General features: G+C 51.3%; 39 protein-coding genes, 2 tRNA genes and 1 riboswitch (1 of these 42 running past the window's edge). Of the genes, 3 read left to right on the forward strand and 38 right to left on the reverse strand.

Features of this window, described 5'->3' with window-relative positions; translation table 11 throughout:
- From OEV59_04085 to OEV59_04095, 3 genes are all read right to left on the reverse strand, one after another.
- The coding region (locus tag OEV59_04085; GenBank protein MDH4226920.1) for a response regulator at nucleotides 1-436 on the reverse strand (436 nt) is incomplete at its 3' end.
- 121 nt (nucleotides 437-557) lie between these two features.
- Complete coding sequence (pbpC, locus tag OEV59_04090) at nucleotides 558-2,906, reverse strand: penicillin-binding protein 1C (GenBank protein ID MDH4226921.1); 2,349 nt, start codon at nucleotides 2,904-2,906, stop codon at nucleotides 558-560.
- A gap of 7 nt (nucleotides 2,907-2,913) precedes the next feature.
- Entirely contained in the window at nucleotides 2,914-8,706 is a 5,793-nt protein-coding gene (locus tag OEV59_04095) for an MG2 domain-containing protein (protein MDH4226922.1), read from the reverse strand.
- A 265-nt stretch (nucleotides 8,707-8,971) separates the two neighbouring features.
- Between OEV59_04095 and OEV59_04100 the strand changes: the two genes are divergently transcribed.
- Nucleotides 8,972-10,714, forward strand: coding sequence for a protein kinase (locus OEV59_04100; protein MDH4226923.1), 1,743 nt, complete (start codon nucleotides 8,972-8,974; stop codon nucleotides 10,712-10,714).
- 65 nt (nucleotides 10,715-10,779) lie between these two features.
- Here the strand turns inward: OEV59_04100 and OEV59_04105 are convergent, their stop codons facing one another.
- The 13 genes from OEV59_04105 to OEV59_04165 form a co-directional block, all read right to left on the reverse strand.
- Nucleotides 10,780-12,540 (reverse strand): cellulose synthase subunit BcsC-related outer membrane protein, encoded by a 1,761-nt coding sequence (locus OEV59_04105; GenBank protein ID MDH4226924.1) that lies wholly within the window; start codon nucleotides 12,538-12,540, stop codon nucleotides 10,780-10,782.
- Entirely contained in the window at nucleotides 12,530-13,585 is a 1,056-nt protein-coding gene (locus OEV59_04110; GenBank protein ID MDH4226925.1) for a glycosyl hydrolase family 8, read from the reverse strand. The genes OEV59_04105 and OEV59_04110 overlap by 11 nt, the downstream gene beginning before the upstream one ends.
- Nucleotides 13,563-15,713, reverse strand: a complete 2,151-nt coding sequence (locus OEV59_04115; GenBank protein MDH4226926.1) for a cellulose biosynthesis cyclic di-GMP-binding regulatory protein BcsB — start codon at nucleotides 15,711-15,713, stop codon at nucleotides 13,563-13,565. Before OEV59_04115 ends, OEV59_04110 begins: the two co-directional genes overlap by 23 nt.
- Entirely contained in the window at nucleotides 15,710-17,989 is a 2,280-nt protein-coding gene (gene bcsA / locus OEV59_04120) for a UDP-forming cellulose synthase catalytic subunit (protein ID MDH4226927.1), read from the reverse strand. Before bcsA ends, OEV59_04115 begins: the two co-directional genes overlap by 4 nt.
- A gap of 225 nt (nucleotides 17,990-18,214) precedes the next feature.
- Nucleotides 18,215-19,540, reverse strand: a complete 1,326-nt coding sequence (rimO, locus tag OEV59_04125; protein ID MDH4226928.1) for a 30S ribosomal protein S12 methylthiotransferase RimO — start codon at nucleotides 19,538-19,540, stop codon at nucleotides 18,215-18,217.
- 52 nt (nucleotides 19,541-19,592) lie between these two features.
- Nucleotides 19,593-20,414 carry an AmmeMemoRadiSam system protein B gene (gene amrB / locus OEV59_04130; GenBank protein MDH4226929.1) on the reverse strand — a complete coding sequence of 274 codons (822 nt, stop codon included), beginning with the start codon at nucleotides 20,412-20,414 and terminating at the stop codon, nucleotides 19,593-19,595.
- Between the two features lie 50 nt (nucleotides 20,415-20,464).
- Complete coding sequence (locus tag OEV59_04135; protein MDH4226930.1) at nucleotides 20,465-22,639, reverse strand: DUF3160 domain-containing protein; 2,175 nt, start codon at nucleotides 22,637-22,639, stop codon at nucleotides 20,465-20,467.
- 533 nt (nucleotides 22,640-23,172) lie between these two features.
- On the reverse strand, nucleotides 23,173-23,577 hold the full coding sequence (locus tag OEV59_04140; protein MDH4226931.1) for an NUDIX hydrolase: 405 nt from the start codon (nucleotides 23,575-23,577) through the stop codon (nucleotides 23,173-23,175).
- Between the two features lie 46 nt (nucleotides 23,578-23,623).
- Entirely contained in the window at nucleotides 23,624-24,454 is an 831-nt protein-coding gene (locus OEV59_04145; protein ID MDH4226932.1) for a transporter, read from the reverse strand.
- A 717-nt stretch (nucleotides 24,455-25,171) separates the two neighbouring features.
- Entirely contained in the window at nucleotides 25,172-25,438 is a 267-nt protein-coding gene (locus OEV59_04150) for a hypothetical protein (GenBank protein ID MDH4226933.1), read from the reverse strand.
- Nucleotides 25,439-25,455: 17 nt separating this feature from the next.
- A complete protein-coding gene (locus OEV59_04155) occupies nucleotides 25,456-36,579 on the reverse strand; it encodes a hypothetical protein (GenBank protein ID MDH4226934.1) in 11,124 nt (3,707 codons plus the stop codon).
- Nucleotides 36,580-36,705: 126 nt separating this feature from the next.
- Nucleotides 36,706-36,785, reverse strand: a riboswitch (cyclic di-GMP riboswitch).
- A gap of 854 nt (nucleotides 36,786-37,639) precedes the next feature.
- Nucleotides 37,640-37,715 (reverse strand) — tRNA-Phe (locus OEV59_04160).
- A 215-nt stretch (nucleotides 37,716-37,930) separates the two neighbouring features.
- On the reverse strand, nucleotides 37,931-38,419 hold the full coding sequence (locus tag OEV59_04165; GenBank protein ID MDH4226935.1) for a helix-turn-helix domain containing protein: 489 nt from the start codon (nucleotides 38,417-38,419) through the stop codon (nucleotides 37,931-37,933).
- Between the two features lie 308 nt (nucleotides 38,420-38,727).
- Here OEV59_04165 and OEV59_04170 point away from each other — a divergent pair, with 308 nt between their 5' ends.
- Nucleotides 38,728-39,360, forward strand: a complete 633-nt coding sequence (locus OEV59_04170; protein ID MDH4226936.1) for a helix-turn-helix domain-containing protein — start codon at nucleotides 38,728-38,730, stop codon at nucleotides 39,358-39,360.
- 122 nt (nucleotides 39,361-39,482) lie between these two features.
- Here the strand turns inward: OEV59_04170 and OEV59_04175 are convergent.
- Together OEV59_04175 and OEV59_04180 are read right to left on the reverse strand one after the other, a co-directional pair.
- Nucleotides 39,483-39,558 (reverse strand) — tRNA-Cys (locus tag OEV59_04175).
- A 79-nt stretch (nucleotides 39,559-39,637) separates the two neighbouring features.
- A complete protein-coding gene (locus tag OEV59_04180) occupies nucleotides 39,638-40,165 on the reverse strand; it encodes a thermonuclease family protein (GenBank protein MDH4226937.1) in 528 nt (175 codons plus the stop codon).
- Between the two features lie 93 nt (nucleotides 40,166-40,258).
- On the opposite strand from OEV59_04180, the gene OEV59_04185 reads away from it, so the two are divergent.
- Nucleotides 40,259-40,459: a hypothetical protein gene (locus OEV59_04185; protein MDH4226938.1), complete on the forward strand. Its 201-nt coding sequence runs from the start codon at nucleotides 40,259-40,261 to the stop codon at nucleotides 40,457-40,459.
- A gap of 71 nt (nucleotides 40,460-40,530) precedes the next feature.
- Here OEV59_04185 and OEV59_04190 read toward each other — a convergent pair whose 3' ends face one another.
- From OEV59_04190 to OEV59_04285, 20 genes are all read right to left on the reverse strand, one after another.
- Nucleotides 40,531-41,559, reverse strand: coding sequence for a hypothetical protein (locus OEV59_04190; protein MDH4226939.1), 1,029 nt, complete (start codon nucleotides 41,557-41,559; stop codon nucleotides 40,531-40,533).
- A 114-nt stretch (nucleotides 41,560-41,673) separates the two neighbouring features.
- Nucleotides 41,674-42,549 (reverse strand): methylenetetrahydrofolate reductase, encoded by an 876-nt coding sequence (locus OEV59_04195; GenBank protein ID MDH4226940.1) that lies wholly within the window; start codon nucleotides 42,547-42,549, stop codon nucleotides 41,674-41,676.
- Nucleotides 42,549-42,845: a hypothetical protein gene (locus tag OEV59_04200; protein ID MDH4226941.1), complete on the reverse strand. Its 297-nt coding sequence runs from the start codon at nucleotides 42,843-42,845 to the stop codon at nucleotides 42,549-42,551. The genes OEV59_04195 and OEV59_04200 overlap by 1 nt, the downstream gene beginning before the upstream one ends.
- A complete protein-coding gene (gene purQ / locus OEV59_04205; protein ID MDH4226942.1) occupies nucleotides 42,842-43,531 on the reverse strand; it encodes a phosphoribosylformylglycinamidine synthase subunit PurQ in 690 nt (229 codons plus the stop codon). The genes OEV59_04200 and purQ overlap by 4 nt, the downstream gene beginning before the upstream one ends.
- A gap of 8 nt (nucleotides 43,532-43,539) precedes the next feature.
- Nucleotides 43,540-43,782, reverse strand: a complete 243-nt coding sequence (purS, locus tag OEV59_04210; GenBank protein MDH4226943.1) for a phosphoribosylformylglycinamidine synthase subunit PurS — start codon at nucleotides 43,780-43,782, stop codon at nucleotides 43,540-43,542.
- On the reverse strand, nucleotides 43,779-44,246 hold the full coding sequence (locus OEV59_04215; GenBank protein ID MDH4226944.1) for a DUF4234 domain-containing protein: 468 nt from the start codon (nucleotides 44,244-44,246) through the stop codon (nucleotides 43,779-43,781). The genes purS and OEV59_04215 overlap by 4 nt, the downstream gene beginning before the upstream one ends.
- Nucleotides 44,247-44,346: 100 nt before the next feature.
- Complete coding sequence (locus OEV59_04220) at nucleotides 44,347-45,072, reverse strand: phosphoribosylaminoimidazolesuccinocarboxamide synthase (protein MDH4226945.1); 726 nt, start codon at nucleotides 45,070-45,072, stop codon at nucleotides 44,347-44,349.
- 19 nt (nucleotides 45,073-45,091) lie between these two features.
- A complete protein-coding gene (gene purB, locus OEV59_04225; protein MDH4226946.1) occupies nucleotides 45,092-46,396 on the reverse strand; it encodes an adenylosuccinate lyase in 1,305 nt (434 codons plus the stop codon).
- Nucleotides 46,396-47,139, reverse strand: coding sequence for a ZIP family metal transporter (locus OEV59_04230; protein MDH4226947.1), 744 nt, complete (start codon nucleotides 47,137-47,139; stop codon nucleotides 46,396-46,398). The genes purB and OEV59_04230 overlap by 1 nt, the downstream gene beginning before the upstream one ends.
- Nucleotides 47,117-47,506: a ComEA family DNA-binding protein gene (locus OEV59_04235; protein MDH4226948.1), complete on the reverse strand. Its 390-nt coding sequence runs from the start codon at nucleotides 47,504-47,506 to the stop codon at nucleotides 47,117-47,119. The genes OEV59_04230 and OEV59_04235 overlap by 23 nt, the downstream gene beginning before the upstream one ends.
- Nucleotides 47,507-47,533: 27 nt before the next feature.
- The gene (cimA, locus tag OEV59_04240; GenBank protein ID MDH4226949.1) at nucleotides 47,534-49,141 is read right to left on the reverse strand and encodes a citramalate synthase; all 1,608 of its coding nucleotides are present in this window, start codon (nucleotides 49,139-49,141) and stop codon (nucleotides 47,534-47,536) included.
- 3 nt (nucleotides 49,142-49,144) lie between these two features.
- Entirely contained in the window at nucleotides 49,145-50,383 is a 1,239-nt protein-coding gene (locus tag OEV59_04245; GenBank protein ID MDH4226950.1) for an aspartate kinase, read from the reverse strand.
- Nucleotides 50,383-51,777, reverse strand: a complete 1,395-nt coding sequence (gene lpdA / locus OEV59_04250; GenBank protein MDH4226951.1) for a dihydrolipoyl dehydrogenase — start codon at nucleotides 51,775-51,777, stop codon at nucleotides 50,383-50,385. The genes OEV59_04245 and lpdA overlap by 1 nt, the downstream gene beginning before the upstream one ends.
- Nucleotides 51,778-51,814: 37 nt before the next feature.
- Nucleotides 51,815-52,231: a tRNA (adenosine(37)-N6)-threonylcarbamoyltransferase complex ATPase subunit type 1 TsaE gene (gene tsaE, locus OEV59_04255; GenBank protein ID MDH4226952.1), complete on the reverse strand. Its 417-nt coding sequence runs from the start codon at nucleotides 52,229-52,231 to the stop codon at nucleotides 51,815-51,817.
- Between the two features lie 3 nt (nucleotides 52,232-52,234).
- Entirely contained in the window at nucleotides 52,235-53,179 is a 945-nt protein-coding gene (locus OEV59_04260; GenBank protein MDH4226953.1) for a DMT family transporter, read from the reverse strand.
- Nucleotides 53,180-53,189: 10 nt separating this feature from the next.
- A complete protein-coding gene (locus tag OEV59_04265) occupies nucleotides 53,190-54,758 on the reverse strand; it encodes an NAD(P)H-hydrate dehydratase (protein MDH4226954.1) in 1,569 nt (522 codons plus the stop codon).
- 3 nt (nucleotides 54,759-54,761) lie between these two features.
- On the reverse strand, nucleotides 54,762-55,115 hold the full coding sequence (acpS, locus tag OEV59_04270) for a holo-ACP synthase (GenBank protein ID MDH4226955.1): 354 nt from the start codon (nucleotides 55,113-55,115) through the stop codon (nucleotides 54,762-54,764).
- Nucleotides 55,105-55,830, reverse strand: coding sequence for a pyridoxine 5'-phosphate synthase (locus tag OEV59_04275; GenBank protein MDH4226956.1), 726 nt, complete (start codon nucleotides 55,828-55,830; stop codon nucleotides 55,105-55,107). The genes acpS and OEV59_04275 overlap by 11 nt, the downstream gene beginning before the upstream one ends.
- Nucleotide 55,831: 1 nt before the next feature.
- Complete coding sequence (gene glmM / locus OEV59_04280; protein MDH4226957.1) at nucleotides 55,832-57,193, reverse strand: phosphoglucosamine mutase; 1,362 nt, start codon at nucleotides 57,191-57,193, stop codon at nucleotides 55,832-55,834.
- A gap of 10 nt (nucleotides 57,194-57,203) precedes the next feature.
- Nucleotides 57,204-57,671 carry the 3' portion of a CdaR family protein gene (locus OEV59_04285; protein MDH4226958.1) on the reverse strand. Its footprint extends 222 nt past the window's final position, so 468 of the gene's 690 nt are visible here — the last part of the coding sequence; its start codon lies off the right edge, out of view — the gene reads right to left on this strand; it ends in the stop codon at nucleotides 57,204-57,206.

The raw sequence follows: 57,671 nt of genomic DNA on the forward strand, positions 1-57,671 counted from the left end.
GACATGCCGGGATGGCGCCGTAAACCCTGTCCTTTGCGCGCTTGGACGGCATGTCCGGGAATAGGTGCCTGTTTATGGCCGACATTATCGCGGCATGCGGCTGGTTCTTGGATATGATGCAAGGCGCGTAAAACACCGCCTCGTCCTCGCTTGATACGTCCTCGCTGCCGCCGGTATCGGTTACAAAGAGCACAGGACACCTGGTATCGGTCTCGCGCAGCCATTCAAGTACGCTAAAGGAATCGGCTCCGGGCATATCAATGTCCATCACCAAAGCGGCAAATCTTACGCCACTTGCAAACTTATCCATTAGCGCAGCGCAATCATGCGCAAGGACTACCGAGTGCCCGGCCTCGGTCAGCATGGCGCCGAGCCTGTCCCTGAACAGCCCGCCCTCTTCGAGAACTATTATGTCCTTCGATGTCCCGGTTATCATAAAATCCAACCAAACCGCCAATTAAATACTTCGCCAATCCCAAGTTTATATAATATCAGGCAGGATTGTCCTGTCAAGCAGCCATTGCCATATGTGGCGCACTGTAATAAAACGGTTGCAGTTATCTTACCATCTCAACGCGTACCTCTGTAGTATCGGCCCTGCCCTGGTCGTCAACCGCCCGTATTATGTATTTACCTGGAGATGCGTTCCATTCAAAGGGCTTGTCCTTTGGCGAATTTCCAAGATACTTTTCGTTTACGAACCAGAACACCGTGGACGAGTCGGCATCGGTCACAGCGCTAAGCGCTATGACTTCGGACTTATCCTTTGCCGCCCTGATATTATACACAACGCCCCTTGCAGGAGATGTTATCTTCGGAGGAAGCCCGGAAGACGCCTTGATGTCGAGCGAGCATCCCGGCATATAGGGCGGCGCAGTGCGCCTTGGGAGCCCGGCCTGCCTAAATATCTTTTGCAAATCGGATGGCCAGAATTCGTAGACCTCTTTACGCGTTGTTTTTTCGTCCACATTGCAGGCCCGAAGCCCTGTTTTCTTGTCTATGGCAACCTCTCTGTGCACCTCGCAGGCCTTTATCGGCGATACCCCCGGCACAAACCACGTCACACTAGTCCTCGGGCAGCTCTTCGACGGTATCTGCCCGGACACCGTGCACACGTGCACCTTCGATAGCCCTTCCGGTATCCTCCTGTACACGGCGGCAACGCCGTTTTCCTCGGCCTTTAGCGAATCTATGATATCGAACATAAGCGGCGCGGCTGCTGTCCTGCCTATGAAGGCCGGGTTGCCCTCGCCGCCAAAGTTCCCGACCCATACCGCGAGCACATAGGGCCCGAACACTCCAACACTCCACGCATCCCTGAACGCGTACGATGTGCCGGTCTTCCAGTAAACAGGAGGACTGTCCTCGGCAAGCTTTGCCGCAAAATCGCTCTTATCGGGCCTCGGAGCGTCCTTAAGCATATCGAGCGTCAGGTACGCGGCCTCGGGGCTAAGGAGCTTCTTTTTTTCGCCTGCCGCGTCCCTGACGCCGGCTATCACTTTAAGCTCCCTTAGCTCGCCTTCGTTTGCGAGCATCGCGTACATGCGGACAAGGTCCTCCATCGTCACCTCTATCCCGCCAAGCACAAGCGCCAGGCCGTAGAAGTTCTCCTCTCTTAGCCTTCCTACACCTGAGTCCTTTATAAGATTATAGAGCCTGTGCTCGGAGAGCCTGTTGGCCACGTCCACGGCAGGAACGTTCCTGCTTTTTATAAGAGCCTCGGCAGCGCTTATGGGGCCTGAAAACTCGCCGTCGAAGTTCTCGGGGTTATAGGCGTGAAAACCAAGCGGGGCATCCTTTAACATGGTCATAGGGTGTATGAGCCCCTCGTCTATGCCAAGGGCGTAGACAAAGGGCTTTAGCGCAGAACCAGGCGAGCGGTAAGAAACAGTGCCGTTTACCTGCCCTTCTATTGCGTCGTTGAAGAAGTCCGCCGAGCCCACGGAAGCAACAACCTCCATGGTGCGGAAATCAACGAGCATTGCGCTCGCATTATAAATGCCGATACGCCGTTTTTTCTCGATATATGCCTTGAGCCTTCTGTCGAGAAGTTTTTCCAGCCCCAAATCGAGCGAGGTAACAAGACGCTCGCCTTTTTTCTTTCTTAGCACAAAGTCCACGAAGTGCGGGGCAAGAAAAGGCAGCTCAGAAGGCTCACTTACGGTCATCGGCAGCTTTAACGTGCCTTCCTTGTCTTTGTCCTCCGGGTGCGCCTTTATCCATCTCTCGAAGAGCGCGGTCCTTGCCTCTATGAGCTCTGCGTTGGATAAATCCGTATCCTCAAACGGCGTCCTCGCAGCCGGGTTTTGCGGTATTATGGCAAGTGTGAGTGCCTCATGCACGGTAAGCTTCGATGCGTTCTTTTTAAAGTACACCTCGCTTGCCGCTCCGGCGCCTTCGACGTTCCTGCCGTAAGGGACAAGGTTCAAATACGCCTCGAGTATTTCATCCTTCGAGTAATAACGCTCTATCTGTACGGCCCTGAATATCTGAAGTAGCTTTCCACCGATGGTCCTTGAATCGATTGAGTAACGAACCCTCGCAAGCTGCATCGTTACAGTCGAAGCGCCGATGCGCCTGGATTTGACGAGATAGGTCTGCCACGCGCCCCTTATAAGAGAAACAGGGTTAATCCCCGGGTGCCAGTAAAAATACCTGTCTTCGTAGAGAAGTGTGGCCTCTTTCAAATAAGGCGATATCTCGGAGAGCGGAACGAAAAGACGGTACTTATCATCTGGTGAGAGCGTAAGCCTAAGGAGGCTGCCGTTTCTGTCATACACTGCGCGAGAGAGGCCAACGCCGCCAAGAAGGTCCGGGCGCGGCATGAACACGTAAAACAAAACAGCCGCCGCTAACGTTATAGCGGCGGCCTTTAGAACCCTGCTTCGAAGTTTCTTCAAATCCACGATAAAACTACCTGTCGGTTACGGTTATCTTCGCGCCAAGAGACCTTGCCTTGATTTTCTTATCATACATGGACTCGCCAAAGGCCGGAGGAACGGCATACGTGCCCTTGTTGGTCGCCTTTATCTTATAGATGAACTCGCTTACAGAGTCCGTCACCGTGCCAAAGAACACCACCCTGTCTTCACGCATATCGACGTACTCGGCATTAAAGCCGCCCTTCTTGGAATTCAGCACGGGCTCGAACCCTCCTGGCAGGAGATCGACTATCGCGGCATTCGGGATCGTCTTTGCCCCGACGGCGCGTATTTTCAGGCGCACCTCTATCTCGCCGCCAAGTGTCGTTGCATCCACCACCTTGCCGCTCTCATCCCTGTACTCGCGCTGCACCTCGAGCGATTCCTTTATCTCGGAGGCCGGCATCGCGGAATCGAACCCTGCCTCGGTCGTCTGGTAGAAGAGATAGAACTCTCCATCGGCGCCAAAGCGTATCTTCTTTGCCTTATCCGAGAACTTCACGACCGGGAAGAGGCCTTCCGGAACCACAAGCGGCTTTAAGGCCGAATCCGCGCCTATCTCGCCAATGGATATCTTTACCGCGGTCTTCGAACCTGCCACGGCGGCGTAAGCATCGAGCGCTAGAATTGCGTTCGAAGAAGTGAAGGTGTTATAGTTGCCTCCCACAATCGAATCCACTATCCTCATAAGATGCTCCGGCTTTATGTCCTCGGCCTTTTCGTAGAAATGGCGCGACACGATATAAAGATATAGGGAATCCATGAGGAGCGAATCCGTAAAACTGTTCAATGCATAGTCCGAAGAGTAGCGCTTACCGGGGTCGTATCCTTTTATAAGGGCCTTTGCCTGCGAATCCTGCTTAAGAAGCTTGTATGTCGCGGCAACGTAAAGGGCTATCGCATCCGACTTCCACTCTTTGCCGAACCTCGAATCCAGTTCCTTTACGAAGTTATTTAAGTAATTCGTCGAGACAACGCCGCTTCTGGTGAGCACATAGAGCGCGTACGCCATGTTTCTCGCGTACCCCATGTGCCCGAGGTCGTCGTCCATCATGTTCCTCAGGTAATTAAGTCCGTTGTCGATTAGATCCTGCGGCACGGGGTAGCCCTTCTCCTTTGCCTCAAGGAGGAAGTGCATTGCGTATACCGACATGTGCGGCGCGGTAAAGCTGTTGGCCGCCCAGTAGCCAAACGCGCCCTCCTGGTTTTGCCTGGACCTGAGTATCCAGATTGCCTCGGAAAGGCTCGTCTCCACGTCTCCGGGGGCGTAGCCGAACTCGGCCCTTCCCATCAGCACAACGGCAGGGAATGCCTTGCTTACCACCTGCTCGGTGCAGCCGTACGGGAATTTATTAAGATAGCCGATAAGCCCTCTTGATATGCCAAGCGGAAGCACCGATGCCGAAGCATCGGTGGTCCTAAACTCCTTATACATCGGCCTGCCAACCGGCACGTCCTTGGTCTTGTCCTTGAAGTAACCCGTATTTAGCGTGACCATGTAGGGCACCGGCGGCCTCACGCTCGTCGTCGAAACATAGCGCGTCTTCTTGTCCTTGTACGAGGCCTTGAACTCTATCGATGCGGCCCCGAGAGCGGTCCTGCCTCTAACCTTGAAGCTCACGCTTGCGTCGCGGCCCTCGCTTATCTTTATCTTACGCTCGGCGCCGTCTAGCATCTCAAGGTGCTCGGATGGAGCGGCGCTAAGCGTTATCTCCGCGTCCTTACCCGAGCCCTCGGCGTTATTGGCAACCGAGACGCTCACTATAAACTCATCCCCCGGAGCTACAAAGGACGGGACGTTTGGCTGTATGACAAAGTGCCCTCTTACCGTGGATTTTTTCTCGGTAGCGCCTACGGCGTCCCTGGATACAGCAACGGCCATGACTCTTAGCGTGCCGTTAAAATAAGAGGGCATGTCGTAGGTAAGCTCCTTTTCGCCCGGGCCCACGTCCTTTATGCCCGACCAGTATGCTACCGGAAGCTCGCGTTTACGCCTGAAGGGGTTAAGGTTTTTCCCGAGAGCTTCCTTTTTCATTTCATAATCTTCGTCGCCGCCGGCGGCGCTTACGGCCATGACGGTGTTGAACTCCGGAAGCAGAAGGTCCAGTATCTGCGCGGTAGAGACCTCGAGGGCGCGCTTCTCGAAGTAATGAGATAGCGGGTCCGGGGTACGGTACTTAGCCACCTGAAGTATGCCCTCGTCGACCGCGAACACCACGACCTTTCCCGGGACCTTGCTCTTGTACTTTATCTTAAATGGCTCTCCCGGACGCGCCACTTCCGGGGCATCGAGCTCGACCTTGATGTTGCGCTTATCCCTGCTAAGCGTAAACGGCGCGATGCCGTAGCTAAGCGGGCTCATGAATACTTCGTCCGAGTTTATGGACCTCACGAAGGTCACGTTCACGTACCCGTTACCCTCGAGCCCCGAAGGCGCCGGAATGCTCACAACAGAGCTCGTGGTAGAGGTCTTGAACCACCTGTGCGCATAGACCTTGTCCCTCTCAATCGTTATGAGGCCTGTGCCTGTGTAGGGCGCTTTCACGGAAACAAGGATCTCCTCGCCCGGTGAGTAGTCCTTTTTATTTAACGTTATCTCGAGCTCCGCATTCTTTTCTATGTCCTGCGAGACATTGGCAGAGCCGACGACCGTGTACCTCACCTTGTTTAACTCTGTGCCCGAGGCATCCTCTATCACAACAGAGAAGTTCCCCGGCTTCGAGGTCTGAAGCTTGTACGCCGTGCCCTTTGAATCAATCTTGAGCGCGCCATCGCTCACAAACGATTCCTTGAAAACCGACTTGTACTTATAGAGGCCGTTTGCCTCCTTTACAAGGGACGACACGTAGCGGCCTTCCATAAGCCTGGCCTTCAGGCCCGAGAGCTCTACCTTCTTGAGTTCCTTGTTAACGGCTATGAAGTCGACGCTTCTATCGCTATTCTTGTTTATAAAGTTAAGCGCTCCGTCGGCCTTATAGCCAACGACCGCCTCAAGCGGCGATACCATTATCATGTTCGACGACACGACACTTCTGCCGCCCTCGGGCTCAAAGGCCTCTGCCGTGAAGTTAAGAACGTACGTTGCCTTTGCATACTTCGATAGATCCACGTCGAATTCGACTGTGCCGTCATCGGTGGTTTTCTTCGCATCCAGGCGGTCTGTGTAGCTGCCCTTGGTCTTGAGCTGTTCATAGAGCGGGTCGAAGAAACGGTAATCCTTATACCCTCTAAACGACACGGCCTCGGGATGAAGCTCTACCTCTGCCTCCACGTCGCGCCCGGCAGCCGGGGTGCCGTAGAGGTTCTTTACCGTAACAATGCCCTTTATCCCTTCTGGCGATACCCAGCCGCCGAGAGCGTCCTTCGAGAACCTGGTCTGTATGTTCATGCGATCCGGGATGAACTCCTCGACCTTTACCGAGGTGGAGCCAAGAAGGCTCGAGCGGTAGCCGTCCTTTATGATATAGACGCGTACCTCGTAGTTGCCAGTAGGCGAGTTCTCGCCGGTCTTATAGCTTATCTCGTCAAAGCCGCTTGCCGGGAGCGTGAACTTTTCCCTTTTAACAACAAGCCCTCTCGGGTCGGTGACCGTTGCCTCGAGCGGCACGCCGCCAACGCCCTTATCCCAGTCATTGGCCTTTACTATGAGCCCTATGTTAAACTTATCGCCCGGCCTGTAGATGCCGCGGTCGGAGAAGAGATACGCGTTTAGCGTATCGCCTCTGCCGTACGAGTACACGCCTCCGACATCGAAGCGCGAGTAATTTACCTTCCTGTCGTATTTTTCATAAGGCAGGAACGACAGGTCTCCGCCTTTTTTCACGACATATACGGTCGGTGTCTTTTCCCGCTCAAGGCCCGTAAGGTTCGCAAACGACACGCTGCCGCCGCCGCTCGTGTACTTCGTCGCAACGGGCATGCCGTTTTTCCCGAGCACACTTACCTCTGCGCCTTCGACGGCGTGGCCGCCGTGCACGGAAACAACGAACACATCACTTGTCTTGTCGCTGTTCTTCTTCTCTACGATTCCAAGATCGGTCACAAGTATCATGCGCTTGGCGCTTGGCCCTGTTGTGTAATTGCCGGAAGGGTTCCAGCCTAAGACCTCGAAGAAGAATATGCCCTTTCTGCCCGCCTTGGCAAGGTACTTCGAGAAATCGAAGGAGAAGTACTGTGTTTTTTGCGGCGGCAGCTTCTTTAGCGTAATTATCTCGGAATACCTTTCTGTAATGTTATCTTCGTTAAAGGAATAGGAGTTCTCGAAGTACGGATTGGTAAACGAACCTTCGGTCTGGGTAATAAGGTGGTTCACGTCGCTCTCTATGACCTGGCCGATATTAACCTTAACGGCCTCGATGCCTCTGGCAACGAGCGGTAGCTTCTGCTCGCCGCTAAGGCTAAGGAGCGCGCCGCCCTGCATGATATCGAGTTCCTGCGGGAAATGCGGCACGCGCACTATGCGCGCGAAGTCCTCGTAGAGCACGTAGCCGCCGTAGGATTTTAGCCCCTTGGCTATCTTTATATAGAGGTATTTGCCAACCGGCACATCCACCTTAAAGCTGTGCATGCCGGAGTATTCCAACTCGGTCGGTATGGCATCGAGCTTCACCGGGGTCGAAAGCGCGAGTATTTCTGGCCCTACCTCTGCCGCATCGGACCAGTAGTGGTTCTTCCTTCCGGAATTGGCAACACCGGGCACGGGAGGCCTGTCGTCTGGAAGAAGATACGCGGTCAGGCTCTTTTGCAGCTCTGTTTCGAGAACGCCGTTTGTAAAGTCCATCACCACGACGTGCTCTGGCTCGTACTTGTCATTTCTTACAATAGCCGTCTGTGCCCCGCCGACCTTGAAAAAGGTGTACATGCCCGGGATGTTCGCCCTGTTCTCGAGATCCTGATTGAAGGAAGGCCCGCCGGCCGCGGCCTTGGTGCCCGAATCTATCGATATGTTTAAATACCTGTCGAGCATCGGCATCTCTATCTTGCCGGTGACTATATAGGCCACGGTGTTATACGGGTTGTAGCTTACGGTAAACGGAACATCGTCTGCAGCCTTATATTCTTTTCCGGATTTGACTTCATAAAGAGTAAGCTCGATATTATCTTCAAAGGCCTTTTTATCGACTGGGTGCGTGAACTCAACAGTAGCTGTGACGAGCTTGTTTTTCGGGTCGACCGGGTCCTGGTAGAACTCGACATTTTCCCATGAGATAACGAACGGCGCGGAGCTAAAGCTGTACTTATACTTATCTAGCCCCACGTGCTCTGGAAACATCTTTTTATCGAGCTTGACTGTGTAGGAAGTGCCGACCCCCCAATCATCGGCAGGCCTGAACTCGAGGGCATCCTCCAAAGTCCATCTCCACTGGCCTTTTATATCCGGCTCTATCGTAATGCCGGAGGTAACGACCTTTCCGATGGCATCGAGCGGCGCAACCGAAGCCGAGAAATGAAGGACGAGCGAATCTACCCTCTTACTTCCGTCCTCGGGGTCAATGGTGGTAAGTTCCGGCGGCGTGCCAGTAAGGGTTGCAAATGTCGGCGGCTTTTTGGCTGTGCCGAATATCAGGCTTAATACAAGTATCAGAGCAACGGCAGCAAGCACGCCGGCAATCACCGTGTTACGCCGCCTGGGATTATTCGGGATGTCATTAAACCAGACAACAAACTGATTTAATTTCACCTTCCATGCCGCCTGCTTGACCGCGCCTCCCGAAGGTTCGCCGGCAGGTTCAGGGGAAATCTCCGAAACATCATCTTGCTGATTTTCATTCTGATTGTCGGTCACGTCAATCCCTCCTAAAGGATGGAATATTCGCAAAAAGCAGCGGGCAACCAGCTTATTATCCTTTACAAACGATAATTTGTCAATATCCCACAAAACAGCCCCATATGTTTTATTTTTATTGACGCGGCAGTATATTATATAATATAAATGTAAACAGAATTGCTTGTGTTTCACCGGGTCTCAAGACCCCCGCCGACTGGAAAAGCCTGCCAGAGGAGAGACCCGAATTACAAAATAAATATATCATGCGCGGAGGCTTATCAGAATGAGCAATACTCGTGACGACAAAAAGGCCGACTCAACAATGGTGGGCAGCGCCTCGCCCGACTCAACCATGGTAGGCGGCCAGGCTCCGGCAAGGGCAGGCTCATCTAGCCGCTACACGATAAAAAAGACCCTTGGCAAAGGCGCCATGGGAGTTGTATACCTGGCCCATGACCGGGTGCTCGAGCGTGACGTGGCCATAAAAGAGCTGCACTCGAACCTCGCGCAAAATTCAGACCTGATGGACCGCTTCAGGCTCGAGGCAAAGGTCCTTGCCAGGATGACGCACCCCGGCATCGTGCAGGTCTACGACTTTGTCGAGGACGGAGATAAGGTCTGGATAGTAATGGAGTTCGTAAAGGGCGAGGACCTTTCCGAGTACTTCAAAAGAAAATCCAGGCTCTCCATGGAAGAGACCGTAGCACTCGGCACACAGCTTGCCCAGGCGCTTTCCTACGCGCATTCTCTTGGGATAATACACAGGGATTTCAAGCCCGCAAACGTGCTCCTTACCGAAAGCGGAGTGCCAAAGATAATGGACTTTGGCCTTGCAAAGCTTATCGAAAGCGCGCACCATACGATGGCCGGAACGATACTTGGCACCCCGAGCTTCATGAGCCCGGAACAGGCCTCCGGGCAGCCTGCAGACGAAAAATCCGACATCTACGCCTTCGGCGTAGTTCTCTACCGCATGGTTACCGGAAAGCTGCCGTTCGAAGGAGAGCTTGCGAGCATTCTCGCGCAACATATAAACACCCCTCCAAAACCGCCAAAGGAACTTAACCCCGAGGTGCCTGACTCCATACAGGGGCTTATCCTAAACCTCATGGAAAAGAGCCCGGCCAAAAGAGCAAAGGACATGGCCACGGTCGTCGGGCTTCTAAAGGGGGACGCTACGGCGGCAAGGACTATTCTCCAAACGCCCGGCGCAGAGGTCTCTGACATCGAAACCTTCATGGCAAAGCGCCAGTCCATGGAAAAGATGTTCGAGGAAAAGTTCACCAAGCACGTCACGGTCATGTTCACGGACTTAAAGGGCTCGACTACCATAGCGGAGAAGGAAGGCGACCTATCTAGCCGCATCCTCATACAAAAGCATAACGAGATAGTGTTCCCTATAATAAAGGACAACCACGGCCACCTCGTAAAAACTATGGGCGACGGCACGCTCTCGTACTTCGAAAAAGCGCAGGACGCGGTGCGAGCCGGGGCTGCGATCCTAAAGGCCTGCGATAACTATAACGTAAAGGATAAACCAAAAGCCCCGATCATCATGCGCGTGGGCATGCACACCGGAAACTGCATAGTCGAACAAAACGACATCTTCGGCGACGTGGTGAACACGGCCTCCAGGTTCGAGAGCAACTCCGCCCCGATGGAGATATACATGTCCGAGGAGACATACAACTCCCTCGAGGACAAAGGCGAGATATACACGCGCTACATCAAGACCATCAATTTAAAGGGAAAGAGCGAGCCATTCAAGGTATACAAGGCCTTCTGGAACCCCGAGGAAATAGAGAAGGACATGGCGCCAAAGACCGACGCCGAAGTGCTTGCGAAAAAGCGCTTTCCTCCGGCAATAAAGGTTGCGCTCATAATACTCATACCTCTTCTGATACTGATATTCATAACGCAGTACGGCAAGATATTCAAAGGCTCATCGAGCGAAGAACGCCGCTCCATAGACCGCTCGGTAAGCTCTCCGGCAACGCCCGAGACCCCGGCAGCGCCAGCGAGATAAACATCCTTAAAATGAAAATGCTGGACACACACGTGTCCGGCATTTTTTCATCGCAAAATATTACCCTATCTTATTACAGCGTTCATCTTCCCGAAGTTGTACTTCAACGAAAGCCCTGCCTTCCATTCCGTATAGTCAGCGGCCTTACTTAGCTCGTAGCGCGCTCCGAGGATAAAGTTTCCGAGCACTAACGCCTCGATGCCTCCGTTTACGCCAAAACCGGTTGAAGAGCCGTTATCGCCCTCAAACGGCGGAACAATGCGCTCGGGCAGGGTTGCGTCGCTTAGCGGATACCGCTTGGCATCTTCTTCCGTGTAGCTCATCTTGCCAACTGAGAGCGCGAGGTCTGCCTTCACGTTCTTACAGGCCTTTGTCTCGAGACTTAAAAAACCGCCTACTATGAAGAACTTCTTCGGGCTGAAATACCCGCCGTGCCCGTATGTGAATGCGCTCGAGTTGTTCTTAAAGCCGCTGGCCGTAGAGAAAAGCCCGAGAGAGGCCCCGCCCCACGACTCCTCGATACTTTTACCAAGCGTGAGCCCTGCCGAAGCCGAACTGTTATCTATCGTATTTACGCCCCTGTATGCGTGGTAATCGCCGTTTACATGCACCCAGTAGCTCGTCTTGGGTATTACGAACGTCCTCTCTGCGGTTATGCCCGTCTTTACGACCCTGCCCCAGTATTCTTCTGTCTGGAAATACGGTTCGTTAATACCTGTAAAGGACAGAAGCGATTCCTCTACAGATTCTGCATGCGCCTCCACCTTCCAGAACCCTGTCTCGGCCTTCAAAAACCACGTTGGCGCAGGAGAGAGCTCGGCACCGAACGGTGTGGTGCCAACCCCGGCGGAATAAGAAACATTTCCCTCATGTTTGAAGCTCAGCTCCGGATAGTACCCTTTCACGCTCGTCTCAAAGGGTCTCTTGAAAGGAGCCGCACTGTATACAAACCTGCCGAGGAACGTAAACGGCTTTGCATCGCCTGAATCGAGGTCAACGAACGTAACGCCAAACTTCAAAAGATTTCCCGTCCTAAACGGATAGGCAAATGCCAGAGAAGTCCTCTGGTCCGTGAGTTTCGACGTTCCCTCATCGCCTTCCTTATTTCTTAGCGAACCGCCGAGCTCGATCCACGGCTTGTCGGCGTTATTATAACATGCGGTCGGCGACGGCTTTGTCTGCGCCGAGGTTATCGGAAAATCAAGGGCGTAGAACGACTCCGCCCCTCCTGCCGAGGCCTCTTTCAAAAGTTCTTCGCCAACGCCGTTCTTTTTCCCGAGCGCTTCCTTTTTCCTACCGTCTATTACGAGTATTATATCGGCCAGGCGTTTTGCCTTTGTCCTCTCGTAGAGCGCCTGGAAGTGCACCAGCGATTCATCGAGCTTGTCCTGGTTGTACTGGCTCCATCCGAGAAGCTCCCTTGCGCCGTCGTCTGCGCCGCCTGAATCGTAGAGCCTTTGCAGGTATGACTCCGCGGCCTTATAATCCTTCTTGTCGTAGGCGGCCTTGCCCTTTGTAAAAAGTATGGAATGCTTTATGTTCTTAAAGTCGGGTTTTCTGTTCTCGAACTTCTCGGCTATCTCTAAAGCCTCATCGAGCTTGCCAAGCTTCTCTGCCGAGTACGCAAGGCCGAGCGCGTATTCAGTGTTCGCTGGCTTTTTCCCATTTAGGTCCTTAAAGCCCTTGTACGCCTCGCTATAATCGCCTGAATTGTATTTCTTCCACGAATAGCTCGCCAAAGACGATTCCTCGTCCGCAAAAGCGGCTCCGGCAAAGAACACTGCGCAAAGCGCTATCCCGAATATGGCAAAAAGTTTATTTTTCATTTTTTTCGAATGCCTCGGCAAGAAGATGCAGGCTAAGGGAATAATAATCGTCCTTTTCCGCCTCCAGCTTCTTATCCGCCTCCTTCTTTAGTTTAAGATACAACGTGCCGTCGCCCTTTTTAAGAGCCGCAAGGGCGTATACGGCATAATACCCGCCCGGGGCCGGTGTGAGCGATAAAAAATCGTTCTTCAAATCCACGGACAAAGGGATATACCCGTTATTGGAATAGAATCTTAGCATCTTATCCGCGCCCTCTGGCATTGCCGAAACGTCGGCAGCTGCAGCGTAAAGGATGACCCTCACTGCGTCCGCGCCGAAAAATACGCTTCTATCGAAGGCCGCGCCCATGCTGCCGTTCTTTGTCTCCACCCAATCCGCGGGCAGGCACATGGAGCCAAAACATATCTCGCGCATGATGACGCGCGAGTCCTTAAAAACCTTTTCCCAGAACTTTTTATTGTCTACCTTCGAAAACGCCCTGTACGCCGGCAAAATGGCATACGAGGGATTTAGCATCACGGAACCGTCCTTCACGAATCCGAAAACGCTTGGCAGAAGGAACGTCCGTCCGTGGCGCTCGTAGACAAGGAGCTTTCTGATATCGGCTATTATCTTCTTCGCGCTATCGAGATACTCCGGGGTTTTCCACTTTGCCGAAGCCCTGATAAGCGCGTACGCTATCATTATGTCGCCATCAGTTGCGTTGTTCTTATCGATAACCGACCAGGTGCCGTCCTCGCGCCTGCCCCACTCCCAGGCAAAAAGGTTATCCTCTCTCACCATGAGATTGTCCTGCGTCCACTTCCACAGGGTCTCGAAGGTCTTCTTGTCGTTGTTGGCAACGGCAAGGAACATGGCGTACCCCTGCCCTTCGGAATGGCTGATGTGCCCCTGTCCGTAATCTATGGTGCGCCCGTCGACGGTTATGAAACCGTTCTTATAGCGCTCCCAGCGCGACTCCTTTGCCGATGCATTTGGCACAGCCGCAATAAGCAGCGCCGCGCACGCGGCAGCCGCTATGCTAAGCGCCCTTGCCGCCCTCAACCGTCCTCCTCTTTCTAAGCCTCATCATAAGATAATAGGCCAGGAACGCCAAAACTATTATCAGGCCGATGACAACGGCTATATAGAGCTTCGGGTACGACGACAGATAATAATCTATCATGCCGATATTGCCAAGCTTACCCGATGTATACGATTCGCCGACCTTTAACGACGTGACCTTGTACTTCGGTTCCCTGAACTCCACCATCACAAGATCGCCCTTTACCTCGCCCTGCACCTCGGGGTCGAGAAGCGCCTTACTAAGCTTCAAGACGTCGTCGTCTGTAGCCGCGGTCAAAAAGAGCACGCTTCTGCCCTCCTTATACGGGGAAGCGAACTGCATGAACATGCCCTCGTCAGGCCCAAGCCCTCCCTCCTGCGTGCTGTAGGCAAAGGTCTTCTTTTCCTCCCAGCTCCTCACAACCGGATACGGCACCTCAAGCGGGTTCGTGAGCTTTAGAGGCGCAAGCTTCCTGTACTCTTCGGGCACTCCGGCAACGTGCCCTATGACTATAAGCTCACCGTCATATTTATCGGGCTTCTCGTAGGTTATCGTGACGCCGAAGGCCGGATACCCGTTCTTCTGGCTTATAAGCCCGATAAGGTTATACGCAGCCGAAATATACTGGTCGTCCTTTTCCGTAAGATATATGGTCGAACCGAAGCCGTCTGGCCACCTGGTAATGGGGAAGCCGTTTAACATGAAGAGTTCGAGCGCCGGAAGCTCGACAAAATGCCCCATCTGCGGAAAATAGAATGTCGAGTTGTCGAAGACCGTAACGAACATGTTACGCGTCTGGAACAAATCGCACTCCTGGGCGTTGACGGAAAGTATGGATGCAAACGTTATGATGTTGCCGCCTGGCTTGAAGAGGTACGTCGGGATGTTTATCTTGTACTTCTCTATCATGTCGCCGCCGGTGTTGTTAAGGTGTATCGAGCGTATGGTCTTGCCGTTTAACATTATGAGCAGCACCGAATCCGGCCTGAGCCCGGCGCCGTAGGCAAAGTTCAACACGAGCTCGGCGTACTGGTTCTGCTTTATGAGAAAATCGGCCGGCAAACGGAAGTTAAAGTCCATGGGCGGCGGGTTAAAGCCCTCGTAGGTCGTCGTCGGGATGTTAAGTGTCTTGAAATCGAACTCCTTATCGGCGTCTAGCACGAGGCGTCCGCCGTACTGCTTAATCTCTGGCATCTTGAAGCCCGTGACCTTGAGTTCCGAAGTGCCCGGGAAGGCTATGGTCATGCTTGTCAGCGTCTCTGCAGCTATCTTTATGTCTTCCTTATTTCTTCCGGTCAATACGAGAAGCGCCCTTGTCTTATCGACACCCCCGCTCTTAAGCGGCATGTGCATGAGCTTTATGAACGGCCCGTCCACCTTCGGAAACGTCTGCCCGTACTTCGCAAGCAGCGCCGAGGCCTCGGCCCCGGTGCCAACGAAGATATTATCTTTACCATCCGTTAAATCCTTCGACACGTTGAAATACACCTTCCTGTAATCGAAGCGCTTGGCAATGCCGGAAGCCACTATGCCCGAGAGCGTGACGCTTTCCGAATCGCGCCCCTGCATCACTATGGTGATATCGCCTGCAGGTGTTATCTTCGGGTCGAATATGGCCTCGGTCGCCTCAGAGAGCTTTAGCGGCACGGGCTTTAGCGTGTACTCTATCTCTATCGTTGATTTCTCGAGCTCAAGCTTTGTCCAAAGCTCCGGTGAGCACGGCCTCTCGCATTCAAGCGTATAGTGCTGGGCAACGGAAATATTCAGGGTATTATAGCCCGGCTCGAAGAGCGCAGGGTCGACGTTGCCGTCGAACCTTCCGGGCAGCCCGACGGTGCCGAACTTTTTAACGCCGATAGGACGGCCGTTGAAGGTCGCGAGGATATACGACCTATCGGGGGTAAGCGCCGGGGAACTTACGTAACTTACAGAAACAGTAGCGCGTTTGACATCCCACCTGTCAGGCACAGGCACATGTATGGTGAATTCCCCTGACGTGCATCTTAAATCCGGCGTTTGCACGGCAGTCAACTTACTTAGCGGCATCTTGACCGTTTCGGCCTGCGCCGTAGTTACAGATGCCGCAAAAAGCAGTACAACAACCATAAATAATATTATCTTTTTCATGCTTCGACCAGCCTCCTCATGTAGTTTCTAAAAATTCCAAGCCCGCTGCCGGCAACCTTTGCCGAAAAAAGCACTATCGCCTTGTTGGCATAGTAGACACTCTGCACCGTTCCCTTGATTCCGCTTATCAAAAATCTATATATAAGCGCGCTTGTTTTTACCGGTCTTGTCTGCAGCTCCCATATATCGAGCCATCTCTGGCTGTCGCCGTAGACAAAACGCACTGCCTTGACATAATTGGCCGCGCTCGTTTTATATTCCGTGCCGCAGTTCGTAACGCCGCCCTTGAATATATTTCTCTGCACCCTGGCCTCGAACTCGTAGGTCTCGCCGTAGCTGTCGGCAGCGCGTATGATTATATCGTCCTCTCTCTTTACGTCAAAGGGAAACTTGCCGGCAAACCCGAGGCCCGTTAGCGACATGTCCTGGATGTCCGCCTTCACCCACTGCTTTACCCTGATAAAATAGACCTCCACCTGCCCAATGGCGATAATCCTGTGATGCTGCCTTATCTGCTTTGTCTCCCAGAAAGCTCCTAGCGCGAGCATGGCGAGAAAGATATTATAGAAGCACCACGCAAGCGTTATTGTTATGACGTCCCTGAATTCCGGATAATTTATCCATCTTACCACTGCCATCGGAAGAATGGCGACATTTAGTATAACGACCACGAAAAAGGTAAGGGCCATGGGGTTTAGGTACGACGACTCCTGCTTCTTGCCCTTCGGCGTTATCTTAAAAGTTGGCTTTAGCGGGCTCACCAGCACCGAGAGCACGGCAGGCATCAGGAACATTGACTGCACGCTCTCGTATATTTCGGAGAAAAAGGGTTTACGCACCTTGCCGTAGAGAAAGTCCATGGCAACGAATGTCGAAAAAATATGCGGCAGGGCAAAGGCGAATATCTGCGGAACAGCGGCATGGTAGACCTTCAAACCGAGGAGCAGGAAGGCCGCAGGCGCTATGTAGAAGATGAACCTCGGTATACCGAATATCCAGAAAAAGCAGGAGTTGAAGTAGCAAAGCCTTTGCCCCATCCTCAACCCTTTTTCTATGAGCGGGTTATTGAGTATCATAAGCTGCATCATGCCCTGCGCCCAGCGCGTCCTCTGGATGATGTAATCGTCGAAGGTCTCGGGAGAGAGGCCGCAGACCATGGGGCGGTTTATGTAGACGCTGTTATAGCCGCGGCTGTGGAGAAGAAACGATGTCTCCGCGTCCTCGGTTATGGAAACGCCCGATATGCCGCCGACCTCCATGAGATATTTTCTTCTAAGAACCGCTGCAGAGCCGCAAAAATAGCTCGAGTTCCACGCATTAAGGCCAAGGTGTATGACGCGGTAGAACATGTCGTTCTCGCCCGATATATTGGAAACAGCCGTAACGTTCTTCTCAACGGGCGTTGGATTGATAAAGAAGTGCGGCGTCTGCACAAGAAATAGTTTCTCATCCTTCTGGAACCAGCCGACTGTATTAAGAAGAAGGTCGCGCGTGGGCACGTGGTCGCAGTCGAGGATGAGCACCAGGTCGCCGTCCGTGTAGTTAAGGGCATGGTTTATGTTCCCGGCCTTTGCGGATTTGTTCGTCTCTCTCGTAAAGTACCCTACACCTAGCTCCTCGGCCATGCGCTTCAAGCTTATATGCCGCCTTATGGCCTCCTCGCTAAGCTCTGGCTTTGCCCTTCTCGCAACAGTCGAGCCGTCATTTAAAATATGTATCCTGAACTTGTCCTTTGGATAATTCATCTGTAGCGCGGCGACTACGGTGGTCTTTACTATATCCTCGCTCTCGGTATATGTCGGGACAAAGACGTCCACGACCGGATAGTTCGAGGGTTCGCCTTTTATGGGAATGATCTTATGCTCAAGGGGCCAGGCGTTTATCACAAGGCCCATGATATGAATGATAAAGGTATAGACCTCTGCCATGTAGAGCGTTGTCATGGCTATCAAGTCCCAGAAGCCCGTGTAGATGAGGGTTTCGGTGGTGCGCCATACAAAATACCTTACCGTAATAAAACCGGCGAGGACGATGAAGATAAGCCTTAATGGCGGTTTTTGAAAGGCCTTTATCCTGCCCATTATAAAGAGCGAGACAACAAGACCAAGGCCGATATGGAACTGCACCTGCGGATCAAGGTATCTTTCGACAAAACGAAGGGTAAATATAACGCCTAAGATGCTTATGAGCCCGGCGCTATAGGGAAGTATGTCCTTTACCCCAAGGCCTATGATATGCGCCCGGACTGCTTCATATAATCTTCGCGATATGGACATGCCCTGAAAATCCTCTCCCCTGCAAAAAACAAACAAATACCATCAGGTGTTATCCTGGCTATACCTGAATAACACCTAATCCCATGATTATGCAAGAATTTTCAGTTTAACTATATATGAATCAAAAAAGAATGTCCACTATAAAATGACTATAATTTATGGGGTGATTTAAATGAAAAACCGCCTGATTCCTTACCTTTTATAACGCGCAGTGTCGCACATCCATTATGCTATCTCGGCCATGAGGTCATAGGCAGAGACATTCTTGACCCTGGCCTCCACAATATCGCCGGGGGCGGCACTTCCTTCCTTTATATACGTCACGCCGTCCACCTCAGGGGCCTGGGTGGAGGCTCTGCCAACAAGCGAGTAACCGTCGAAGCTGCCCTTGGCCTCGATAAGCACTTTAATAGTAGAACCGATTAAGGCCTTGTTTTTCTTAAGAGATATCTTTTTCTGGCAGCCCATGAGGCGCCTAAACCTCGCGGCCTTTACCTTTTCCGTAAGCTGCCCGGAAAGCCTGGCCGCAGGTGTGCCATCTTCTTTGGAATACTTAAAAACGCCGAGCCTCTCGAAGCCCGTTTCCTCGACAAAGGTGAGTAGCTCTTTAAACTCCTTCTCTGTCTCGCCCGGAAACCCGGCGATTATGGAGGTCCTAAGTGTTACATCCGGTATCGCCCGCCTTATGCGCTTTATAACATCCTTTATCCCGGTCTTCGTACCGCTCCTGTTCATGGCCTTTAGCACGCGCGTCGAGATGTGTTGCACCGGCATGTCTATGTACTTACATACCTTATCTTCATCGCGTATTACTTTTATAAGTCCGTCGGTGATGCGGCTCGGGTAGAGATAAAGCAGCCGTATCCACTCTATGCCGCCAACCTTTGCAAGTGACCGCACGAGTTTCGGTAAATCCGCGCCCTTTAAATCTCTGCCAAAGCTCGTAATGTCCTGGGCAATAAGATTGATTTCCTTGACCCCTGCCTTTGCGAGGTCTTCTGCCTCTCTTACGACCGAGTCTATGGTTCTGCTTCTGAAAGCGCCGCGTATGGACGGAATAGTGCAGTACGAGCAGAGGTTACTGCAGCCTTCCGCTATCTTAACATAGGCAAAGTGGCTTGGGGTTGAAAGAATGCGCGGCGTGGAATAGTCATGTACATAGGTGGAGATGCCGGCCATGACGCGCTCTTTCGGGCCGTTTTTAACGACATCGGCGATTTTGTGGTACTCTCCGGTGCCGATAAAGCAGTCGACCTCCGAAAGTTCACGCTCTAGCTCGCCCTTATAGCGCTGCGTAAGACAGCCTGCGACAATGAGCATCCTGCAGCGCTTTTCTTTATACTCGGCAAGCCCGAGTATCTCGTCAACAGACTCCTTTGCAGCACTTTCGAGAAACCCGCATGTGTTGACGATGATGACGTCCGCCGCCGCCCTGTCAGTGACGATATCCAGCCCTGCTGCCTTTAACATGCCAAGCATGATTTCCGAATCAACAAGGTTCTTCGGACACCCGAGACTTACAAGGCATACTGTTTTCAGATTATTTGCCATAAGCTGATATTATAGCGCGAAAAGGGGCGGCGAATAAAGGAGGAAAAGCAGGCTACTTAAGAAAAAATACCGTAAAATAACTGGTAACGCTCTTTAAATCCGGCCTGCCTGCTATAATGGCGGCATTCGAATGCTCACGGAAATAAACGCTATCTATGCCCGAGTCCTTTAGAAATTTCATAAGCATGAACAGCCCCGGCCTATTATCCGCGTCAACATCCTTTATCCTGCCGATATCGAGCCCCTGTATCACGGCCTTGGAGCGTTCATCCATTTTATCAGCCTCCTTTGGCGTCTTATCATGTGAAAAATCCATACTAAGAAGGATAACTGTGCCCGGGTCCTTGGCGTAACGCTTGAGTTGTTCTGCAAGTTTCAGCATGTCAGGCCTCGACACGTGGTTACGTACAAGAATTGGCACTATCCGCGCCTCTGGAAAATATTGCTTTACAAAAGGTATCAGTATTCCGACTGAGTGCTCGCCGCTAAATGCCCCGGCATCTTCCTTAACTGAAATAGCCCGCCTCATATTGCCTACTGCATCGGCATCGGCGCTTATCATGCCAAAAGGCGTCTTCCACGGCAAAGAAGAAAAAGACGCGCTGTAAATACCCTTACTGTAATGGTCGGGGCCTATGAGGATTATGCGCTTGGGAGAACCCTGCGCGGCAAAACATTCGAAAAAATCCACCATCATCGAACTTGCGAGAAAATGGTGCGGCAGTATCCCGGCCCTTGGTTTCTTATCGCCAAACGCGCACGCGGAATGAGGCGCGCGCTTGTAGCTTTCGATTGCCCTGAGAAAGGTCTCGGGGCTGTCGCTATAAGACGTATAGTGACGGTCTCTGGCAAAGAGCGGCTGTGCCCAAAACAATATCAGGCACAAGAACGCTATAGCGGCAGCCCATGGCCAAAATGCCGGCTCTACTTTCTTATCTTGCGATACCACTCCGGCTCCAGCTTTTTAATCTCAGGGTCATCACTATACACCTTGGCCTTCCATTCCTTATCAGTCCAACGCTTGTTAGAGGCGAATTCATACCAGGAATAAATATAGCCGGATGTCAGCCTTGTGCCGCCGTAGTAGTCTTTGACTACCACAAGCATGAATTGCGGCACGCCTATGGCCACGCTTCGCACCATGCCGTCCGCACTGGTTGCTACATCGGCAATAAGCGCCATCTTAAGATACTCATCGTCTACAATATCTCCGGAATCACGCGGCAGTAGCAAACCCCTGTCGATACTGTTGGCGATGCTATTTATCTTCATATAATCGTCTTTCGTAATTGGACTACCCTCTACCTGTTTCTTCGCAATCTCTCCGGCATCCTTAACCAGGTCCTCGAAGGTCAGGAACTTATCCCTGTACTCCTCCGTCAAAAAATCACTGCCAAGGTCCTCTCTAAGCCTGGATACGGCCTTGCCAATCGTAGTGAAAAATAAGATATTCGGCTCCACATACCCCCTGACATACGGCTCTATATATGACGGTATCTCAAAGGAATCGCCGCTGCCCTGCTCCGCATGACTTTGTTCGGAGTAGAGTATCGTATCGTGCTTTGCCTCTGTCCACGAGCCAAGGGCGCTGTTGAGGTTTTTATACTGCCACGGCTCCTTCACGGCGAAAAGCTGCTTACTGCGCGTCACCACAAAAAGCGACTTGAGCGTTTCCATCCACGCATCATAAAACGTCTCTTTCTTCTCTATTTCCCCTGCCATTTCTATTTTAAGCCCCTTTAACCCTGCCTCATATCCGTTCCAATTGTTTTTTCTCTGCATCTCGGCAGTGAGGTCGCCTGCGGCAGCGGAGCCGAACACCGCCATAACATCCACAGCATACGGCAACGGCCTCGGAGGCCCCTCAGCTGCTATGGCCGGGCTGGTAAGCCGGTTGAAAATATAAGCGTCCCACATGAACCTCTGGCCAAGGAATTTAAAACCCTCTGTCTCCTTGAGCTTTACGCCATGCGACTTCTTGCCAGCCCCGGCATGCGAGCTGACTATCCTTTGTCCTTTAAGAATTTCACGCGCCTTAAGTTCGAAGCTCTTTAAGGCATTCCCGCCGCCCTTTGCAATATCGGCTATCTCGGGCACTTCCTTGCCAAAGACCAGCTTACTGACCTTTCTATAGTCGCGCGGCCCCCAGTCATCTGTTTTGCCTATAAGTTTCGTAAGTACGCCGTCTATCCTCTCCCACTCCTTAAGACTCCCCGAGTTTTCAAGGCCCCTTACCATCAATATGGCGGAAAGCGTGGCCCTGTCGCTACTGACTAAAAACGACTGCCTTCCATACCACATCATGGCGCGAAAATAACGCGCAAGCGTATCATCTGTTTCAACTGTGCCGCCACTACCCTTTACTGATTTTTCCTGATAATGCCCTCGCACCTTGTACTGCGTAAAGTCGTCTGCGCCTATAGTCATCTCATGCTCCAATTTCGGGGCCCTTCCATCTGCCGCAACGATTGCCGCAGTAATGGCATTTACATCAGCCTCGACTTCCTTGTCCGGAACGAACTTCGGGTCAAACAACTTTGCCGCGACTGAAAAGAAAGCAAGGTTCTGTAAAAGCGCCTTTCGTATATCTTCGTTCCCCTGCCCGAGGGAATCGATATCTTTCTTTGTCTCGGCCAAAATACCGAGCGTCAACGCCTGCATTGCCGGGAATATTTTCTTTGCCTCGACATCCTGAAGCATCCTGTCGAATAACAAATGAAAGGAATGTAGGAATAAATCCGACGTAAGAAAAATTGCGCTGCTCCCAACATGATAACTATCGGCCATGTCGTCGGCATAGATATCTTTCTTAGGACTAGGAGCGTGGACATAAAAACCGTCTCTGGCAAGACGCTTTCGCTCCTTCTCGGAAAGCTCCGCTTCAAAGTGGCGCGAAGATGCCGGAACCTCCGAGAACACAAGGCTCGATTCGTCTATCTTTGCCTTATCCATCGGCTCCGCGTCTTTTGCCTTTATATAGCCGTACCGTTTATTACCGTGGTCATCGTCAAATTCGAGCTTCGTCCACATCTCACCGTTATACTCGAACTGCCCGGCGCACCGTGGTTCCTCGATTATCTCTCCCTGATAAAATGTCATTATTCTGTCCTCCTTCCCCGGAGCACGTAGCACCTCCGTTTCTTTGACAACTATGCGGCGTACCGCCTCACACTTGACCGACAGAGGTTCTTGCCATAGCTTATCTATAACAATAAACCCCTCGCCCTTCCCGTCGCTATCCGCCACAATCTCCACAACGTTCGGATGTTCCTTAGATCTTTTCCCTACGATAGTTTCACCATAATAATAGCCCCGCGGGAATGGTTCACCATCATAATAAAGCCGCTCTAATTCAGAATAACTTGCATTTTCATATTTCCACGCCTCATCTGGTTTCTTTCGAACATAGACTATATCAGAAATAACAACAAATGTATTATGTTCCCCTTCGACAATCGGCAAAACCGCTTGCGTACCGGAATTCTTATCTCCGGAACATCCTATGAAAAATATCAACACCAACAAAAGCGGCAACAGATATCTCTTTTCCATGCTTCACCTCCGGATATAATTGAACAGAACAACTCCGCCACCACTGCTTGATGCTCACAGTCTATCGCAACCCTGCCCTATCACACCGAATACGCCTTTTTCACGAGCATAATCTCGTCCTCGTGCGCGAGCTTTGCTGCCGCGTCCGAGGGGGCAAGCCATTCGATTTTATCCACTTCGTCGTTAGGAACGAACTCGCCGCTTTTTATCTTCATCTTCCAGAAGAGGACAACCTTGGGCACGCTGTCGACAAAATAAAAAATCACGTCGCCAAACCCGGTAATCGAGCAATCAAAGCCCGTCTCCTCTTTCACCTCGCGAAGCGCCGCGGCCTCCCACGCCTCCCCTTTGTCGAGCTTGCCCTTTGGAAGCGACCACTCGCTGCCGTAACGCGTCCTGTGAATAAGAAGAATCTCTACACCCGACTTCCCCACGCGCTCGACAATGCCGCCCGCTGCCTTTATGAGCTTTTTATCCTTTGCCATAGCCACTCTCCATTAAATATCCATAACGGACAAACTGCCTTCATTGTTAAAAAACCTTTGTGTAGCGGACAATAAGCTTGTATTTTTCAAAAAAACCGTTCCTGGTGGTGATATCGCCGCCATATTGCAACGTAACGCGGCCAAACGGGAATTTTGCTATGCCGGTCAGCATGTACCTGTTCTGGCGTAAGTCGTCGTTCCTTCCAACACCGTCAAGGCTAGTCTCTCCGCCGGCCGAATAAAAATACGTCGCAGCAGCAGAGAACGCTGATGTGACATTATACATAAACCCCAACTGTCCGCTATAGAGAGCATCCTGTGCAAGATTCTTTCGCTGAGAGCCGTAATCGGGGTTGGTCTGGTACCATACTGCGTCCAGCGCTCCCATCCACTCAAGCCCGCCAATAAATGGCGCGTGAAAACCGACCTGCAACGCCGGGCGGTACCTGTTCTCGCCCATATTGAACAACCGCTCGTGGCTGTAACTTCCGGTAGGCACCGTAAGGTAAGCGGCAACGGCGACATACGACTTTGTATCTTGATTGGCATAAGGCCAGACACCGAACGCCAGAGTAGTATCGCCAAAGCCAGAGTCGCCCTCGTACTTCGAAAGTGAGCCTCCGGGGTGCACGTAACCTGTCGAGGACTGTACGTAAGTAACGCCCGGGTGCCCGAAAATCTCGAACGAACGTCCATAGCGAAGCAAAAATTGCTGCGCCACTATCTCGGGATTACCGGGCTGTTTTTCCTTGTCAACATAAAGATCTCCGCGCTCGCTCAAGAAATACGAAGCCTGGATAATATTCATTCCGGGCTTGGGGGCGCGTATCTCTCCGGGCTGCAAATCGATTGCGTAAGACCGCGAGACAAACGCCATAATAAGAGCAAGTGCAATAAAACATGACCTAAAAACAATTTGCATGAATACATCTCCGTCGCTATCAAGTATTTGCGGCGTAAAAGCAGACTACACCGCCGATTTGAATTTTACCCTCTTAGTCCAGGAACAGTCAAGGCACAAAACCGCTTCAAAGCGCAAACAAAAAGGGGTTAGCCCAATTGGCTAACCCCTTGATTTTAGTGGTGTCCGGAGACGGAATTGAACCGCCGACACGAGGATTTTCAGGCTTTCGGAATAAAATCCCGCCTTGTTATATTTAGTCATATCCGGTAATGAATGTAAGGGGAAATCAGGATTACCTGGTAATGGGTTTTATGGTTAATATCGGCTGTTATCGGCTATTTACTATACACTAACTATACTCCACCCGGTCATGTTGCCGTTTAGGTCGTATGAATATGTCTTACCGCCGACGTTTGTTACTGCGTGCGGCCTGGATGAATTGTATTCGTAGGTATAGTCGTAAGTCAGGTCGCGGTTGACGTTCGGGTCGCCGCTTGCGCGAAGCGTTTCGTTTAGCTGGTTCGGGTTTATAACCCGAACCGAAAAAGTTTTGGTTCAAGTTGCAAACTTGAACCAGCGAAATGAGGTAGGTGAAGGTGAGTTGTCAAAGAGCGCGGACGATGAGTGTCGGGGGAACGATTGGGGTTTATAGATTGACTTCCAAGACGGTATCTACCCGGCTTTTACAGGTTATATCTTCTCTATCACCACATCAACAGAACTTTCTTCTAAAAAAACACCCGCATCCAAGTGATAATGCGCACCTTCCGGCACATTATTATCAGCTAATTTTATAAGACTCTTGGCCAAAGATAACAATCCTTCGCGATTAGCGGATATAGTACACTCATTATTCGAGACAGAAAACTTCACAACCATATTGTTTTCTACTTCATACAAAACTCCTGTAGCACTATCATATCGGTCGTATTGAAAAATAAATTTTTCTAATACCATAAATAATCCTCCTTTTATTAATCACTTAAATAGATATGCTTGTTTTCGAGTAACTTGGCACCCTTTCCAATTGGTTTGTCATAGGTTTCAAAATTCATATGTGGTCCTTTTCCATGCTTACCAAGAATATCGCTATCTCCCATTCTAACTTGCCTAAGGCCATCACTTGATACAAATCTGCCATTCCCCTTGGATTGATATCCCTTACCTAAAAACTCTGCCGCAGCATCAAGAGCCTCATTCGTCGACAACTTCATGCCATCAGCAAGCTTTAAAGGTGCCTTAGAACCACCGCTTACAGGTGGCCCCTGGTACTTCAGGGCTTCGTCGAGATGCTTAACGCCTGTGCCTACGGTGATTGTTCCGTGTCCAGCTACAGCCAATCCACCAACAGCAACAGGCCCACCAACCACCACGCCGACACCACCGGTGCCAACAGTTACAGCACCACCACCAATAGCGGCGTCCACACCAACCACCATCTCACCAGTACCCTGTACTATTGCAAATTTAGTACCGGCTATATAACCGGAATTAAAATCACCTGCATCCGTTGCAGATGCAAGGTTATCCCCATATAGCCACTTATGCAATAGACCGCCGGTAACAGCATCTCCGTACCCGGCTGCATTACCAACTACTCTGTCCCAAAAAGTTTTTCCATCCGGGTCACTATAACGAACCGGATTGATTCCGGCGTAAGTATAGAGCCCGAGGTTTACCGGATTAAACACCCCGCCCATGCCCGGGAGGTTTGCGTCGCGCTCCTCATCTCCCGTCGGCAGATACGCCCCAAGTATCGGATCCGGGCTTATCCAAACCGAAATGCGCGGGTCGTAGTACCTTGCTCCAAAGTAATACAGACCGGTCTCAGGGTCAAGTTCTTTTCCCGTAAACTTATACCCAAAGTAAACGTCGCTCCTCGATTCCTCCACCCACGTCTCGCCGTAGGGGAAATATTCGAGGTGCTCGTACGGCTCGCCGTCCGCATCCGTTATAAAACTCGAACTGCCGAGATGGTCGGTGTGGTAGAAATAAACCGTGCTCGTCTCGACCTTGATTGCGCCTGCGCCGGACGCACCTCCGCCATTACCCGCACCACCGCCATTGCCGCCAGTTCCACCGCCTGCATTCCCGCCACCATTTCCACCGCCGTTGTTTCCACCGGGCGCACCGCCACCACCTCCGCCTGTGCCTGGCACGATGTCTCCATTATTGACCGTGTACCCGAGCCTGTCGAGCCGCTTATATATCCCGAGCTTCTGTCCGTTGCCGTTCGACAGCGCGTTCTCAAGACCTTTTTCCGAATTGCCGGGCAGAGCCGAGATTGCTTCGCCTCCGCTCGCAATGACAGAACTATTCTTCGCACTACCTGTTACCTTTGCATCCGCAGCATTTGGCGCAACAGCCTCCACTGTCACCCCTGTGCCGCTTGCAGTAGACGCACCTTGGGTGTCGATAGCCGCTGTCTGCGTCTTTTTCGCGCTGCCTTTGCCGTTGCCTTTTACAGCCGTGGCCGTGTCGTTCGTGGTGTATGGCCATGTCGTGGTCTTCTTGGCGCTTCCCTTTACCTGCGGCCCACGGTCGAGCCCCTTTAGCCTGATCTTCGTCGCAATGCGCGTCGTGCCCACAAACACGTGCTTACTGTGTATCTCGCCGTTCCTGACACTGTACTCAGGCGTTACGTACACCGTCTCGCCGTACGTGCCCCTCTTGGTTACGCGCGTGCCTCCGGCATCGTAGGTAAAGTACGTTCCTCCGTTATCGGTAACCGCCTTTACGCGGTTATCCTCGTCCCATTCGATTACGCGCTTCTTGCCGCTACTGTCATCGGTCCATCCGGTCATGTTGCCGTTTAAGTCGTATGAGTACGTCTTGCCGCCGACGTTTGTTACTGCGTGCGGGCGCGATGAGTTGTATTCGTAGGTATAGTCGTAGGTCAGGTCGCGGTTGACGTTCGGGTCGCCGCTTGCGCGAAGCGTTTCGTTTAGCTGGTTCTTGGTTCTAAAGTTGCCAATCGAGTCGTAGGCAAAGCTCGCCTCGTACCTGTTTACCCTGTCCCTCGAGTACTTGTACGAGCCCTTTGCGCCAATCAGCCTGTGGAGCGGGTCGTATGTGTAGGTCTGGAGTACTAAGTTCGCGTCTCCGTTCATGGTGATGACAAACGGCTCGTTCGATACGCTTAAGATGTTGCCAACGCGGTCGTAGGAGTAGTCCACGTTCTGCACGACCTTACTTTCCGCGGCCTGCGTCACGATGCCCTTTAAAAGTCGCGTCAGCGGGTCGTAGGAGTAGGCCGTGGTAACGCCGTTACCGAGCTCTATACGCGTCCTCTGCCCAAACTCGTCGTAGAAGATGTCGGTGAGGTAGTTGAACTCGACACCTTCTTTTACGCCCTTTGCCGAGGTGACAAGCCCGCCCTTGTCGTACGTGTACGAGAGAACCTCGCCGTCCGGGTAAATCATCTTTTGCATCCTGCCGAAAGAATCGAACTCGTACTCGGTCGTGTACTTACGCGTAGAGAGCGTAGGGACGTGGCTTAGAACCGACTTAACGGACTTTACCGTCTCGCCAAGCTTTCCGTAGAAGAGCTCTTCGGCAGCCTCTGCGCCCGATACGCGCGCAAGCCTTCCGGCGCGGTTGAACTCGGAATTTGGCGCGCCGTACTCGTAAACCGTGTCCGGGGTATCCGGGTAATCCGCCCTCTTTAAGCGGCTATATTCGTACTCAAAGAGTATCGCCTTCCCTAGCGCCCTGAGGTTCGCCGTGACCTTCTTTGTAAGGTTTCCGGCAGGGTCGTATGCAAACTCGGTTTTGCCCGTGTCCGGGTTGTCGATGGATAGGCGGCGCCCGAGAGTATCGTAGGTAACGAGCGTTTTATTGCCGGCAGCGTCAATGACCTTTGTTATCTCGCCCATGGGATTATAGGCGTACTTCATCACTATGCCGAGCTCTTCCCTGACCTCGGTTATATTGCCTCTCACGTCCTTAAGCGTGCTCTTGGTGCTTCCCTCTGCGTCGGTAACCTTGGTGATGAACCTGCCGCTATCGAAGCCGTAATCGCTCGTGGTAACGGAGCCGTCCGGGAGCGTAACCCTTATGGTCCTATCGAGCGCGTCGTAGACGAACTCGGTCGGGTTCTTCGGCGCGCTGTTAGAGTAGTACTCCGCGCCAAAACCGCCAAATACCGGCTGCCCCTGCATCACCGCCCTGCCAAGACCGTCGTACACGGCCTTCCCCGACACTATCATGCCGTGCTGCTTCTCGCCGCCAGAAGACACCTCGCCTTCCTTCTTGGTCTGAATGACGCGCTTAAAGCCGTCAACGTAAATGACAGTATCGAGGGTTTCGCCGGATGTCCACGTTTCCTTGTTCTTCGTATACGCCCACGCCGGAACCGCCTCGGGATGATACTCGAAGGCAATGGTCGGCACATCGGCCCCTATGTCATAAGGCCCGTAAATCGCCTTGGCCCTGCCAAAGCTGTCGTAAACGTATTTGACAGCATTCTTATTGATGTCGCTTGTCTCGAGCGGCAGACCGAACCTGAAATCGTACGTGCCGCTTGACTTATACCCAAACGAGTCCGTAATGCCGGTTACATAGGTATGCGTGCTCGCGTCGTACGCGTATGTCAGGGCATACCTCTCCCCTTTGGCGTTCTTTGGGCCGGTGAATACGGATATGTTGCCGTACGCGTCGTAGGAAATATCCATAACCGCAGAGCCGCCAGATGCCGTGGAGGTAAGCTTTACAAGATTGCCCTTCGAATCATAAGCCCCCAACCTCTCACGGTAAAGAGCGCCGTCGCCGCCGTACACCTTTATCGAAGCGGGCCTGCTCACTATCCACGACGCAGTGTCGTAGCCGTAGGTTATATTGGCCTTCACATCGTCGTAGCTTCCGGAATCCCCGGCATCGGCAACTGCCGTAACGTTGCCGTAATCGTCGTAAGAGTACGAAGTATGTGTCTCCTTGCCTGCCTCGTCGCGGCCCTCATAGAAAAGATTATCCGTTTTGATAAGCTTCGGGAACACCGTAGCAACGGCCTTCCTTACGGGGTTTAGCTCGGCCTTGGTGTCTATATCGTAAAGAACATAGGTGTTCTTCGTCTCCGTGTACTTTTTGCCATCCGCGTCCGCCATTACCTCGCTCTTAAGAAGCCCTTTGGCGTAATAACCATTGGTCGAGAATTTACGCGTAACGGTCCTGAATGGCACACCGCTTGCGCCGTCCTCCTGTGTCTCGACGACCTCGGCAAACCCGTAGAACTCGCGCTCGTAGCGGTCGTACTTGCCCTTCTTATAAGTATACGACGCGGCAAGCGTATCGATGCCGTCGCCGGAAACACCGTCATGCGCCTCGACGCGGCTGACTACCCAGCGGCTGTGCGGATCGTCGTAGGTGTTGCCCGTTCTCTTGTACTCTATCGCGAAATCCGACCCAAGCGGACGCTTGACGCTCTTTAACAGATTCGTCCTGCCGGTCTTGTTGATGGCGGCTGTAAGGAAACTATCCTTTGTGGAATACACCTGGTCGGCATACCCGTCGCCATTTATATCCATAAAGGCCGTCTCCTGCCTTGCGGCCGTCTCGCCGTAATCGGCACCGGGATTTAAAACAACTTTCGCAACCCCAAACAAACATATGATGCCTGTAACATATCCACCGCCGCCTTTATTTTCGGAGTATCCTTTGCTTGTATCTTCACCAAAGATATTGCCTTCCCACTTTTTGGCAGGAGCAAACCCTGCCCCTGTATTAATGCTCACATGCATGGCTGAACCGACCATAAAGACAAAATCGGGAAGACCGTCACCATTTACATCGGTAAGTGCTGTTTCTGAGCGAGTATCGCTCTTCGAATAACTAAGACCTCCGGCAAATGAATAATTACCAATATTAAAACCAGGAATTCCTGTGCTCAACGACAGCTGCTCACCTTCATTTTTATCCAAGACGGCATATCCCCAATATTCCGCCGGCGCGAACTTATAACCAAGATTAAATGCAACCATCAAGCCGTCGCTGCTCACACCTACCCTGTCAGGCAATCCGTCGCCGTTCATATCGACGAGCTCGTTTACACCTGTCTCCAAACTGCTTCCTTCACTAACCGAAAAATCCGGCATCATTGTTACAGTAACGCCTATAGCAAAAGACTTTGCTACCGCCAATGCATTGACGCTCGCTGACAAACCTACAACCTCACCTTTCGTATCACTAACCCTCGAGTAACTGCCATACCCTGCCGCACGCCCTTTGCTTTCATAACCGCCATTGGAAGAACTATACAAAACAACAGACTTACCCAAAATATCCGGAAACCTATCGCCGTTCAAATCCATGTAATCGAGAACTGTTTTGCCTGTGCCACTCCCTTGCGAAACACTACCACCTATGGAAAGTTTACTTCCAATACTAGCAGACAACCCTCCTCCATAGGACCTTTCCGTTGCCTCGGTAAGCTTTTCAACCGCGATTTTACCTGCAAAATCGCCAGCCCGTGGAACAGATATATAATCCAATCCCAAACGTGAACTGCTAAACGCTGTTCCGGTTACCCAACTAAGGTCATCCGCGCCGAACCATTTCGAATTTTTAGCGTCTGGAATCATGACAAATGATTTTCTCGCCTTGGCGTCTTCCGTGGACTGTATTATAAAATCATTCTCAACCATGGGCGCCACGGCTCTGTCACGATTTCCGTTATAACTTGCGACAGACCAGCCCCTGTACTGAGCGGAAAACACATCTTCTGTTTTTAAGGGCATGTTCCAAACTGCTTCGACAACAACTGCATCTTCATAAACATTGCTTACCGCAACGCCATACACTTTATTCCCTAACGTTATCGTAATATCGGCTCCGTGGAGATATTCGCCGATATTACCGCCGTAGGTTGCAAAGAAAAAATCCACCTTGTCTTTCTCAACCAAGGTAACGTTCTTTCCTGCAAGGTTCGCAAGATTACTACCCGTCTCATTTACCTCAATGACCATAGACTCGATTATTTCGTCACCACGTTTTATGGCAAAAAAGACAGTCCCTTCAAGTGCCGTATCTTCCGGCGCGCTAACATTAAATACCGGCTTTATCAAAGCATCTCCGCCAACCGGGGCCTGCCATACAATTGCCCCTAAAGGTAAAACAGAAGCCTCGTGCTCTTGAACGCGCTTTCCAATCCATGTTTCAGGCGAATTAAAATCAAGGAAAAGTTCGTCTCCAGCCTTTAACTGCGGAACAAGAATTGCCGACGGTCGATTATTTAGTACGCCATCCTTGTTGACCGTAAATTTCTCTTTCCCGACAAGCTCCCCGCGCTTTTTAACGGTGAACGCAACGCTGCCGCTTTTTTGCGAATTAGCATCGGCAGCAACTTCCAGCACCGGCACCACAAGCGCGCTACCATCCTTCGAGGCAACCCATGACGCCTCTGCCAAAGCATTAGTGCTATTTTGATAAGTCTCTAAATCATACGCCATATTTATTACCGCAACATCGCTACCGTCTTCTCCCTTGGGCGCATCCTCGCCGTTGATTTGCGTATACACGGCAGAAGGAGCCCATTCTATCATGGAGGCGTCTATGCGCGAATCGGCAATAACCGCAAGTCGCAGGTCATCGTATATTTCAATTGGCGAAAGCTCGCCTTTCGGCCTTATTTCCTCGGGCACATTAGAATAATCCGACGCCTTCGGCTGTATGACTTCTTTGACCTCTATCTCAACAATATCATCAAAAACAACAGTACCGACCTCCTTACGCCCTACATTCTTCTCGATTATCGGCTCACCGTTTTTATAGACAATTATCTTTATATCATCGGTCGTTATACCCTTCTTTACGAAATCTCCTTGAATGCGCACTACCCCTTTGGCCGGCATTGAAGTTATCGCGCCGCTATTTATGGTTACAAAATCCTCCGAACTCTTATACCTAAAGACATCCAGTCCGTTTACATCTTTTTTCTCCGAAGACACGTTAACGTAGGAAATCTCGGGATCCCAGGCAACAACATCATAGACTCCGTCGAAAACCGACTGCACCCTGAAATAAATCCTGTCGCCAGCATTAACATTTATATAATCGACATTACCATGCGCATGCCACGTATAATCGTCGGCCTCTATCCTTTTGGCCCACAATTCGCTACCATTATGCTGTATGACAACCCTGACACCGTCCGCGGTCTCATACTCGCCGCGCGCACCGGACATATCTTTGATCAACTTCACACTTCCGTCTATCTTCACCACACCGCCAAACGGCGCCACCCATCTCTTCACAGTATCGAGAAGCGGAAACACATCCACCTGCTCCTCATAAAAAGCCGTATAGTCGTCCAGTAATCCTTCAGTTGCTATACTCTTTTCTCCGACAGGAACAGCTGTCTTACTGCTATCGGCCGTAAACGTCGGTACGCCGTCATCATTTAAATAATTAAAAAATACGGTGCCCCTAGAAACCATATCAGGCAACCCGTCACCATTTACATCACTAAAATAGGCCGTTATATTGCTGCTTGTCTTGGTTCTATATGACGTAAAAGAGCCATTTATGCCGCTGGCACCCAAATGCAATTCCGGGCCATTGGCTACGGTGACACTTCTACTTTCACTTATAACCTTAAGCGACGGCAACGCAATTCCTGCGCCAAAAGAAATAGCATCAGACCCACTAGTTTTCCCAGGACGATAATAAGAATATCCACCCTCTCTAAAAACTTTATCTGGCACACCGTCTCCGTTCAAATCCAGCATAGCAAGCATGCCATCGCTTTTCCCTTTTGTATAACCGTGCTTCCAGCCAACACTATTACTCTTATCCCTGCTACACCCAATACCAACACCGCCATAAAAATGCCCGCCGAACTGGCTGGACTCAGACCCATTTATAGCACTTGCGTACACGTTATTTTTTATTTTCTTTCTTATATTATCTCCGCCCGAATTGACGCCTATTGCCGATTCAAACCCGGCATACGATTGAGAGCCCGCACCGTCAACATCGTCGTAATACGAGAACTCATGCGAGTTAAAAGCCGCGCCATTGGCGCCGAACTGCTCCACCTTCGAAAGTAACATCTTCTCGAACGCGCCTTTTTTATACGTAAAGGCATAACTTCTGACTTTGGAGCCGTTGAATTCCACATCTATCCTCTTAAGAAGCTCGGCAGTTACAACCTTAAACCCTCCCCTTGCGTCTATGCTTACATCCTTACGCCTCGACTCTGCGGAATATCCGGAAAGCTCCGCATCACGGACAAACTTTATCTTATATGGGCCGCTTACACCTTCGTGCCCGGTATATGAAATCTCCTTAAGATACTGCTGAACGCCCTCAACCGTTCCGTTCTTCAGCCCTTTATCCAACACCTTTGCGTACGTATAATCGATGGTGTTGCCATTGGTATCGCGCACCTGTTTTAGCAACCACCTGTAGACGTTGCCACTAAGAGGGTCGGCAAGTGTAGCAGCATCGTCTTTCCCGTTCGACCCGCCGCCGTAGTAATATTTTGTGCCGTCTTTGCCGATAACTTCCCACCAGTAATTATCGGGCGCACTGCCGTGCCTCTGTATTCTGCTAAAAGCTCCTTCCACGCGCGTATGGAATATCTTTTCGCCACTCCTTGGTTTTGCCTCTTCCCTATGCGTAAGAGGCGTAAGCTGCTCGCCTTCGAGCAAATAGGTTTCCGTCTCGAAATCCTTATCATATCTCGGCGCGCCCCAACGCGTGTCTATGGACACGGACTGAACAGGCACGTCCCATCCAATACCCATCCATCCGTTACCGCCGGAAGAGTTGTAAACCACATTGACGCTTGGCTGCATCCCGCGCCTGCCTTGCGGAATCTCTATGGGATAGCTAAGACGCGCGTCTCCCGTATTACCGGGCTTCGGAGCCTCTATCACGTTAACCTTGGCGCCAGGGTCGGCGGCCTTTATATCCTTTATCGTATTGGGATTGTACGAAAGAGCGTCCGGATGTTCCGGCATAACAAGGGTGGCGTTTATCATGTCTGTAAAATGATCGGTATCATTGAGCACTATACCGCGCTTCTTATCCAAGCTTACTTTTTCAAGCTTTTTCCAGTGTCCTTCTTTTTCATCATAGTAGAAGGTCCATACATCATCTTCCGAAACGCCATCCGGAACCAGCGCCGGGTCATATGGCAGTTCCAAACGTATTTTCTTACTGAACTTTAGCCCGTGCGGCTTAAACCTATATCCGGCATCCGGCGCTGTAACATTGACCATTCCAGGGTCGAGCGGCGGCAGATCCGCCGACCTTAAAGCCGTTATGGATATCTTCGTATCCTTCTTCAATGCCCCAGGCGGTATATCGAGTTTCGCCCCCTTAAGACCGAATTTTTTCCCCTTCTCTACCGTTACAAGTTCCTCTATTTCGTCTTCATCGCTATAGTTCTCTACTTCCTCTGGCGCACCACTTCCACCGCCTGTTATGCTCGAATGCGGCAGTTGTTCTTCCTTTCTGTATGAAAAAAGCTCTACGACCTTCTGCACCACCAAGCCATCGGGATACACTGCCTTTATTAACACATTCCACGACGCTTCATCGGGCTCACCGGCATAACCTGCCTCGTCCTTGGTAACTATAACGCCAAAACCGCCATCCTGTGAGGCATATGGTTTTCCGGCAATAAATATCTTCGGCGTACCGGCACCGCTTCTTTCCGCCCATCCGGCAATATACGCACGCCTTCCGTAAAATTCCCCGTTTTCCGGCGAAGATACTTCTATATTCGCCTCGGGGATTCTCGTTAAAGTACCGCTTCCGCCAAGTTTTACCTCATAAATTTTGCCGCCAACACCGCTTTCACTGTCGAAATAAAGCATCAAACCGTTAACGGTATCTGATGGCGCCATAAGCTCTATATCATTCCAACCGGGAACAAGCCCATTCAAACTTGCAAGATGCTTGCTGGATTGAGATATGGGTTTGCCGTTTAATAGATACTCATAGCGAAGCTTACCCTTAACGCTCTCTTTTATATAGACCGAGACAAACTGCGGCTCGACATTTCTATCGAAAATGAATTCCACGGCCTCGCTAATATTACTGGAGTAATTCAAATACGTGTCGAAATTACCGTCATAAGCGGCTTTAGCCTTAGCGTTGTCACTTCCTGAAATGCTCCGCACGAAATTGCCGCCATTATCCAGCACTCCGACAAAAGTAAGATTGCTAACGGCATACGGAAAATCCAAGTTGCTTAATCCTTTGAAAACTATCTTATTATCTCCTCTTTTTAACCATTCTGGGTTTATAGGCTCCACCTGCCTTACCCAATCATTTCCGCTACCGGTCCAGAATCCGCCTCTGTACTCCCCTCCGTTTATGCTCTTCTCGACCTCTACCCAGTTCGTAATATTATAAACATCGTAAACAAGAAAACCCTTTTTGAACGCACTTGGATCCTGAGGCATTGTGAATGAAAAACTTCCGCTCGAATTGCTGGCATTACCATATATCGTTACGCTTCGCGGGGCGGCTGTTATGAACTTAAGGCTCTCCGGCTTTTCATATAACCGCAACGCCGCGATTACATCGGCCTTGGTGGTGACATTCTCCTTCTTTCCTGCACCCCATATCTCCAATTCTTTTAACACGACATTCTGTCCGCCGGTATAAGCCGGCGTCAATTCCACAAGCAACTGGTTTGTAGAGATTATCGCGTCCGTAGAAAAAACGTTCCAGCCTTGGGCAAGACTGCCAAGGGCCAAATCGGTAAAACCTATCACCGGCGACCATCCGCCCGATTGCCACGCATATACGGTAATCTTAAACGACGCCTGCCCGTACACGCGTAAGCTCTTCGGATTTATCACTTTATCGAATGTTACGGTAAACTTCGTTGTGCCGGAATATGAGGAATAAGACGTGGTTGTATCCCTGTCGAATAGAGTCCAAATGTCCTGGCTCGTGCTGCTTTGAGGGGTTAGTGCAAGCGGGGTTAATCTCGCTGTTTCCACGTATGCCGTCTGGCTTTTGGAAACAATTGCCGTACCGAGTATCGCTACAACGACAATAGTCAGAACACCGAGTATGTGGAATTTGAACTTTTCTCGAAAACCCCCGGCATGGGGTATTTTCAAAAACTTACGGAACAAGAACATGACAGTATCCTCCGGGTTGCTCAATTATACGAACATCAACCTATACACACTCGCTCCAGTCCAAAAAACAAAAAGCCCGCCGATAATCGGCGGGCTTACGCATTGGCCCTTTGATGCTAACTTCACTTCGACAGCCCCTCTATCCTTTTTATTCAGGACAGGTGGCTTTGCGTCCCACGATTACCCGTGGTTTGCCCTTATCGGTGAAACATGCTATTCAATTGTCATTGCCATTGTACTATGATTTGTCGCCTTGTCAAGATTTTTTTAAACCAACAGGCCAAATTTCTATTTACAGTTTTGTGTAACAATCATAATATCTCGAAATTATCCATAGTTACAATCTTTATCACACGAAGGCAGTCTATTCCGACACACCCTCTTTATCATGAGAACTAAAATAAACGACATGATATTCTATACAACATAGATTCCGCAAATCAATCAAAAAAAGCGTGAAAAGGAGCTTGCTACCACTCGCCACGCATGTTGTCCAGTGCCCTGCCGAAGTTTTATACTGGGAGAGGAATTGGCTAAGTACACCACCCTAGCATTCTATTATTTAAGAAGAAAAACTACGACCGGCACGGGGAGTTCCGAAGCAAATACTGCTCTTACAAAAATAAAAAAGGCTGTAGCCTATTGGAGACTTCAACTTACATCCCATAGCTCACAGCCATCTAAATTTACGTCTTACAAAAACTACTTCTTCTTTGCGGCGAGATTCATGACCTGCCGTATGCAGGCCTTATACTTTCCGTCCACCATCCTGAAAAGTTTTAAAAACCTTACCTCCTCCGGCAACAAACCCTTGGCAGACTTCCTGGAACCACCCTCGCTTCCTCCCTTAAAAAATAATCCACGGAAACATCCAAGAGCTCCGCTATCAGCTGAAGCTTATCGATACTCAGTACGTTTTTCCAGCTCTCGTAACGCTGTACCTGCTGATAACTAACATCCAGCCCCTCGGCAAGCCACCAGACTCCTCGCAAACTATACCATTACTATACCTTTTTAACGAAAAAAGGGTCAGCCAAATCGGCTAACCCCTTGATTTTAGTGGTGCCCGGAGACGGAATTGAACCGCCGACACGAGGATTTTCAGTCCTCTGCTCTACCGGCTGAGCTATCCGGGCGTATACGCAAACATCCAGATTATTTTATGACGCCTGTTTTGTCAAGCGTTTTCTGGAGGAAAAAAACTTCGAAAAACATTTTTTAAATATCGCCGCCAAACCCTGCACTGCGCCGCAACCACGATACCATGCGCGCTATCATATGGCTTTCACAAAATAACGCGCGGCCGCCTAAAGACGGCCGCGCGACTTACTTTGCTTCTAACAGCTAAGGCTTAAGCGCCCTTCTTCTGGATGTTCTTTGCGTCATCCGCTGTTGCGGCAGACTGCATCGCGTTGTAGAAGGAATCAACACTCCACTTGATTACCGATACTGCAGAACCCTCGCCGTCCCTGAGTACCTTTATGAGCTTACCAACGTACACAAGTTCTTCCGGGGAAAGAGAGGCTATGTCAACAAGCTTTGCTATGTCCTTCTTTGCTATGGAGCCGTAAGGAACCACGTTATCCGCGGCAAAATTAATAAGCGCCTTGCCCTCGTAACCCGGCCTGTAGACCTCGCCCTCGCCCCTGATAAGCCAATCAACCGAAAGCCCGTACATATCCGCGAACTTCATTACGAGGTCAGCCGGGATCGCGCCCCTCTTCTTATAATTCGATATTGCCTGGGGCGTAACGCCAAGCACCCGCGCGACCTTTGAATCGTTCTTTAGATTGCCGGCGCGTTTCATCCTTTCAATCACGTCTGTAAATTCTACACCCATTTTTTGTTCCTCCTCTTGACCTTTAAGTGTGTTTATGCTATAAAATCTACTTGGGAGTCGCATATCCTTAATACAGCAATTCGGAACTTGCTTCTCCTAAACATCTACCCATGACCGCTACTGCTGGTTATCTCCGGTTTATGCTTGCCTATTGCTGCGGGAAACACGAAATAATTTCTCGAAACTATAATACAAAACACGCACCATCGGTAACAATATTACAACGTGGCAGGTAAACCCTTACCACATGATAGAGTATATACTATAAAAATCTGGCTGTCAACTACTTTTACGATTAAGCGCAAGTTATGTCCACGATAGGTGAACGCATTAGACATATTCGGGAGAACATTCTCCGCATCAGACAAGCGGAGCTTGCCTCTATGCTTGGTTTTAACCGTATCGCAACTATCAGCGATTACGAGAAAGATAAGCGGTATCCGGATATCGAAACAGTCTGCAAAATGGCGGACTTCGGCTCGGTATCCATTGAATGGCTGCTTACCGGAAGAGGACAGATATTTTCATTCCCGGCTGAACAGGCAAAACAGGGCACAGACGATGCAAAATCAAAACAGGACGACTTCGTTATAGTAAAGGTCTACGACCAGAGCGCAGCTGCGCCACCAGCCAAATTCCCTGACGCTTTATCAGTTGACTCACTTTGCATAAGCAAAAATAAATTCTCGGCAAATATCACTGCTATAAAGACAAACGGAATGATAGCCGGTATAGACAAAAGCGACACAGCGATCGAAAACGGCAAGCTCTACGCCGTATGGCTCGAGGCCGAGGGCGTGGTGCTAAGAAGGATTTTTGTCCGCCAAAACGCCCTGGAGCTTTGCCCGGAAGACAGATCCCTTTCCTCAACAACACTGCCGCCCGATTCGCGCTCAGAGGATTTTATCATCGGCGCAGTACGGTGGATATACATCCCCTGATATAATCCAAAGCCCCCACAATCCCCAGCGCATCCGCCTTCCTGGCAAAAGAAGCGCCGTGGCATCCGGCAACCTTAAGAATTTTAAAATTCTTTATTTGAGATGTTTCTGATGTGAAAAATTGGAGGCGGCGAGCGGATTTGAACCGCTGAATGGCAGTTTTGCAGACTGCTCCCTTAACCACTTGGGTACGCCGCCCTCTAAGAGACGGAGATAGCATTATACGCCTACACGCGCGCCGTGTCAACAACGCCAAACCGCGGATATTTAAAAATCCTTACCTGGCTCCCCACATGCCAAGACGCTGTTCTTTGGCGGTCTTTTCCGCGGCCTTGTAGGATGCGTATTTCTTCTTGCCGCACGGAGGCTTGGCGAAGATCCTTGCAAGCCCTTCTTTAAGAAGCGCCTCACTTACATCCACGCCGTCGGCATACACCCAGCCAAGCGTTCGGCCGTATTTATCAAAAGGCTCGTCCCTGCATACCTCGAAGGTCACCAAACCGGCCTTATCGAGAAGCTCCTTATTCCTAAGCCGCGCCTCCTTATAAAAAGGCTCTTCCATCTCGGGCGTGTCTATGCCGGCATATCTTATGCGCTCTTTCCCTCGCCCGGACTTTGCGACCTCTATGGTGTCGCCGTCTATAACCCAGGTAACGCTTAGCTTGCGCGCAGATACATTGTTTTCACCTGCCCAAATCCCGGCACTTAAAGAAAATACCGCTGTAAGCGCAAAAACAACCGCGATAGACACAAAGAACTTCTTCAACGCTCTTTGCTTCGATAAAAACCCGCCAGTTTTCTTCATGCAATTCACCTGCCCCGTATGTCTTGCTAAAAACCCTTGACCAACGAAACATTAGCAATTACCATTAGTATATCAAAACAGGAGGAGCAAAACATGAAAACCAGGATAACTGTCGTTGAAAAGGGGCAGCTTGGCGTGTGCATACCAGAGGAGTTCCTGCTCGGCCTCGAACTTGCGCCGGGTTCGGATGTGGAAGTAGTTCTCGACAAAAAGAAAAAATGGATTCTTCTAAGGCCGCTTCATGGCGAGGATTTCCTGAAACACTTCAAAGATTCGATGGACGGCATGGCCTGATGTGCCTGTCAAAACAAAGGGGGCTTTACGCCCCCTTTGTCTACAAACTATGCCAACGGCTCTGCCTATACTCAATACAGAAGGTATGATATCCTAAACATCGTGTAATAATACTCGGAATCGAACCATGTTCTTGTCCTGACTCTTCCGCCCCACCAAAAATTGTTCAATATCATATCACGCTTTGCCGGGCCTCCGCCGTGCATTCTCGAATACTCGCCGCCAACAGTAAATACCAAGCGCTCGGTCGCGTTAACGTTCAACTGCACCGTGCCGCGAAGCACGTTTCCCATACCCTTTCCCTCATATCTGATATCATAATTATCTGGCAGTATTATATCATATTCCACCAAATAATCGAAGGCAGTATAATAGACCGAGGCCCAATTGGAATACATGCCCTTTATATCCAACGATACCCCGTTATTAGCGCCCATAAGCGCGTACATGCCTGCGCTCACATACGGCACTTCCGCATCATACTTTAGCGAAGCATACTTCCAGCCTACGGGACACTGCCAAGTGCCAAGCACAGCGCCGCCACTACTATAAATATAAGTGCAATTCTTGCCCTGAATATGGTGCTGTTTATAATCCCAGCCCAGTCCAACGTTAAAGGCCATACTATCACCTACCCAAAAATTATGATAAAAAGACGCCTCGAACATTTTGCCGGTCCTCAAACTAGTATCCGCCGAAAACATATCGAGCTGATCGCCTGTTTCCATCCACCTAAATTGGTCTTTGATTTTCTCGCCTTTACTGTTAAAACCCTGCAAATATGCCAGCGCAAAAATATTATCTTCATGGTACACGCTACCTTCTGAAAAAGAACCAAACCTCACATTCAATCCCACGAAAATATTATCTATATTATAGGTGCGCCTTGACACTTCCGTGCTCGGGATATAAGCTATATAAGACTTTGTCTTGTGACCCAAATCCCCTCTCATATGCCTTATTTCAGGGCCTATGTTAAGAAACAACGGCGTTTTTGGCGTGGTATCCAGGATCATTTCGCTTGCAACATCGGCAAGCAAGTTCGGGGCAGAGAGAAATAAAACCATCAGCGCCACCGGCAAGACAAACAGTTTTCTCATCTCACGCTCCTTGTTTTAATTACCGTATTTTCCGGCCACTGCATACTGTGAAACATACGTCCGATTAGGCTAATTTTACACATTCCGGGCTCTCTATGCCAGTAAAAAATGCCGTCAGCCTGCAAGCCCGAGTATTTTAACAACGCTCTCTTCCTGGCCTATTGCCATAATATGAACGCCGTGCGAGAACCTTTTTAGCGTCTTTACCTGTTCCGCTGCTATCTCTATGCCCTTTTCCAGCGGGTCAGAGGCGTTCTCAAGGGCGTCAATGAACTGCTTTGGCACGTTTACGCCCGGCACGTTCTTATTAAGGTACTCGGCCATCTTCGCGGACTTTAGAAGCAGTATGCCGCAAAGCACCTTTACTCCCGTCTTTTCAGCGTCCTCGAAAAACTGCTTATAGGCATCCATATCGAACACGGCCTGCGTCTGGAAGAACCTGGCTCCTGCGCTTATTTTCTTCTGAAAACGTATCCACTCCGGCTCAAACGGCTCTGCCCCGGGGTTTACGACAGCTCCGAGGTAGAAGTCCGTCTTACCTCTTAATTCCTTGCCTCCGAGGTTTTTGCCCTTATTTAGCGTGTCTATTGTGTGAACAAGCTGCACTGCGTCGAGGTCAAAGACTGCCTTTGCCTCCCTGTGGTCGCCTGCAGAGACGTGGTCTCCTGTAAGGGCAAGAACATTTCTTACGCCAAGGGCCCAGGCGCCCAGAGCATCCGACTGTATGGCAAGACGGTTCCTGTCGCGGCACGTCATCTGAAAAACCGGCTCTATGCCTTCCTTCAAAAGAAGCACAGAGCAGGCGAGACTCGATAGCCGCATCACAGCCCTCTGGTTATCGGTAACATTGGCAGCGGTTATCTTGTCCTTTAAAAGCCTTGCCTTTTCGACGAACTCCGCGGTATCGGTGCCGCGCGGCGGGCAAATCTCGGCCGTGACGACAAAGCGTCCGGATTCAAGTTCTTTCTTTAATTTGCTGTTTGCTTCCATCAGAATTTTATGGCAATAAGACGGATCTCGATGCCGTCCGGCTCCTTCTTTGTTTGGACCAAGGCATGGCTTTCATCGTCGCTCTCGAGCCTGTAATCGTGCTCTTCCATGGCATTCGCGCTGTAGGCAACGCTAATGCCCCAGACAGCGAGCACAGCGCCTGCCATAACAACGCCGCCAAAACTGACCATTGTCTCTACCTTGTATTTTTGCCTTGCCTCGGCGCCTTGGCTAAACACAGCCAGAAATAACACGGCAACAGCGGCTATAAAAACACTGCGAAGCGCCACCTTCAAGACAGAGCCTTTATAACAGACTCGAACATGCCTCTGCCGTCAACGCCGCCGACAACCGCCTCGCACACCCTCTCCGGGTGCGGCATAAGGCCTACGACATTGCCCTTTTCATTGGTAATGCCTGCTATATTGGCAACAGATCCGTTGGGGTTGGCCTCATCCGTTGCCTTACCGCCTGTTGATACGTAGCGAAACACGATGCGGCCCTTATCTTCAAGCAGCTTGACGGTATCGGCGTCTGCGTAATAATTGCCGTCTGCATGGGCGATGGGAATACGCAGCACCTCTTTTTCCTTATAAACCGATGTAAAAGCGGTCTTCGTGTTCTCGACCCTCACTTGCACGTCCGAGCAGATGAACTTTAGCTTTTTATTTCGCATGAGCACGCCCGGGAGAAGCCCTGCCTCGCAAAGTATCTGAAAGCCGTTACAGATGCCAAGTGTCGGCCCTCCGGCCTTGGCGAACTTTTCGACCTCGGCCATGATTGGCGAAAACCTTGCTATGGCGCCTGTTCTAAGATAATCCCCGTAGGAAAACCCGCCCGGAAGTATCACGCAGTCGAAACCTTTAAGGGAAGTTTCTTTGTGCCAGACATACGCGGCATCGCTGCCGAATACGTGCTTGGCCGCATGGTATGCGTCGTGGTCGCAATTTGAGCCGGGGAAGACGATTACGGCGAATTTCATCGCTGTGGTTAGTCCTTTATCTCGACCTTATAGTCTTCGATAACTGTATTGGCAAGAAGAACCTCGCACATCTTTTTCACTTCCGCCTCGGCCTTTGCCTTATCCGAGCCGTCCATGTCTATCTCGATGAACTTGCCGATACGAAGCTCTTTAACGCCGGAGAATGAAAACGATTTAAGCGCGCCAACCACCGCCTTGCCCTGCGGGTCCAGCACGCCTTTTTTAAGCGTCACATACACGTTTGCCTTCAAAGAAGCTTTTCCTCCTCAGGGCTGAACTCGTTTATCCTGTACTGCAGGTATATCATGCCGAACATGGCCGTCCAGAACCACGAAAAACTTACCTCATAATTCTTCTTTGCGAAGTGGTCGAGAAACGCTCTCCTTGCCTTCAGGCACTCAAACATCATCACCAGGCTGGCCACAAATACTATATACTCGCCTATGCCGATGTACTTTAGCCCCTCGCCGCTCTCGGGGTTCAAGCCCGAAAATATCACATAGCAAACTATGCCGATATACGCAACAAGCGAGGCTATCGCGAAGCCAAACGGGTTTATGGTGAACTTGTGCTCGGACTCAAGCTCGTTAAAGCGCTCTATCCTGTTCAAAAACCACACAGGAACGTAGATGCCAAGCGTTATAATGGCCAGCACTATAACCTCGACAACGCTCTTTTTCTCGAATACTATATGTTCTACCTTCTGCTCTCCCATTGCCTTATCCTATAATTACGCATTAAACGGTCATTCCCGGCCGCTATTATATACCTTAGCAGTATAATCGCCAATTCGCAAGGGTTTTCAGGCGAAAACCCTACTCCGATATCTTTGCAAGCACCTTCTGATATGCCTCTTCTATATTACCAAGGTCGCGCCTGAAACGGTCCTTATCGAGCTTTTCCCTGGTCTTTTTATCCCAGAGACGGCAGCCGTCGGGGGTGATTTCGTCTCCGAGGAGCACCTTGCCTTTAAACCTTCCGAACTCAAGCTTGTAATCCACGAGTATTATGCCGCGCTTATCGAAGAACTTGCTCATAAGCTTGTTGACCTTAAGCGCAGTTTCGCTGATGACCTTTAGCTCAGCCTTGGTTGCGAACCCGAAGGCGCGCACGATGTAATCATTTATAAAAGGGTCGCCAAGAGGGTCGCTCTTGTAACAGAACTCGAGAATAGGCTCCTTTAGCTTCAACCCTTCCTCAACTCCAAGCCTTTTTGACAGGCTCCCTGCGGAAAGGTTCCTGACTATCACCTCAACAGGGATTATCTCGAGCTTTTTAACGAGCATCTCGCGGTCGCTAAGCTTTTTTACAAAATGCGTCTTAACGCCCTTTTTCTCGAGGAACTCGAACATGCGGGCGGACATGGCATTATTGATTACGCCCTTATTCACGATAGTCCCTTTTTTCTGGGCATTAAAGGCGGTTGCGTCGTCCTTGAAGTACATTATATGGTGGTCCGGGTCACTCGTCTTGAATATGACCTTTGCCTTACCCTCGTATATCTGCTCTTTTCTTACGGGTATTTTCTTAAGCTTTGCCATCTGGCCTCCTTCTGATTAATTAACCGTTTTTAAGCGCCCTCTTCATTATATAACCGACATTCTTAAGATAAGGTCTCGTGTCGAAACACTCTCTGAGTTCTTTTTCCGTAACGAGCCCTGTTACATCTTTATCCCTCTTTAGCGCGGCAAGGAAGTTCCCGTTAAAACGGCCTTCCCACACGTCCATGGCATTACGCTGCACGGTCTTGTAGGCCTCTTCCCTGGACATGCCCTTTTCCGCAAGCTTCAAGAGCACGCGCTGCGAAAATACCAACCCCTTCGAGGCCTCCATGTTCCTAAGCATGTTCTCCGGATACACAAGGAGGTTCTCGATAACACCGGTAACCCTCGCGAGCATAAAGTCGAGAGCTATAAGCGCATCCGGCGCAATCACCCTTTCAACGGATGAATGGCTTATATCGCGCTCATGCCAGAGCGCGACATTCTCCATGGCAGCGCCTGCGTATGCCCTGACTAACCGCGCAAGGCCCGTAAGGTTCTCCGAAAGTATGGGGTTACGCTTATGCGGCATTGCGGAAGAGCCCTTCTGGCCTTTGGAGAAAAACTCTTCAGCCTCCCGGACCTCTGTCCTCTGAAGATGCCTTATCTCTACAGCTATCTTCTCGATGGTAGCGGCAACGAGCGCAAGGGCCGAGAAGAACTCCGCATGACGGTCCCTTTGAACAACCTGTGTTGCAACAGGCTCGGGCTTAAGCCCGAGCTTCTTTAACGCGTAGCGTTCTATAAAGGGGTCTATATTGGCAAACGTCCCGACCGCCCCGGACATCTTGCCGTAAGATATCGTTTCCTTCGCCCTTTTTACTCGCTCGAGGTTCCTGTTCATCTCGTCGTAGTAGAGCGCGAGCTTCAAGCCGAATGTCGTGGGCTCGGCGTGTATGCCGTGGCTTCTGCCCATCATAACGGTATCCTTGTGCTCCACTGCGCGCTTTTTCAGAACACGCATGAAAATCTTTATATCGTCTATTATAATGTCAGCGGATTCTCTTAGAAGAAGTGCCAGCGCGGTATCGACTATATCCGAGGACGTAAGCCCTATATGCACGTAGCGCGAGTCCTTGCCGATATAATCGGCAACCGAGGTAAGGAACGCGATAACGTCGTGCTTAACGGTCTTTTCGATTTCGTCAATCCGTTTTACATCGAAGCGCGCCTTCTTCTTGATGCGACCGAGCGCGTCTTTCGGGATCCTTCCCTTTTTCTGCCAGGCCTCGCACGCCGCAAGTTCGACCTCGAGCCACTTACTAAAGCGGTTCTCGCTCGTCCAGACGAGCCCCATCTTTTCTCTCGTATAACGCTCTATCATCAGTGCCCTCCGCTCACCGACGAAATTATATACACCAGCGCGACTCCAAGCAACACAAAAATAATATTGAACCTGTGCATCTTCTTATGCGTCTCGGGCAAAAGGTCCGCAGCGCCTATATAAAGGAATGTCCCGGCCGAAAAGGCCAGGAGCAGCCCTATTAAAGAACTTTCCATGTCCCTTACGAAGACGTAAGCCCCTGCCGCGCCAAGCACCATGGCAGCGGCCACGGCCCAGCCCAAGAGGAATATTTTTTTCCTGGCAAACCCGGCGTGCTTAAGTATTGCCGCGATGGTTATGCCAACAGGCAGGCTGTGAAGGAATATCGCAAGCGTCGACAAAAGACCTGTCGAGAAGTCCACCTCGAACCCAACGCCTATGACCATGCCGTCAACAAACGAATGCAGCACTATGCCGATAAAGGCCGGCACGCCCATGCTGTGGACATGGCACTCGCCCTCCTGACAGGTGTGTATGGCTATCATGTGCTCGACGATGTAAAAACCGATAATGGTAAAGAGCACGACCGCAAGCGCCCCTTTGACCTCCGCAAGCTCTATTGCCTCCGGCATCATGTGCAAGAACGCGGTCGTTAACACAACACCCGCGGCAAAGCTCAGGAAATGATGCGACCTCTTCTCAACCCACTTCTCGTTCACGAACAGAATGTACACGCCGACTATGGTCGAGAACGCGGCTATTGCGCTATATATTATCGTATTAACGAACTGGTGTTCCTGCATTTCTTTCCATTTCTCCTTTTCCCTTTATGTCAACGCGCACAAGAGGCCTGACTGCCTCGAGCTTTGCGCTTCCTATGCCCCGGACTTTTTTAAGATCATCGATTGACCCGAAAGCGCCGTTTTGCTTCCTGTACTCGACAATCCTCTCTGCGAGCTTTTCGCCTATGCCTGGCAGCTCCGTCAACTCCGCGGCAGTTGCGGTATTGATGTTTATCAGGGCTGCGGGCCCGGATGCAGCCGACCTGCCGCTGCCAGCCTGATAGCCACTATCAAGCGATACATTCTTTAGGGCAAAGGCCAGAAACACTGCGAGCGCGAGCACCGCGTGCGCCACATACGCCTTATACGGTTTTTGCGCCTCATCCATATAAAGGCCCCCAAGCGGTTCGCGCCCTTACTTTGTTTTCTTCCCGGTCCTCTTGGCGCCGTCCTTATAGAGCTTATATTCGAGGCTGTCTACAAGCGCTTGCCAGCTTGCCTCTATGACGTTCTCCGAGACCCCGACAGTGCCCCACTTGTCTTTACCGTCGCCGCTCTCAACAAGCACGCGCACCTTTGCAGATGTCCCGGCCTTTCCGGCAAGCACTCTTACCTTAAAGTCTATCAGCTTGACATCCTGTAAGGTGGGATAAAACCTCTCAAGCGCCTTTCTAAGGGCCTTATCAAGCGCATTTACCGGGCCGTTACCCTCTGCCGCAGTGTGCTCTTCCTCGCCCTTTACATCTATCTTTATGGTAGCCTCGGCTCTTGGCGGCTCGCCTTCGTCCTTTTTAGAGTCAGTGACCTTGAAGCCGTGGAGCTTGAAGTATTTCTTCCTTTTACCAAGGGCCTCGTGAATAAGGAGCTCGAAGCTTGCCTCTGCGCCTTCGTAGAGAAATCCCTGATGTTCGAGCTTTTTTAATTCGTCGAGTATGCGCTTAACTTCCGGGGAGCCGCTCTCTATATCGAGCCCGTACTCGGCAGCCTTGTATATTATGTTCGATCTTCCGGCAAGGTCGGAAACAAGCACGCGGCGGTGGTTGCCAACAGCCTCTGGCTTTACGTGCTCGTATGTAGCCGGGTCTTTAAGGACAGCGCTCACATGCAAGCCGCCCTTATGCGCAAAAGCGCTTTCGCCTATATACGGTTGGCGCTTGTTATGCGTAAGGTTCGCTATTTCGTATACAAAGCGCGCTGTCTCGCTAAGCTTTTTGAGATTCGCATCACTTATGCAGTCTATGCCCATCTTTAGCTTAAGCGCCGGGATAACGGAGCAGAGGTTTACGTTGCCGCACCTCTCGCCAAATCCGTTCATCGTGCCCTGCACCTGGATGGCGCCTTCCTTTACAGCGGTAAGGGTGTTGGCCACTCCGGTGTCAGCGTCGTTATGGCAATGCACGCCAAGCGGAGCAGTAACGTTCTTTTTTACCTCGCGAACTATCCTTTCGATCTCGAAGGGAAGCATGCCGCCGTTAGTATCGCAAAGCACGAGGCAATCGGCCCCGGCGTCCTCTGCTGTCTTTAAGACCTTCATAGCATAGGCAGGGTCGTCCCTGTACGCGTCGAAGAAATGCTCTGCGTCGTAGAAGACCTTGTCCTTGCGATTCTTTAAGTGGCTCACGGTATCGTGTATAAGGTCGAGGTTCTCGTTAAGAGAAATCTTTAACGCCTCGGTCACGTGGAACTTCCACGTCTTCGCGACTATGGTAACGACATCCGTGCCAGCGCTTAGAAGTTCCTTTACGCCCGCGTCCTCTGAGGCCTTCTTTCCGGGCCTCTTTGTCGAGCCAAAAGCAGTAAGCACGGCGTTCTTAAGCTTTTCCTTTTTCATCTGCTTAAAGAACTCTATATCCCTCGGATTGCTGCCCGGGTACCCGCCCTCTATATAATGTATGCCGAGAGCGTCAAGGGCGCGCGCTACACGCACCTTGTCCTCGACCGAGAAGTTTATGTCCTCGGCCTGCGTGCCGTCTCTAAGTGTTGTGTCGTAGAGAACGACGGTATGTTTTTCCTTTTTTGCCATCAGTTATTTCTCTTCCCTGACTTCCTCTTTGCCAAGCTCGAAGGCGTCATGAAGAACGCGCACCGCAAGCTCGCAGTACTTTATATCGACAACGCAGGAAATCTTTATTTCCGAGGTCGATATCATCTGTATGTTAATGCCTTCCTTCGAGAGTGTCTCGAACATCTTCGAGGCCACTCCGGCGTGGCTCCTCATCCCGGCGCCGACCGCAGAGACCTTTGCGATGTTAGTATCGCCCAGAATACTACCTGCCTCGATTTCCTTTGCCACCTTGTTCACTATCTCGAGGGCCTTCTTATAATCGCCCTTGGCAACGGTAAAGGTCATGTCCGTGTGCGCGTCGTGCGAGATGTTTTGCACTATCATGTCTATGTTGACGCCTGCCTCGGTAAGCGGCCTGAAAAGCTTTGCCGCGATTCCCGGCTTATCAGGGACCCTGATGACCGAGATCTTTGCCTCGTTCTTGTTATAGGTGATGCCCGATACCATTACCTTTTCCATGTCTTCATCCTCCTCGCAAACGAGCGTGCCCTCGGCCTCCGTAAAGGAGCTCTTTACCATGACCGGGACCTTGTATTTTTTCGCGAACTCAACGGAGCGCGTCTGAAGGACCTTTGCTCCAAGGCTCGCCATCTCGAGCATTTCATCGTAGGAAACCTTATCGAGCTTCCTTGCGTCGGCGCAGATGTTCGGGTCTGTGGTGTACACGCCCTCGACGTCCGTGAATATGTCGCACCTGTCTGCCTTAAGCGCGGCGGCAATCGCTACTGCTGTCGTATCCGAGCCGCCCCTGCCAAGGGTCGTAACGCTTCCGTTAGGGTCTATGCCCTGAAACCCGGCAACCACCGGTATAACGCCTGCCTTAAGCTCGCGCCTAAGATTCTTATCGTCTATGCTCTCGATTCTCGCCGAACCAAATGCCGAATCGGTAACGATTGGCACCTGCCAGCCCATGTAGCTCTTTGCCTTCTGCCCGAGCTCCGAGAGCGCAAGCGCAAGAAGCCCAATTGTCACCTGCTCACCGGTGCATACGACTGCATCGTATTCACGCGTGCCCACAGGGGCCTCGGATAGCTGATTTGTGAGGTTAACGAGCCTGTCGGTCTCGCCGCTCATTGCCGATACCACTACCACGACGTCGTTACCGGCCATCTTGTCCTTTGCAACGCGTCTGGCAACGTTCTTTATCCTATCCGGATTGCCAACGGATGTTCCGCCGTACTTATGCACTATCAACGCCATTATCTTTTTCTCCCTGCCTTATGTATGGCCATACCGTGCGCGTCCTCTGCAGCTTCCATGACTATCTCCGGAAGTGTCGGGTGCGCATGTATGGTGTCAGCTATATCGTGTACCTTTGCGCCAAGCTTCATCGCAAGCGCGACCTCGCCGATTAAGTCCGTCGCGTGCGCGCCTACAATCGTCGCGCCTACAACCTTACCCGTGCCCTCTTCCTCGAGTATCTGCATAAAGCCCTCTGTTTCGTTCATAGCAAGGGCCTTGCCGCTTGCTGCGTACGGAAAACGCCCGACATTTATCTTCACGCCCTTACTCTCAGCATCTTTCTCACGAAGCCCCACACTCGCGATCTCCGGGTCAGTGAATATCCCTGCGGGTACGACCGAGAGGTCGAGCTTTTTGTCTTTTCCAAGCGCGTTCTCAACAGCGACGATTGCGCCTGTTGAGGCAACGTGGGCAAGGAGCATGCCGCCCGTAACGTCTCCTATGGCATAGATGCCTTTTACGCTTGTCTCCATTTTTTCGTTAACTTTAACTCTGCCCTTTTCAACGGCAACTCCTGCCTTCTCAAGGCCGATGTTCGTTGAATTGAAGCTCCTGCCAATCGAGACAAGCACCTTCGCTGTAACGAATTCTCTGCCGTCCTTGAGCCTGGTTTTTACGCCGTTTGATACGGCCTCGACGCTCTCGACATTTACCTCTGTCAACACTTCCACGCCAATGTCCTTGAATGCCTTTGCAACCACTCTAACGACCTGCTTGTCTTCTGTCGAGAGAATCGTCGGAAGGAGCTCGACGATTGTGACTTTGCTGCCAAACTTAGCAAAGATATTTGCAAACTCAGAGCCCATCACGCCGCCGCCGATTATCAAGATACTTTCCGGCACTGCCTTCAAGTCCAGGGCCTCGGTCGAGGTAATGATGTTCTTTTTGTCTATGTTAAAGGCCGGGATAAGCGCAGGCTCGCTCCCTGTTGCGATTATAATGTTCTTTGCGCCTACTTCTTCGGTAGTTCCGTCCGCCTTTTTTACACTTACCTTTCCCGAGCCTTCAAGAGAGCCGGCGCCGCGTATGAGCTCGACCTTATTGGCCTTAAGAAGCTGCTCAACCCCTGAAACTAGCTTTTTTACGACCTCGTCCTTACGCCCCGTTGCCTTTGCCATGTCGAATGTATAGCTGCCGGCATTCACGCCAAACTCTGCAGCATGCTTAGCAGCAGTCACCGCCTTTGCCGAATAATACATTGCCTTTGTTGGTATGCAGCCCCGGTTAAGGCACGTGCCACCGACACTGTCCTTTTCTATAAGACAGGCCTTTGCGCCAAGCTGAGCGGCCCTGATCGCGGCCGTGTACCCGCCCGGGCCACCGCCAATCACTACAATATCGAATTCCTTCATTTCAAAAAACCCTCCGGTGCTTTTTAAACAACCAAACCTACGCTGCCAAATCTATGCGCCTTCTGCCATCTCCGTCATAGAGAAGAACTACCTTCACTGCATTTTCCGGCAAAACATGCTCCGCTCTCTCGGCCCATTCTATTACACACACGCCATTCGAGTAAACATATTCTTCGAGCCCCAAGTGCTCGATACTCTCTTTGCCTTCGAGCCTGTATAAATCTATATGATAGAGCGGCAACGAGCCGCCTTTATACTCATTTATTATCGTAAAGCTCGGGCTCTTTACATTTGCCTCCACTTTAAGCCCCTTTGCAATGCCTCTTACAAACGCCGTCTTCCCAGCGCCAAGCTCTCCGTACAATGCAACGACAGAGCCCGGCTTCAAGCCCCTTGCGAACTCTTCACCAAGCGCCTCTGTTTCCTCGACACTGTTCGTAACCGTCTTTATCACTGCCTACGCCTCTGCCCTTTGACGCGCATCTTTTTCTTTCTCTCCGCTGCCCTTTGAATTTATAAGGTACACGGCAGTTATCGCAATGCTTCCGCCGATAATCGTCGTCATCGTCGGCCTCTCGCCAAGTATTAACCAGCTAAGCCCAACGGCGCACACCGGAACAAGGTACGAAAACGACGCCGCAGGCCCCGGGCCAAGCCTTGCAGAGGCGAAAAAATAAACCGTTGTTGCAGCTGCCCCGGATATCGCGCCGAGGTAGACGATATTGGCCCAGAAAAGCGTGCCCTCGTCGAACGCGGCTCCAAGAGAGCCGTTAAAAAGCCCGAGCACGAGAAACATAATCATGCACACCGCTGATGTCGCTATGCTGAATATCACCGGCGACATCCACTCGGAAGCCTTCTTGCCGCATACCGTAAGGAGCGCCCAGAAAAACGAGCACACGAGAAACATCGCGCTCCCGGCTACCGTTGATAGAGAGCTCCGTATCTCCCACGCATGCAGCAGAATAAAGCCGCCCACAACTCCAAGAGAAAGCCCTACTGCCGCTCTCTTCGATATCTTTTCCTTTAAAAAAGCAGCGGCTATGGCAAACGTTATGACCGGCGTGATGGTCGTCACTATCACCCCGGCCGCTCCGGCCCCTGTTACCCTAAGGCCCGTGAAAAACACATACGAATAAAACGCGAGGCACGCCGCACCAAGCACGGTATAGAACGCGGCCTCCTTTGTTACGCGCACTGTCTTCCTATACTTCCACGCAAGCGGCAAAAGAACCGCTACGGTTACGACAAACCTCCAGAAGGTCAATGCCTCGGCCCCAAGCTCCGTTGACACTACCTTTGCCGAGACCCAGCTTCCGCCCCAGATGGCCATCGATACTGCCATAAGGGCAAAGAACACACCCTGCCCGCCTCCGGCATTTTTCAATTGCTCATTTGCCATCGGCCCTGTGCTACCTTCCGCTACTAAGCCCTGCGATGCTTTGCGGGATGCCTCTTGTTATGTCCGTTGCCGTGATGCCGTACTCGGTCTTGCGCTTTGCGGCAATCCTATCGGCCGTAAGCCCGTGCACGTACACGGCTGCCGCGGCAGCCTCGGTCGCGCCCACACCCCTGGCAAGTAACGCGCCTATCATGCCCGAGAGCACATCTCCGGTGCCGGCACTTGCGAGCCCTGAATTGCCAGTCGGGTTTATAAAGAAACCGTATTTACCTCTAACTACCGTTGCCGCGCCTTTTAGTACGACCGTTACACCTGAGATATCGTGAAGCCTTCCGGCGGCCTTAAGCCTGTCTGCCTGAACTTCATCAGCCGAGATATCGAGAAGCCTTGCCATCTCGCCCGGATGCGGGGTAAGCACAATGGGCACATTCTTCGAATATTTTTTAAGCGCGCTCGCGTTGGCCTTTATTATGTTCAAGCCGTCGGCGTCTATTACAACCGAAACCCCTTCGGCCAGACAGCCTTCCAAAACCGCTTCCATGAAGTTATACGTTGCAACCGTGCCAAGCCCCGGGCCGATTACAAGAGCGTCCTTGCCGTGCAACGCCTTAAGCACGTCCTTTGCCGAGTCGTTGGAGATAAAGCCGTCCTTGTCATTGGTAACCGGCGAGGTCATCGCCTCCATGACCTTTGCCTCAACTGCGGCATTGACGCTCTTTGGCGCTGCTATGGTCGAGAGCCCGGCGCCTGCCTTTAAGGCCGCAATCGCGGCCATGCAAGGCGCGCCTGTCTTGCCAACAGAGCCTCCGACTGTGAGCACGTGCCCAAATGTCCCTTTGTGCGAATTCCGCTGCCTTTGCCCAAAAGCGCTTAACGCCAGCGCATTGTCTACAAGGTTCCACTCTATATCGGCATCATCTACAATTGCCGCAGGTATGCCGATGTCTACGACCTCTATCCTGCCGGAAAGCTCCCTGCCTGGATAGAGAAAGTGCCCAAGCTTCGCAAGTCCGAATGTCACGGTAACGTCCGCACGAACAGCCTCGCCAAGCACCCTGCCAGTAGATGCGTCTATGCCAGAGGCGATATCAACCGAGATAACGGTCTTGGCAAGCCTGTTTACAAGCTCTATTGCGCTCTTATGAACGCCGCGAACATCGGTACTAAGACCGGTGCCAAAGATTGCGTCTACGATTACATCCGCGTGCCTTAGCGAGAGCGCGTGCTTTTCAAGGTCCTTTAGATTGTTTACGGCATATATGCCGCCCTGCATCTTCTTCCAGATTGCCGCGTTTGTCGCGGCGTCGCCCTTTAGAGCGGACAAAGGCCCGAAGCAGAACACATCGCAGTGTATGCCGGAGTTCTTAAGATGCCTTGCCGCAACGAACCCGTCGCCGCCGTTGTTGCCTTTTCCTGCCACCACGGCAACGCGGTTGCCGCCAGTTCTTTCGAGCTCTTCGATAACAACGTCGGCAACGGCCCTGCCCGCGTTCTCCATCAGAACGAGGCCTTTTATGCCATACCCCTTTATCGCGGCGCTATCGAGAGCGCGCATTGTTTTCGAATCAACGAGCTTCACTGCTTAGTCCTCTATTATCGTATGCGCGATCGCAAGACCGGCGTCATGCGTTATGGATGAATCTATGCGCTTTATATTGTCGCTGTCTATGCCTGCCGCCTTTATAAACGGCCTGCCAGATTTATCGCGCCCCACCTCGACGTTCTTATACGGAAGACTTCTTCCAAGGGCCTTAAAGAAACTCACCTTTGCCGCAAACCTCGCCGCAAGATGCGTTGCAGGGTTTTTCTTATCCATGCAGTAACGAAGCTCGCCGTCGGTAAACACGCGCGAGGTAAGCCTTACGCCCCAGCGCTTAAGCGAGCGGGCGAACCGCTCGACCTCTAGCGCGTCTATGCCAACGCCCCTAAGCCCCATGCTCCCTTATAAGCCGCTTCATCTCTCTTACGGCCTCTTCCATTCCAACGTAGATGCTTCTTGCAACTATACTGAACCCTATAGCGTACTCCTCGATTTCGCGTATCGCGGCTATTTCTTTTATATTTATATAATCGAGGCCGTGCCCGGCATGCACCTTGAGGTTCATCCGCTTTGCCGTGACCGCTGCCTCGTGAAGGCGCTTGAATTCAACCACCTTGTCAGCATCGAGCTTGAGCTCAGCGTACTTGCCCGTATGCAGTTCTATACCGTTTGCGCCGACTCTGTGGCTTGCCTTTATGGCCTCTGGCACAGGGTCTATGAAAAGGTTCACGCTAATGCCCGCGTCCTTTAAAGCCGTCACATACGTCTTCATGTTATCGGTATTCAACCTTAAATCAAGCCCGCCCTCGGTAGTTAGCTCCTGCCTTTTCTCGGGCACGATAGTCACCATATCGGGCTTGGTCTTTACCGCAATATCGAGCATCTCCTTTGTAGCGGCCATCTCGAGGTTCAACCTTGTCTTCACGGTCTTTCTTAGCACCTCGAGGTCTCTATCCTGAATATGGCGCCTGTCTTCCCTAAGATGCACGGTTATGCCGTCTGCGCCGCCAAGCTCCGCCATTGCCGCGGCAACGACCGGGTCCGGCTCGACGTGGCGTCTCGCCTGCCTCACGGTAGCAACGTGGTCGACGTTCACTGTAAGGGTAGGCATGCTACGCTAATTCCTTTCTTATCGCCACGGCAATATCCTCTGCCATTGCCTTTATCTCCGTCTCGCTCTCGCCCTCGACGGTAATACGCGCAAGCGGCTCTGTGCCGGAATAGCGCACGAAGGCTCTGCCCCTGCCCTTTAGCCTCTCCTGAACGTCCTTCAAGGCCTTTGCGACAGGCTTTATGGTGTCCAAATCTTTCTTCTCCTTCACCTTCACGTTCAAAAGTATTTGCGGATATGTCTTCATAACAGAGGCGAGTTCGGAAAGCGCTCTACCTTCCCTCACCATCACGGCAAGGGTCTGGAGCGAGGATATCACGCCGTCACCCGTTGTCGTGTGGTCCATGGATATTATGTGCCCGGACTGCTCGCCGCCGAAGTTATGGCCGCCCTTTATCATTTCGTCGACAACGTACCTGTCGCCAACTCCTGTCCTTACAACACGGCCCCCTGCCTTTTCAATCGGCGCCTCGAGCCCCGAGTTGCTCATAATGGTCGAGACAAGGGTGTTGTTCTTTAAAGTCCCCTTCTTTATCATGTCGAGAGCAATGACTGTCATTATGTGGTCGCCGTCTATTAGATTGCCCTTTTCGTCGACAAGGATGCACCTATCTCCGTCGCCATCGAGCGCAATGCCGATATTGGCGCCCGTGCGCTTAACTTCCGCTATGAGCCCTTCCGGATGAAGCGAGCCGCAGTCTTTATTTATGTTCTCTCCGTTTGGCTTAACGCCTATGGAAATAACATCAGCGCCAAGCTCGGAGAAGACCTCCGGAGCGACCTTATACGTTGCCCCGTTTGCGCAGTCAACGGCAATCTTTAGCCCCTCAAGCGTAAGTTCCTTCGGGAACGTATTCTTCGCAAAAACGACATAGCGGCCTATTGCGTCGTCTATCCTGTAGGCCTTACCGACCGCGCTCGCAGTCGGACGGTGCGTCGGGTCGTTGTCATCCGAGATAAACTCCTCTATCTCGGCCTCGATTGAATCCGGGAGCTTAAACCCTGTCCTCGAAAAGAACTTTATCCCGTTATCCTGATACGGATTGTGCGAAGCCGATATTACGACTCCGGCGTCCGCCCTCATGCTAGAAGTTATGAACGCTATGCCTGGGGTGGGCAGCGGCCCGACCATGAGAGTGTCTACACCCATGGAGCAGATGCCCGCCATCATCGCGCTCTCGAGCATATAGCCTGAAAGCCTCGTATCCTTGCCTATGACAATCCTATGACGCCTTGGCTCCTTCTTAAAGACATACGCAATAGCCCGCCCGAGCTTCAATGCCGTTTCCGCGGTCATGGGCTCGATGTTGGCTATGCCCCTGACGCCGTCCGTGCCGAAAAGTTTTCTTCCGTCTACCGCCATTACGACCTCTCTACCTTTTTTTCACAAAAACAGTCACCTCTACCAATGCCGGCTCCGTGCTCTTTATAGCCTTTGCCGAAACATCAAGAAGCGCGCTGTACTTCGTTGTTTTCGTTATTCCGGATACGTCGACGACCCCGGTCTTGATACTTTTTATGCCGGAAAGCTCGTCCTTCTTGCCGATGACAACCACTTTATCCGGCGTGACATCTATATCTTCTATATAATAACCGCGCGCCGACTTGCCTGCCGTAACCACCTTCACAGGCAAGATAGCCTTTGATACCTTTTCAAGACGTATATCTATGGAAGACGGTATGACCTTAACAACCTCGATGCCTTTTGGCACCCTGATGTTATCCGGGTTTACCCTGAAAATATTCACGCCTTCCTTCAGGCCGCCGCTTACCTCGCCAATGTCGATGGTGGCGCTGATATCCTTTGCCGAAATATTATTGATAAACCCCCTTGGCCCGGA

This window comes from Deltaproteobacteria bacterium, from assembly GCA_029858205.1.
Classification (GTDB): Bacteria; Desulfobacterota; GWC2-55-46; order GWC2-55-46; family DRQE01; genus JAOUFM01.

Bases quoted from the DNA above. Each gene is read 5' to 3' on its own strand.
- OEV59_04145 (MDH4226932.1), bottom strand. From the start codon at position 24,454: ATGGCGTTTGTCTCGCGGTCTTACGCAATCGATTTGCAGCCCGGAGAG.
- OEV59_04155 (MDH4226934.1), bottom strand. From the start codon at position 36,579: ATGTTCTTGTTCCGTAAGTTTTTGAAAATACCCCATGCCGGGGGTTTT.
- OEV59_04190 (MDH4226939.1), bottom strand. From the start codon at position 41,559: ATGAGAAAACTGTTTGTCTTGCCGGTGGCGCTGATGGTTTTATTTCTC.
- OEV59_04275 (MDH4226956.1), bottom strand. From the start codon at position 55,830: ATGCCTACCCTTACAGTGAACGTCGACCACGTTGCTACCGTGAGGCAG.
- lpdA (MDH4226951.1), bottom strand. From the start codon at position 51,777: ATGAAGGAATTCGATATTGTAGTGATTGGCGGTGGCCCGGGCGGGTAC.
- glmM (MDH4226957.1), bottom strand. From the start codon at position 57,193: ATGGCGGTAGACGGAAGAAAACTTTTCGGCACGGACGGCGTCAGGGGC.
- cimA (MDH4226949.1), bottom strand. From the start codon at position 49,141: ATGGCAAAAAAGGAAAAACATACCGTCGTTCTCTACGACACAACACTT.
- OEV59_04235 (MDH4226948.1), bottom strand. From the start codon at position 47,506: ATGGATGAGGCGCAAAAACCGTATAAGGCGTATGTGGCGCACGCGGTG.
- acpS (MDH4226955.1), bottom strand. From the start codon at position 55,115: ATGGGGCTTAGGGGCGTTGGCATAGACGCGCTAGAGGTCGAGCGGTTC.
- OEV59_04215 (MDH4226944.1), bottom strand. From the start codon at position 44,246: ATGGGAGAGCAGAAGGTAGAACATATAGTATTCGAGAAAAAGAGCGTT.
- OEV59_04170 (MDH4226936.1), top strand. From the start codon at position 38,728: ATGTCCACGATAGGTGAACGCATTAGACATATTCGGGAGAACATTCTC.
- OEV59_04150 (MDH4226933.1), bottom strand. From the start codon at position 25,438: ATGGTATTAGAAAAATTTATTTTTCAATACGACCGATATGATAGTGCT.
- OEV59_04140 (MDH4226931.1), bottom strand. From the start codon at position 23,577: ATGGCAAAGGATAAAAAGCTCATAAAGGCAGCGGGCGGCATTGTCGAG.
- purB (MDH4226946.1), bottom strand. From the start codon at position 46,396: ATGATAGAGCGTTATACGAGAGAAAAGATGGGGCTCGTCTGGACGAGC.
- purQ (MDH4226942.1), bottom strand. From the start codon at position 43,531: ATGAAATTCGCCGTAATCGTCTTCCCCGGCTCAAATTGCGACCACGAC.
- OEV59_04260 (MDH4226953.1), bottom strand. From the start codon at position 53,179: ATGGCAAATGAGCAATTGAAAAATGCCGGAGGCGGGCAGGGTGTGTTC.
- OEV59_04185 (MDH4226938.1), top strand. From the start codon at position 40,259: ATGAAAACCAGGATAACTGTCGTTGAAAAGGGGCAGCTTGGCGTGTGC.
- OEV59_04165 (MDH4226935.1), bottom strand. From the start codon at position 38,419: ATGGGTGTAGAATTTACAGACGTGATTGAAAGGATGAAACGCGCCGGC.
- OEV59_04105 (MDH4226924.1), bottom strand. From the start codon at position 12,540: ATGAAAAATAAACTTTTTGCCATATTCGGGATAGCGCTTTGCGCAGTG.
- bcsA (MDH4226927.1), bottom strand. From the start codon at position 17,989: ATGTCCATATCGCGAAGATTATATGAAGCAGTCCGGGCGCATATCATA.
- OEV59_04245 (MDH4226950.1), bottom strand. From the start codon at position 50,383: ATGGCGTTGATAGTGCATAAGTACGGCGGAACATCCGTTGGCAATCCG.
- OEV59_04230 (MDH4226947.1), bottom strand. From the start codon at position 47,139: ATGCAGGAACACCAGTTCGTTAATACGATAATATATAGCGCAATAGCC.
- OEV59_04195 (MDH4226940.1), bottom strand. From the start codon at position 42,549: ATGGAAGCAAACAGCAAATTAAAGAAAGAACTTGAATCCGGACGCTTT.
- OEV59_04115 (MDH4226926.1), bottom strand. From the start codon at position 15,713: ATGAAAAAGATAATATTATTTATGGTTGTTGTACTGCTTTTTGCGGCA.
- OEV59_04100 (MDH4226923.1), top strand. From the start codon at position 8,972: ATGAGCAATACTCGTGACGACAAAAAGGCCGACTCAACAATGGTGGGC.
- OEV59_04220 (MDH4226945.1), bottom strand. From the start codon at position 45,072: ATGGCAAAGCTTAAGAAAATACCCGTAAGAAAAGAGCAGATATACGAG.
- OEV59_04180 (MDH4226937.1), bottom strand. From the start codon at position 40,165: ATGAAGAAAACTGGCGGGTTTTTATCGAAGCAAAGAGCGTTGAAGAAG.
- rimO (MDH4226928.1), bottom strand. From the start codon at position 19,540: ATGGCAAATAATCTGAAAACAGTATGCCTTGTAAGTCTCGGGTGTCCG.
- OEV59_04135 (MDH4226930.1), bottom strand. From the start codon at position 22,639: ATGACATTTTATCAGGGAGAGATAATCGAGGAACCACGGTGCGCCGGG.